Here is a 57671-nt window from a genome sequence, read left to right as displayed (position 1 = left end):
GATGGGTTTGATGGAGGCCCAGGATTTACAGGAGGGGCAATGCCAGTACAGGCTATGGGAGGTGAATCCGCATTTATTGCAGCGATAGCGGGGCTTGGTGCGGATCTGTTCTCCCACCATATCCCGCAGCACCTGCAGGCTCTCTTTGGCCCGTCCGTCTTCCGCCTCGTTCAAATGGAAGTCCATCAGGCGGTGAAACATCCGCATCGTGGGATGCTGGCGCAGCTGCTCATTGATGTAAAGCTGGGCGCTTTCCGTGCCGTCGTTCCGTTCGATAACATCCGCCAGCAGCAGTTCCGCCGCCGCCCCGGTGTTCATCTCAACGCAGCGGGTGAGAAATTCGGCCCAGGCCTCGGGCTTCTCAAGATGCTGGTAGCAACTTTGCAGGATAGGCAGCGTCTCGCTGACCATCTCTTTATCCTGATCCAGCACCCGTTGCAAAGCGGCCACCGCCGCGGGGTAATCCTGGCGCGCCATAAAGATACGGCCCATCATGATGGAGACGCGGGAACAGTTCTTATCCGCCGCCGCGCCTTTTTTCAACAGCGACATCGCTTTGTCCAGATCGTCGCTGCCCATAGCCTGTAGCGCCAGCTCGCAATAAAAATGGGCAATATCAATCCGCCGATGCTCCTTGCCCAATTTCACCAGCTTTTCCGCTGTCTCTATGGCCTTGTGCCAATCGCTGGTGGCCTGGTAAATCTGCAATAATTGCTGCAGTGCCCCGGTACGGAAGTCGTCTTCATCCACCAGCTGGGCGAACATTTCCTCGGCGCGATCGTAAAAACCGGCGGCCATATAGTCCCGCCCCAACTGCTGCGTGGCCAACAGCCGCTGCTCGAAGCTCAGCGCGGTACTTTCCATTAACGCCTGGTGAATACGGATGGCCCGATCCACCTCTCCCCGGGAGCGAAACAAATTCCCCAGCGTAAGATGGGCCTCAACGGCGTTGCTGTCTTCCTTGAGCATGTCGAGGAACAGGTCAACCGCTTTGTCCTGTTGATTGGACAGTAAAAAGTTCACCCCGGCCACATACTCGCGGGACAGGCGATTGGCATCCTGTTGCTTGTCCTGCTGCGCGCTTCTGCGCCCCATGTACCAACCGTAAGCGGCAGCCACGGGCAACAACAGAAACAGCAGTTCTAACATAACGCGTTATTCCTTACCAACAGCGGGCGCGGTAGCGGCGGGCACTGCGCTGTTAACCGGCACCGGCTGCTGTTCAAGTCGTTTTACCCGGCGTTCCGCCCGCATCAGCGCGAAACGAACGCGCAGATAAAACAAACCGCAGATTGCCCAGCCCAGGATAAAACCCAGCGCAAATATCCAGGTCAATAAGGTGGAAACCCGATATTGTCCCTCTGCCAGCAAGTAGTTAAAGGTGACAATCTGATCGTTATGCGCCCCAAAGGTGACGGAAATAATAAAAATCACCAGAACCAGCAAAAATATCAGTACATATTTCACATGATTTCCTGCAACTGCGTTATTGAGATGGATTACACCGGTAAACCGGTACCCAGAGCCTATAAATTAGCATTTCCCGCGTTACGAAGGAAATCCCGCAGACAACATAACTGCATTATCTGTTGGCCACCGGGCTGAATCCGGGCCGGACGGTTAAAATCTCCGCGCTTTCCCGCACTGGATACAGATGACCACCGCTCAGCACCGCCCCTCTTCTCTTGTTATTTATTCAGTTATGCATAAAAATGATGCCACCGTATGGCGAGTCTGGGGACGCCGCATGTCGAAGCAAGACGAACAGCGATTATTGGTCAAAATCGCCACGCTTTATTATACCGAAAATCAAAAACAGGCGGATATCGCCGCCGCGTTGCATCTTTCACAATCTTTTGTTTCCCGGGCCATTACCCGTTGCATTAAAGAAGGGGTGGTTAAAATCAGCGTGGTACAGCCCCCTAATATGTTTATGGCGCTGGAGTCAGCCATTCAGCGGCGGTACGGCATCGACCAAGCCATTGTGGTGGATGTGCCCGACGACGCCGAACCGCAGCAGATTAAGCAGGCCATCGGCTCCGCCGCCGCCCATTACATGCAGACCAGCATCCGCCCGAACGATCTGGTGGGGATCTCCTCCTGGAGCAGCACCCTGCGGGAGATGGTGGACAATCTGCACCCATTGGCGGTCAAGGCCAGCGGCGTTATCCAGCTGCTTGGCGGCGTGGGCCCCAACGGCAATGTCCAGGCCACCCTGCTGACCCAGCTGCTGGCGGATCAGCTTAACTGTCCGGCCTATCTGCTGCCGGCGCAAAGTATTGAACGTTCGGTTGAGGACAGGCTGCGGCTGATCAACAGCAGCGAGGTGGCCGATGTGGTGGCGAAATTCAGCGAAGTGGACGTCGCCCTGGTGGGTATCGGCGCGCTGGAGCCCTCTCAGCTGCTGATGAATTCCGGCAATTATTACCACGAAAAAATGCTCCGGCTGCTGGCGCAGCGCGGCGCCGTGGGGGACATCTGCCTGCATTATTTCAACAGCAAAGGCGAAGCGGTGCTGGCGGACGAAGAAGACCCGGTCATCGGCATGCCGCTGCCCCAGGTACGTCAATGCGAACGGGTAGTGGCCCTGGCGGGCGGGCATGAAAAAGTCGCGGCCATCAAGGGCGCCCTGGAAGGCCGCTATATCGATGTGCTGATCACCGACCGGCTGGTGGGGGAAAAGCTGATCTAGCCCCCACAGCGTTAGGCCACGATCACCGATCGTGCAACAAGCGTGTTAAAGGGAGACCGTGCTGAAGGGGTCGAAGCGGGCGTGGTTTTACCGCCCGCCCGAGCGCCCCACAGCGCGGTAGGCCCGCGATCATCGATCGTGCAGCGAACGTGTTAAAGGGAGAGCGCGCCAATGAGGTCGAAGCGGGCGTGGGTTTTCCGCCCGCCAGAGCACCTCATGGCACGCCCGCGATCATCGATCGTGCAGCAAGCGTGTCAAAGGGAGACCGTGCCCGGTCGGGACAAGATGCTAGATCGTAGACGCGCCGTAAACCCGTCCCTGGGGGCTCGATCCGCGCCGTCCTGGCGCGGACGGTTTACTCTTCTATCATCCTGCCCCGCCTCATAAACTCCGCGTCCGTTTGCCAGAGCTCCTGCACGTTAAGCCTGCCATCATCGATCGCGCAGCGAGCCTGTTAAAGGGAGACCGTGCCCACCGATCGTGCATTACGCCTTGGCATGCCAGTAACACTCAACCCCCAGATATTTGGTAAACGCCTCGTGCAGCACCTCGGCGGTGGCGGAGTGGTTCATGGCCACATGATGCTCGAAGCCCTGCTCGCAAATATACCGCAGCAGCGGCTCCATGGCGGGAATTTGCACCACCGCGCGACAGCCCACGGTATCCAATGGATCGTCCACCACCGTACCCTCCCCCACATAGGCCCGCACCTTGCCGGTAAAATCATCCGACGACAGCCGGAAATAGGTCAGCGGACCGGCCTTCATCCGGCCATGCACCGCCCCGCAGGTGTTTTCGCACCCCACCGTCGTTCCGATGATATCCGCCGTGCCCATCACCGGATTTTCCAGACTTTCCGCCGGGAAATTACCGCAGTGGAACAACACGCATTTATCCTGCTCATCGCCGAAATTATTATTCCAGTCGGCAATGGACGCCGGCGACAGTGAACAGCTGGCCAGCGCGTACATGGACAGCGCCCCCATCACATCCACCTCACAGGCGCTGGGCATCAGCTGCCCGGACATGATGCTCATGATGGAACACACGTTAATACCCAGGTTTTCCTGCAGCGAGGTCCAGCACTGGATGGCGGTAGTATCGATATCATTGGCCAGCACCCATTCGCTGATAACCACAAACAATTTCGCCATGGTATGCAGCTTTTGGGCCGGGATAGCGCCCGTATCGGCGTTATCCTTGAGCAGCGCCAGCTTCTCATCCACCCGCAAATCATTGTCGCTCAACCGGCCGACCCGGGTGAAAATTTCCGACAGGTCCAGGGTTTCCACCGACACGCCCATACGCTCCAGCAGCTTTTCGCTGTAACGCACGGTATTAAAGGCGGCGGGACGGGCGCCGATGGCGCCGATACGCACGCCTTTCATGGCATGCACCAGCCGGCAAAGCTGGGTGAACCGCCGCAAATCCCCGGCGAAGTCCTCTCCGGCCACGGTGCAAACATGACGGCTGGTAAGGGTAAAGGGAATACCGCACTGGCGCAGATTATTACACAGGGAAATTTTGCCGCAAAAGCTGTCGCGCCGGGTTGCCAACCCCATTTTATCCAGGCTGTCCTGCTCCGCCTGCACCAGTACCGGCACGGTTAAGCCGGACAAACGAACCGCATCCGCCACCGCTTTTTCATCGCCGAAATTGGGCAGCAGTATCACCACGCCGTTAATCTCGTCGCGGTGGCGATGAAACAGTTCGGCGCAGGCCTTGGCGTCCTGCCAGGTTTCCACTCCGCCCAGCTTGCTTTGGCTCTCGTCCAGGATAACCGTCTTGATGCCCAGTTTCTCAAACACCCGCGCCGCATCGCGCCGCGCCTCGGTGACCAGATAGCTGGGGAAAAAACCCCGGTTGCCGACGATCACTCCAAAGGTTAATTGTTGCAGAATTTTTCTCGACATTACATCACTCCCGGTAGGGTTGTTCAATGTGATAACGGGCCCGTGCTACGGCCGTTTGCCAATTTTTATAGTTGTCTTGCATCGCCGCGGTCTCGGCCCGGGGTTCGATATACTCCACGTCCCTGGGCAAGGCCGCGATATCCTCATTGGTCCACCAGCCCAGGGTTTTGCCCGCCAGATAGGCGGCGCCAAGGGCCGACACTTCGGCGTTGAGATTACGGATCAGCCGCCGCTGCAACAGATCGGCCTGGAATTGCATCAGCCAGGCATTTTGCGTGGCGCCGCCGTCCACCCACAGTGCGGGCAGCGTTCGTTGCGCGGCCCGCTCCATGGAAAAAAACACGTCGGCAATCTGGTAGGCGATGGACTCAAGTCCGGCGCGGGCCAGCACCGCCGGCGTCGCGGCGTCGGTCAGCCCGCAAATCAACCCCCGTGCCCGGCTGTCCCAGTAAGGAGCCCCCAGTCCGGATAACGCCGGTACAAAATAGACCCCCTGGTTGCCGCTCTGGCTTAGCGCCAAGGCGGACAGCTCCGTCAGGGAGGGGATGCCCAGCAGACGCGCCACCCAGGCCAGTCCAGAACCGGTATGGGTAATATTGCCTTCCAGGGCATAACACAGCCGGCCGTCATGCCAGGCCACGGTGGTGCTGAGTCCCGTCGCCGGCGCGCCGATCTCCTCCAGCGCCATCATCAGGGATGAGCCGGTGCCGTAGGTGGCTTTCACCGCGCCGGCCTGATTGCCGCCCTGGCCGTACAGCGCCGCGTGGGAATCGCCGATAAGCGACGCCACCGGAATCTCTCCCGCCAGTCCCGGCACCCGGCCGGCCAGGGTATAACCCTGCACCGCCGCCGAGGGCCGCACCGACGGCAGACAGGCGGCGGGCACCGAAAACAGCTGAAGCAGCTCATTGTCCCAGCGGCCTTCGCGGATATTGAATAATTGGGTACGGGCGGCATTGGCGTAATCGGTGACAAAGGTCCGGCCGCCGGTAAGCTGCCAGTTCAGCCAGCAATCCAGCGTACCGACGCACAGCTCTCCCCGCTCGGCGCGGGCAAAACCGTCCGGCAGGGCCGCCAGCAACCCGCGGATTTTCGCGGCGGGGAATAACGGATCGATGGGCAAGCCCGTGAGGTGGTAAATCAGATCTCCCCGGCCGTCCTCATGGAGCTGCCGGCAAAACTCCTCGGACCGGCGGCATTGCCAGCTGACAATAGGCGTCAGCGTCCTTCCGCCGTCTCGCTCCCATACCAGCACCGACTCCCGCTGATTGCTGACGGCCACCGCCGCCACCTGAACGTTTTCCAACGCGGACAGGCAGCCGACAATGGCTTGGCATACCCCTTGCCAGACCGCCCGGGGATCCTGCTCCGCCCAGCCGGGCCGCGGATGCTCCAGGGTCAGGGGTACCGCCGCTTTCGCCACAATCCGGCCATCCCTATCGACGGCGATGGCCTTGGCGTTGGTGGTGCCCTCGTCAATGGCCAGAATAATCGGCACGGCCATGATCAGTTCCCCCGGCAAACGCGCAGGGCGGCGTTAACCACGCCCTGGGCATCGAAACCATGATGGGCGCGGGTGGCGGCCCGATCCGCCGCAATGGCGTACTCGCCGTTCCCGATGCCCAGACGCACCAGGGGGATGGCGCAGCCCGCTTCCGCCAACACTTCCGCCACCAGACTGCCCACGCCGCCGTTAATATTATGTTCTTCGATGCTAATCACATGTTTGCTCTCTGTTAACAGGGAGAGTAACTGGCGAGTATCGCACGGACGAATGGAGGATACGTTGATGACCGCGGCAGAAACGCCCTGTTCCTCCAGGAGCCGGGCGGCATCCACCGCTTCATGCACCGTCGAGCCCATGGCCACCAGCGCCACGTCTTCGCCGCGGCGCAGCGCATCGATTTGCCCGGGTTTGAACCGGTAGGTCTCGTCATGCAGGGCGGGCAAGGGCTGGCCGTCCAGGCGGATATACACCGGCCCGACATACGACAAGGCATAATCGACTATCTGGCGGCACTCCTCCGGCGACGAGGGGGCAAAAATCTGGATATTGCCGAAACCCCGCATGATGGCGATATCGTCAATGCTGTGATGAGTACTGGCCAGCGGACCGTAGCTGGCGCCGGCGTTCAGGCCGAACAGTTTCACATTGCAATTGTTGTAACAGACGTCAATCTTTACCTGCTCATTGGCGCGGGAGATTAGAAACGGCGCCGCATTGCAGGTGACGGCGATTTTACCGCCGATGGACAGGCCCACCGCCATGCCCACCATGGCCTGTTCCGCGATCCCCACATTCACCAGACGCTGAGGAAAACGGGCAATAAAGGGGCCGATTTTGGCGGTAGACGTGGAATCAGCACATACCGGCACCACGTCCAGGCCGCTATCCACCGCTTTGATCAACTGCTCAACCATGACGCTGGCTAAATGTTCTGTTTTACTCATCTTTGAGTTCCTCCAAGGCCAAGGTGATTTCATCGCCTTTAAACACACGGTGGTGCCACTCGGGCCGCCCCTGGGTAAAGGAGATGCCGGCACCCTTTTCGGTGTTGGCGATCACCACGTTCGGCTTGCCGTTGGCCGGCAGGTTTTCCAGCGTTTCCACCACCGACCGCATATCGTTGCCGGCGCACTCGGTGACATTCAGACCGAACGCCCGCCATTTATCCCCCAGGGGATCGGTATTCATGATGGAGCGGGTGGAACCCGCCAGCTGCAGCTTGTTTTTATCGTTAATGATCACCAGATTGTCGAGGCCGAAATGGGCGGACACCAGCGCGGCTTCCCAATTGCTGCCCTCCGCCAGCTCGCCGTCGCCGGTGAGCGCAAAAACCCGGCGCGGGCTGTTATCCCGTTTTGCCGCCAGCGCAATCCCCACCGCCACCGGCAGTCCGTGTCCCAGCGCGCCGGTATTGAGTTCGATGCCGGGGGTTTTATGACGTACCGGATGGCCCGGCAGATGGGAATTGGCGTGCTGGTAAGTAGGCAGCCAGTCGGTGGGGAAATAGCCCGCCTCCGCAAGCGTGCAGTAATAGCCGCCGACGCCGTGGCCTTTCGACTGGATATAGATATCCCGCTGCGAATCATCAAGCCGGTCCGGCGCGCAGTTCAGCAAACGGAAATAGAGCGCGGTGAGGATTTCCACCTCGGAGAGATCGGCGCCGGTATGGCCCCCCGCCGGACTGCCGGCATTCAGTTGCACAATGCGGCGGCGTATCTGCCGGGCCTTGGTCACCAGTTCATCAATGGACAATGAATAAGGATTCATCATATTACCTCTTAATTTTCAATTTATTACACGCCATTATCACGAATGAATTTTTATCCATATAAGAATATTTATTCAATCAGGGCGTAAAAAAATACCGCCGGCCACGTCCATTCGGGTCAATCCCCCTCCCCTCGCTGTCCTTTTATTGCACCCTATCTCTCGCCCCCGCATTGTCACGAACGTTACGGCGCGAAAACAGCATTACTCGGTGACGGCCTCTTCTTTCACGATCTTTTGCGAAACAATAGCCGCCTTGTGCTGCATCCGGTTTTGCATTTGATCGATGATGACCGCCACGATAATCACCATGCCTTTGATAACCATTTGCCAGAATTCACTGACCCCCATCATCACCAGTCCGTCCGCCAGGATGCCGATCACAAAGGCGCCGATAAGCGTACCGACAATGGTCCCCCGTCCGCCGGCCAGCGACGTTCCCCCCAATACCACCGCCGCGATGGCGTTCATCTCAAATGACGTGCCGGTGGCCGGATGGCTGGCCACCAACTGCGAGGTCACCACGATGCCCGCCACCGCCGCGCACAGGCCGGAAATGGTATAGACCCAGACTTTGACCTGCTTCACCTTGATACCGGACAGCTCCGCCGCCCGTTCGTTATCGCCGATGGCATAAACATGGCGGCCAAACGGCAGGCGGCGCGCAACGTAGGCAATAATCAGCGCCAGGATAAACATCAGCCAGATACAGTAAGGGACCCCCAGCAGCGAACCGGCGCCGATCAGGTCGAAGCCGGTGTTGCCCAGCCGGGGATTGCCGTCCAGACCGGGGAAGGTTTCGCCGTTGGACAGCAGCATGGCCGCGCCCCGCACGATATACATGGTGCCGAGGGTGCAGATAAAAGGCGCCACGTTGTAACGGGTAATAATCCAGCCGTTAACGGCGCCGATCAGACCGCCGAGCACCAATACCGCCGGCACGATGACCCAGACGCTGGGGAAAATGGCGATGCCGAACATCGGCAACACAATGCCGTGGGTTATCATGTAGCCGGCGAACATGCCGCACAGGCCCAGGGTGGCGCCGATGGACAGATCGATGCCGGCGGTGATGATGACAAAGGTGATGCCCAGCGCCAAAAAAGCATTGATGGAAATATGCTTTAACATGATAAGAATGCTTTCCGTCGCCAGGAAACCGGACACGGTAAACGTGAAAAAGCCCAAAATCAAAAACAGCGCGATGAAAGTGCGAAGCTTGAGCAGGAGCAGTAGTATATTTTCCCGCGACCGGAATGACCGGCTGGCCGTGAGAGGCGCTAACGCGGCGGTATTGATTGCTTTCATATCAGAACCCTTTTGCACTCGCCGTGACCAATGCCGATTCCTGGGCCGACTGACGCTCCACGTTCGCCGTCAATTTCCCGTTCGACATCACCAGAATACGGTCGGAGACCGCCATGATTTCTTTTAAATCCGAGGTGGAAAACAAAATGCCGATGCCCTGTTCGGACAGGGCCACCATCATTTCGAACACGTCCGCCTTGGCGCCCACGTCAATCCCCCGGGTGGGTTCGTCCAGCAGCAGCAGCTTCGGATCGGTGAGCAGCGAACGGCCAATCACCACCTTTTGCTGATTGCCGCCGCTCAGGGCCTGGATTTCCACGTCCGGCGACGAGACCTTGATGGACAGGTTGCCGATGGTGGACGCCACCACCTGCTCCTCATCCCGCCGCATGATGCTGATACCGTTTTGCAACCGCCGCCATAAGCTGGAGATGGTGAGATTGACCGCCACCGAGGAGGCGGGGAAAATGCCCGATTTTTTACGATCCTCCGGCACCAGGGTCATGCCGAGCCTGATACGGTTGGCGGTGGACATGCCGGTGGCGATGGGCAAGTCCCCGAGCCAGATTTTGCCAAGGTAGTTTTTTTCGGTGCCCAACAGGCATTCGAACAGTTCGGTACGGCCCGCCCCCATCAGGCCGTAGATACCGACGATTTCGCCGGCTCGCACGGAAAAGCTCACATCATTCACCACCGGATGGCCGGCATCGTTAACGCAGGTAATATGGTCCGCCTGCAATACCGGCAGGCCGAACCGGCGCCCGGGCTTGAGAAACGTGCTGACCGGGTCGCCTCCCAGCATTTCCCGCACGATCCAGGGCACGTCTATCTCCCCCACCACCGCTTCGGCCTGAAAACGTCCGTCGCGCAAAATCGTGATGTAGTCCCCGATGGCCATCAGTTCCTCCAGGCGGTGGGAGATATAGATAATGGACACGCCCTGGCGGGTCAGCTCACGGATAACCCTGAACAGCACGTCCACTTCATTTTTACTCAACGCCGAGGTGGGCTCGTCTAGGATCAGGATCTCCGCCCGCTCCGCCAACGCTTTGGCGATCTCTATCATTTGCTGCTGGCCGACCTTGAGATTGGACACCAGCTCCCGGGGAGAGATGGCCTGATCCAGCCGGGCCATGAGCTCGGCGGCCACCCGCTCCTGTTCCGGCTGGTTGATGGGCCACAGGCCGGTTTGATGTTCACGGCCGAGGAATATGTTCTCCGCCACATCAAGATTTTCCGACAGGTTCAGCTCCTGATGCACCATGCCGATGCCTTTCGCCGCCGCCTCCCGGGTATTGCTGAATCTCACCGGTTTGCCGTTAAGCAGGATTTCTCCGGCGGTGGGCTGTTGCACTCCCGCCAGCACGTTCATCAGGGTGGATTTACCGGCGCCGTTCTCGCCGATGATCACATTTACCTTGCCTCGATAAACGTTGTAATCCACGTTATCCAGCGCCAGGGTGCCCGGATACATCATGGTGATGCCCTTTGCGCGCAACACCACCTCAGGTTTATCGCTCATTGACTCGCCCCCCGCTTGATCTCCAGCGCCACGCCGTCATCGATACTCCCGTGGCTCAGGGTAAACGCCGCCAGCACGTCCACCGGCTGCCCGACCCAGCTCGCGTCAATGGCCGGCAGGCCGCTTAACGCCTGTTTATTCAATGCCCGTGACACCTGGGCAAACTGCACCTGGTTTTTAAAATCCTCAAAACGGATAAACCCGGCGGCATCCCGCACCGCGTTACCCTTGATGACGGGCCCCAACTGCACCAGCACAGTGTCGCCATTGACGTTCAACGTCAGCTTGCGTTCCATACCGTCGGCATCCACCGCGGCCACCTTGGCTGAAAATTTGCTGTAGACGCTTTTGGTATCGGTACTGTTCAATTTTCCCTGCGCCTGCTTCACAGCCGGCCAATCCAAAGCCTGGCCATGGGCGGCGGGCATGACTTTCGGCCCCCAGAATTCCTGCGCGATTTGCTGCGGCGTCTGGTCGGAATAATCCGGACCCGCCGAGGGATCCGCCGGGATGATCGGTTTGCCGTCGCGGTCCAGCTTGACCACGTCACAGGCGGACAGCAGTAGCAGGGCCAAGGCCCAGGTTGTCAGTTTTCTCCCTATGCCCGGTGTGTCCAATGTGACCTGTTTGCCCCATGTGCGTAATACGCTGAGTTGCATAGCCTCTCCTGTTTTGAAGGGGCCGCATGGCCCCTTCAGGTACGTCATTAAGGTTTAAGGCCGAAATTTTTCAGGTCTTTGGCATTGGTTTCATCCACCAATACGCAATCCATCAGCTGCTTTTCTTCTTTCTGGGCTTTGCCGGTTGTCAGATAAACATCCGCCTGCTCCACCGCCATTTCCGCCTCGCGCCACCCCGGCTGCAATACCGTGGCCTTGATATTGCCTTTGGCCAGGATGGAATCCCGCACATAATCGCTGCCGTCAAAACCCACTACGATAATGTCCTTACGCCCGGCGGCCTTTAACGCGGCTTCCGCCCCCAGGGCCATGGTATCGTTGCCGGAAATCACGCCGGTGATATCCGGATGAGCCTGCAGCATGGATTCCATACGGGAGAAGGCTTCGGTCTGGCTCCAGTTGGCGGTTTGCTGGGCTACCATCTTCAGGCCGGTATAGTCGTCAATCACATCGTGATAGCCCTGTGAGCGCACATGGGCGTTGGTATCGGACTCCTGGCCCAGCAGTTCCACATAATTCCCCTTGCCGTTCATCAGCTTGACGAACTTTTCGGCCCCCAGTTGCGCGCCCTGGTAGTTATTGGACACAATCTGCGCCACCGCCACGCCGGTGGCGTTGATTTCACGGTCGATGAGAAACGCCGGTATGCCGGCGGCCTTGGCCTTTTTCAACGGCCCGATGGTGGCATCGGCGCCGGCGTTATCCAACACTATGGCTTTCGCCTTGCGCGCAATGGCGGTTTCAATCAGCTGGTTTTGCTTGCTGACATCATCGTCATGGGACGCCACCAGGGTGGTATAACCCAAAGCGGTGGCCTTGGCCGTGGCGGCATCGGCTTCCGCTTTAAAAAACGGGTTGTCGTGAGACGGGGTAATGATGGCGATTAAGCCTTTATCAGCGGCAAAAGACGCCATGGACAACGACAGCAAAACGGCGGCGAGACAGGGTTTCAGTAGGTAGGTGTTCATTATTGTTCTCCGTTATGAATATATATTCACTTTTGATTTTATATTCATAGTGAGTGTGGCAATTCCCATCATGATTGTCCATGGAGAATTTTGGGAATAGCGATAGATATCACAAAAGCAACATTATCGTTACATACCGGGGTGACGGAGCGGTGGTGACATTATGAGGAGGGTAATGGCGCGCATCCTTGCGCGGCGGGCACAAATCAAGAAGGGGTTATATCCGTGATTTAATATCCCGGGCTTCATCCGGTTTCGGCACCAGCGGGCCTATCCAACGCTGCACCAGCCAGCAGGCCAATGCGATAACCAGCCAGCTCAAGAAGATACCCATCACCACATCCCGCGGCCAATGCATCCCCAGCACCATTCGGCTGCTGAGAACCGCCACCGACCAGACCATAATCGCTATCACCGATTTATAGTGTCGCCGCGGCCACAGCAATCCCCATGCCAGCAATGCCCAGCTGGCGGCAAAAACCGTGTGGCCGGAGGGGAAAGCGAACCCGGTGTCATGCTGCCAGTGTTTGCGCAGCCAGCGGGGAATTTCCTGCTCGTTCTGCAGCTCTTTTTTCACCAGCATTGACCGGGCCTTGCCGGGCAGGGAATAAAAAGCCTGGCCATTCATATCGTGGGTTTGCTCCAGCCACATCACGTAGGGCCGCGGCTCCCGCACCCGATCCTTGATGGCCGACTTGATGCCTTGTCCCGCCAGCAGCGCGATCCCCAGAATACAGGCCAGCACCAGCGCGGGCCGCCAGCGAAACCGCAAACACCATAAAAACCAGCCAAAGAGGACGGCGCTGGTGATAAAACCCCAGGGAGAAGACACGGTCTGGGTTATCCAGAACAATACCCGCCACCACCATGCTTCATCATTCGGATGCCACTGCCAGCCACTGACCCAGGCCAAAATAGGGATTACCATAAGCACTATCGCGCCAAAACCGGTGCGTTTCGCAATATCAAACATATGTTTTTTCCGCTGAAGGGTCCTTGCCGAGAAGAATGTAACCTTAAAGCCGACGGGGAAGGCTGATGGGAAAGCCCGCAACCGTATGGAATTGTGACAATCAAATGACTATTTTGCCAATAATAAGCATGATCAATCGTCAGTTTTCAATTAACTTGTGGCAAAATACCTTATTAATGGATTTTCGCGTACCACTTTGCGCCAGACTGGTCAAACAGCGTGATAATAAGTAGGATGCGCGTCAGTAATTCGTTTTGGAGAGTAAAATGCAGCTTAAACGTGTGGCAGAAGCCAAACTGCCGACACCCTGGGGCGATTTTCTGATGGTGGGTTTTGAAGAAATCGCCACGGGACACGACCATCTGGCGCTGGTGTACGGCGATATTACCGGCGTGGAGCCGATACTGGCGCGTGTCCACTCCGAGTGCCTGACCGGTGATGCCCTGTTTAGCCTGCGCTGCGATTGCGGATTTCAGCTCGAAGCCGCCTTAACGCATATCGCCGAAGAAGGCCGGGGGATTTTACTGTATCACCGCCAGGAAGGCCGAAATATCGGCCTGCTGAATAAAATCCGCGCCTATGCGCTGCAGGATAAAGGCGCCGATACGGTTGAAGCCAATCACCAGTTGGGTTTTGCCGCCGATGAGCGGGATTTCACTTTATGCGCCGATATGTTCAAGCTGCTGGGCGTGGATTCCATCCGGCTGTTGACCAATAATCCGCAAAAAGTGGAGATTCTTACCGAGGCGGGAATTCATATTACCGAACGGGTGCCGCTGATTGTCGGCCGAAATCCGAAGAATGAGCGCTACCTCAATACCAAAGCCACCAAAATGGGCCACTTACTGGACTTGTAAGCACCTCGTTTTCAATGTCGGCTGATTTCACGGACCTGTAACCACCTCGTTTTCGATGTCGGTGGATTACCGGCCCTGTAAATATCTCGTCATCGATGTCAGCGGAGCCACCACGCGCTGGCCGTGTCTTTGTCTCAAGGCAAGACACGGCCTTCGGCGGCGCAAGGGCGCACCGCGTGCTCAAAGCATCTTGCGAATCACATAGTTTAAAATGCCGTCATGCTGGTAATAGGTCAGTTCATTACCGGTATCGATACGGCAGCGGGCCATCACCTGCTCGCTGCGGCCATCGCCATAGGCAATGGTCACCGCCACCGTTTGGCCGGGCGTCAGTTCCCCCAGGCCGCTGATGCTGATGCGCTCATCCCCTTTCAGCCGCAGCGATTGCCGGGTTACCCCGGCCGGAAACTCCAGCGGAAGGATGCCCATGCCGATGAGGTTCGAGCGGTGAATACGTTCGAACGACTCGGCAATCACCACCCGGATGCCCAACAGGCGCGGTCCCTTGGCCGCCCAGTCACGGCTGGAACCGGAGCCGTACTCTTTACCGGCAATTACCGCCAGCGGCACCTGTTCCCCCTGGTAACGCATGGCGGCATCATAAATCGGCATTTCATCACCGGACGGGTAATGACGGGTAATGCCCCCTTCCACCCCCGGCACCATTTCATTTCGGATACGGATATTGGCAAAGGTACCCCGCGCCATCACTTCATAGTTGCCGCGCCGGGATCCGTAGGAATTGAAATTACCCGCTTCCACCCCGTTTTCCCGCAGATAGTGTCCCGCCGGGCTATCCACCTTGATATTGCCCGCCGGTGAGATATGGTCAGTGGTGACCGAATCGCCGAGCAGCGCCAGAATACGCGCGCCATGGATATTTTCCACCGGCGCGGGCTGATGTTGCATCTCATCAAAGAACGGCGTCAGACGAATATAGGTGGAGTCTTCCTGCCAGTGGTAGGTAGGCGTGCGATTGACTTCAATCGCCTGCCAATCCCGATTGCCGTTGAAAATAGCACTGTACTCCTTGTGGAACATCGCGCTGTTCACCAGGCTCACCGAATCGGCGATTTCCGCCGAACTCGGCCAGATATCCTTAAGATACACCGGCTGGCCCTGAGGGTCGGTTCCCAGCGGGTCGGTGCTAAGATTCACCAGCATATTACCTGCCAGGGCATAGGCCACCACCAGCGGCGGCGACGCCAGCCAGTTGGTTTTCACCAGCGGATGGATACGGCCCTCGAAATTGCGGTTACCGGACAATACCGCCCCCACGGTGAGATCTCCGGCCTTGATGGCCGCCTCGATGGGCTCTTTCAGCGGACCGGAGTTGCCGATACAGGTAGTGCAGCCGTAACCCACCAGGTTAAAGCCCAGTTGATTCAGAAAAGGCGTCAATCCCGCCGCCGCCAGATAATCCGTCACCACTTTGGAACCGGGGGCCAGGGAAGTTTTCACCCAGGGCTGGGTCTTAATGCCTTTTTGCACCGCGTTACGCGCCAGAAGCCCGGCGGCCATCAGAATATTGGCGTTGGAGGTATTGGTACAGGAGGTGATGGCGGCGATAACCACCGCCCCTTGATGAAGCTTGAAGGATTTACCGTCCAGAGCCACGTCCTGGAACTCCGGATGATGGGTGCGCTTGGTGAAATCCAGTTCGTCGCTGGCGCGAAACGCCGCCGCCACTCCCGGCAAAGGCACCCGGTCCTGCGGCCGTTTCGGCCCCGCCAGGCTTGCCACCACCGTGCCCATATCCAATTCCAGCGTACTGGTGAAGCGCGGCTCATCCCCGGTATTGCGCCAGAGGCCCTGCGCCTTGCTATAGGCTTCCACCAGCGCTATCTGCTCTTCGCTGCGGCCGGTCAGGCGCAGATAATCCAGGGTAACCGCATCCACCGGGAAGAAGCCGCAGGTGGCGCCGTATTCCGGCGCCATATTGCCGATAGTGGCCCGATCCGCCAGGGGCAGCATATCCAGCCCGTCGCCGTAGAATTCGACGAATTTGCCCACCACCCCGTGCTTACGCAGCATTTGCGTTACGGTCAGCACCAGGTCGGTGGCGGTGATGCCTTCGTTCAGCTTGCCGATAAGTTTAAAACCCACCACGTCCGGGATAAGCATGGAAACCGGCTGGCCGAGCATGGCCGCTTCCGCTTCGATGCCCCCCACGCCCCAGCCGAGCACGCCGAGGCCGTTAACCATGGTGGTATGGGAATCGGTGCCCACCAGCGTATCGGGATAGGCCACTTCCTCACCGTCCTGCTGTTCATGCCAAACGGTTTGCGCCAGATACTCCAGGTTCACCTGATGGCAGATGCCGTTTTCCGGCGGCACGACCCGAAAGCGACTGAACGCCTGTTGACCCCAGCGCAGAAATTTGTAGCGTTCGAGGTTTCTTTCCATCTCCAGGTGGTTGTTTTCGGCATAGGCGCCGTCATTGCCGTAGCTGTCGACGGTGACGGAATGGTCGATAACCAGGTCCACCGGCGACAGGGGATTCACTTTGTTTACATCGCCGCCGAGGCGTTTCACCGCCTCGCGCATGGCGGCCAGATCCACTACCGCCGGCACGCCGGTGAAATCCTGCATCAGCACACGGGCCGGACGATAGGCGATTTCACCTTCCGCATGGGCATTTTCCAGCCAGCCGGCCACGTCCCGCAAATGCGCTTCGGTTACAATGTCACCGTCTTCATTACGCAGCAGGTTTTCCAGCAGGACTTTCAAGGACTTGGGCATGGCGTCGAGCGTACCCAGCGTTTGGGCGGCGCGAGACAGGCTGAAATATCGATAGGTTTTATCACCTACCACCAGGGATTCCTTACTGGTTTCTCGAATAGTTGACGACATAACTCCTCCAGACTTTTATTTCATTATAGTCATAACCCCACTGGGGTTGAGGCGATCTGTAATCATTTTACAAGATTATCGCAACCTTTTTATAACATGTGATGCTTTATAACATGTCATGAATATTTATTTAATCGGCAGTTTAATATCTTTGAACATGGCTTCAATTTCTTCATTGGAGCGCAGGGCAATGGCGGTATCCACTACATCGCGGGTTAAATGGGGCGCGAAGCGCTGGATGAAGTCATACATGTAGCTGCGCAGGAAGGTGCTGCGCCGAAAGCCGATTTTGGTCGTACTGAGGGCAAACATCGCGTCAGCATTGATTTTAACCAGATCCGGATCGGCCTCTTCGCTTACCGCCATATTGGCAATTACCCCTACCCCAAGCCCCATGCGGACATAGGTTTTAATCACATCGGCGTCGGTGGCGGTAAAGACGATGCGCGGCGTCAAACCGGCGCGGTTAAAGGCGGTATCCAGTTCGGAACGGCCGGTGAAACCGAAGGTATAGGTTACCAGCGGGTAGGCCGCCAGTTCGTCAATGGTGATGCTCGCCTTATTGGCTAACGGATGATTGGGGAGGACCACGATAGCCCGGTTCCAGTGATAACAGGGCAGCATCACCAGATCTTCATAGAGATGCAGCGCTTCGGTGGCGATGGCGAAATCCGCCACGCCTTTGGATACCGCTTCGGCGATTTGTGTCGGCGATCCCTGGTGCATATGCAGGGAGACACGGGGATAGCGTTCGATAAAACCCTTGATGACCTCAGGCAGCGCGTAGCGGGCCTGGGTGTGGGTGGTGGCCACATAAAGCGACCCTTTATCGGGATAGGTATGTTCGCCGGCCACGGCTTTTATGGCGTCGACTTTTGACAGGACTTCGCGGGCAATACGGATGATCTCTTGGCCCGCAGGGGTAACCTGGGTCAAATGTTTGCCGCTGCGGGCAAAAATCTGCACTCCGAGTTCATCTTCCAGCATACGCACCTGTTTGCTGATACCGGGCTGGGAAGTATAGAGTCCCTCGGCGGTGGAAGAAACATTCAGATTATGATTCACCACTTCAACAATGTAACGAAGCTGCTGCAATTTCATAGTTGTCATCCTGGCATAACAGGTGCAAGAATCCGGTGCAAAAGTACTGTTTAGAGTCGCTGTCACCTTGTGGCGGCCGGCTTTGTCAGCATCGGGGTGCAAAAGTAATATTTTGCAATAATACTATTTAATCATAAAAAATCGCTATATATAACTTATTTATAAAGCATAAAAAAAAACCAACCCGGAGGCTGGTTGAGGCAGGAGGCGGGGTCACGGCTCCCTTTAACAGGCTCGCCGCACGTTCGGTGATAGCGGGCCTAGCGTGCCGTGTGGCGCTCGGGCGGGCGGAAATACCACGCCCGCTTCGACCCTATTGGTGCGCTCTCCCTTTAACACACTTGGTTCAGCTTCGGTGTTGGCGGGCCTAGCGTGCCATAGGGCACTCCGGCGGGCGGAAAAACCACGCCCGCTTCGACCCTATTGGCGCGCTCTCCCTTTAACACGTTCGGTTCAACATCAGCGTTGGCGGGCCTGGCGTGCCATAGGGCATTCCGGCGGGCGGAAAAACCACGCCCGCTTCGACCCTATTGGCGCGCTCTCCCTTTAACACGTTCGGTTCAACATCAGCGTTGGCGGGCCTGGCGTGCCATAGGGCATTCCGGCGGGCAGAAAAACCGAGCCCGCTTATTTCTTGCTGACCTGCCATTTGCCGTCGATATAAAATGCGCTCCAGCCGGTGGCCTTGCCGTCTTTTTCCGATGAGACGTACTGCTGTTTGGTCTTGCGGCTGAAGCGGACCATGGTTTTATTCCCTTCCGCATCCTTCACCGGCGCGTCGGCCAGGTAACGGAGTTTTTCCGGCAGGCGATCCTTGAAACGGGCCAGCTCTTCCACCAGCGGCGCCCGGGTTTCCCGGGACTTCGGGAAGGTATTGGCGGCCAGGAATACCCCGGCGGCACCGTCACGCAGGACAAAATAGGCGTCGGATTTTTCGCAGGGCAGCTCCGGCAGCGGCACCGGATCCTCTTTCGGCGGCGCGACATCGCCGTTGCGCAGGATCTTGCGGGTGTTCTTGCATTCATCGTTGGTACAGGCCATGTATTTGCCGAAACGACCCAGCTTCAAATGCATGTCGGAACCGCATTTTTCGCACTCCACCACCGGGCCGTCATAACCCTTGATGCGGAATTCCCCCTGCTCGATTTCATACCCGTCGCAAAGAGGGTTATTGCCGCAGACGTGGATTTTGCGATTGTTATCGATAAGATAACTGTCCATGGCCATGCCGCACTTCGGGCAACGGCGACGGGCGCGCAGCGCATTGGTCTCGGCGTCATCCCCTTCCAGAATATTCAGGGTCTCGGCTTCGGGGATCAGGTTGATGGTGGTTTTGCAGCGCTCTTTCGGCGGCAGGGCATAACCGGAGCAGCCAAGGAACACGCCGGTGCTGGCGGTGCGAATACCCATCTTACGTCCGCAGGTGGGGCAATCGATACTGGTCATCACCATCTGGTTAAGACGCATGCCCCCTTCTTCCGGGTCTTTTTCCGCGATTTCCAGCTGATGACTGAATTCGGTGAAAAACGAATCCAACACCGCTTTCCACTCTTCCTTGTTGTTGGCCACCTGATCGAGCTTATCTTCCATACGGGCGGTGAAGTCATAGTTCATCAGCTCGCGGAAGTTCTCTTCCAGCCGATCGGTAACGATTTCACCCATTTTCTCGGCGTAAAACCGCCGGTTTTCCACCTGTACGTAGCCGCGATCCTGAATGGTGGAGATGATCGATACATAGGTGGAAGGCCGGCCGATACCGCGCTTTTCCAGCTCCTTAACCAGCGACGCTTCGCTGTAACGCGCGGGGGGCTTGGTAAAATGCTGGCTGGGCAGTAATTTGTCCAGGTCAAGCTCTTGCCCCACTTTCACGGCGGGCAGGGTACGGTCTTCATCACCCTTGCGCAACGCCGGCATGACTTTGGTCCAGCCGTCGAAACGCAGGATACGGCCCTTGGCGCGCAGGGAGAAATCACCGGCTTTTACCGTCAGGGTGGTGGAGTCATACAGCGCAGGCATCATTTGGCAAGCAACAAACTGACGCCAGATCAACTGATAGAGTTTCTGCGCGTCGGGCTCCATATCGCTAAGCTGCTCGGCCTGGTGGCTCACATCGGAAGGACGAATGGCTTCATGGGCTTCCTGTGAATTTTCCTTGCTGGCATATTCATTGGCCTGTTTGGGCAGATACTTGGCGCCAAACTGGTCGCCGATATAATCCCGGGCCATCTTAAGCGCGTCCTGGCTCAGGTTGGTGGAATCGGTACGCATATAGGTAATATGCCCCGCCTCATACAGACGCTGGGCCAGCATCATGGTTTTTTTCACACCGTACCCCAGACGGGTACTGGCGGCTTGTTGCAGGGTGGAGGTGGTAAAAGGCGCACCGGCTTTGCTGCTGGTGGGTTTATCCTCGCGATCGGCGATAATATACTTTGCGTTTTCCAGCTGTTTAACCGCGGCCTGGGTTTGCTCCTGGTTCACCGGTTTAAACGGCTTATCCCCTTCATGGGTGACCTGCATAAGCAGTTGCGCTTTGGCGGATACCTTGAGGTCGGCGTGCAGCTCCCAGTACTCTTCCGGGACAAAAGCTTTTATTTCCCGCTCACGCTCCACCACCAGCCGGACGGCAACCGACTGCACCCGCCCGGCGGACAAACCCCGGGCCAGTTTTTTCCACAGCAGCGGCGAGACCATGTACCCCACCACGCGGTCCATGAAACGACGCGCCTGCTGGGCATTGACCCGATCAATATTCAATTCACCGGGCTGTTTAAACGCCTGGGTAATGGCATTACGGGTAATTTCATTGAACACTACCCGGCTGAAACGTTTGTCATCGCCGCCAATCACTTCCCGCAGGTGCCAGGCAATGGCTTCCCCTTCGCGGTCAAGGTCGGTTGCGAGATAAATATGGTCGGCATTTTCCGCCAGCGCTTTCAGTTCGGTAACCACCTTTTCTTTACCGGGCAATATCTCGTAATGGGCCTTCCAGCCATGATAAGGGTCAATTCCCATACGATTGACCAGCGCGCTTTGCGCATCGCTTTTTACTTTTTTCTTTTTAGTTGTATCGGCGCTTTTCTTACTGGCTGAACCACTGGTGGGCAAATCGCGGATGTGACCGACGCTGGACTTAACCACGTAGTCATTACCTAAATATTTATTAATCGTTTTGGCTTTCGCCGGGGATTCAACGATAACGAGAGCTTTACCCATTTTTACCTTTACCTAATTGATGTCTTCTCTAAAAGAAGCTTTTTGTGCGCCAGACCCTGGCTGGGCATACCTCTGATTTTATATTGCGGCAGTACCGACAAAAATCAACCTCTTTCTAGCCGGTCTGTTCTTTCACTTGCGACATGAGATTAACCTACTGATAAATATAATAAATTTATCAATATTAGCCTATGATATTGATAAATCCATTGCCGGTTTGAACCCATCGGCATCCCCAGAGTCATGAAGGCCCACACTCTACATGATAAAAAAGTTGGTGCAACTTATTAGCTGTACAAAAAAAGCGACCGTTGCAAACTAATTAAGAAAAAAATGAGTTAACGGAATAAACCTTAGTCTGTTTGCAGCCAAACACAACCGGGTATTACAATAGTCACCGCGTTAACCAAGGAGCGAAACTTATGTACGCTAACACCACCCCCATTGATCGCCAGAGCCTGCTGATTGAAGCGAACAGAATCATACGTGAACACGACGAATATATGCACGGTATGGAGGCGACCGAAGTAGAGCAAAAAGACGGCGTGCTGGTTTTCCGCGGCGAATTTTTTTTCGATCAGGACGGAATACCGACTCGCAAGACCACAGCGGTGTTTAATATGTTCAAACACCTCGCCGTGGTGCTGTCGGAGAAATATCACTTACAGGATTGATGAATTGCGGGTAACGGGCCGTACGTCCGGCCCGCCTATATTCATAATAAGGGTTTTTCGCCCTTCTGCAACCAATGCAGCAAGCGCTGTTCGATACTTAAGGCCGCACTGTCGGTAAACCGTGAAAGCAATCGTTTCCGTCGGGCGTATTTGATGCTGATTACCTCATGATTCGCCATTTCAGCGATCAACAGCTCATCGCTGGTGCCGATGCCGTCCACCAATCCCTTTTCCCGCGCCTGGCTACCGTACCAATGCTCGCCGGTGGCCACCGCTTCGATATCCAGCGAAGGGCGCATATCATGCACAAACTGCTTGAATAATTGATGGGTTTCATTGAGATCTTGCTGGAATTTCTGCCGACCCTGCTCGGAATTTTCACCAAACAATGTCAAGGTCCGTTTATAGGCACCGGCGGTATGCAGTTCTACATCTATATCATTGCGTTTTAACAGGCGATTAAAATTGGGGATTTGCGCCACTACCCCAATGGAACCGATAATGGAAAACGGCGCGGCGATGATACGGTCGGCAACGCAGGCCATCATATAACCGCCGCTGGCGGCCACTTTATCCACCGCCACGGTGAGGCGAATGCCTTTGTCACGCAGGCGTTGCAGCTGCGAAGCGGCCAACCCGTAGCCATGCACCACCCCGCCCGGGCTTTCCAGCCGCAGCAGAACTTCGTCTTGCGGTTTGGCCACCGCCAGCACCGCGGAAATCTCTTCACGCAGCGATGCCACTTCCCCCGCATCCATGCTGCCTTTGAAATCCAGCACATACAGACAGGATTTCAACGGCGCTTTATCGCCGCGTTTGGCACGATTGCGCGCCAGTTTGGCATCGTGCTTTTCCTCTTTTTTGTAACGCTTGTGCCAAATACGCTGTTCCGCCTCTCCCATGCGGGCCAACTGCATTTCACGCTGCATTTCGCGATAATGCTTACCCAAATCGGTGACCTGAAGCTCTCCCCTGCGCCGGCGCTGCCGCTGCCGCAACCCCACCAGGAGCAGCATCACGGCGCCGATAGCCACCACCACGGTAATGGCTTTTGCCAAAAAAAGTCCATATAAAGAGAGATATTCCATTCTGCCACCTTGCTGAAATGATTTTCGTTGGGCTTATTCTAGCTAACAGCCGGGGTTCCGTCGTCAGAAAAATCGGAATATGCCGCCGTATAATAGTGATAAATCTTGTTTTTCCAGCCCCCCCGCACCCTGAGGGCAAACCCCGGGGCAACATCCGCCGACAATGGCCGGCCATGGATTGAAAACCATCACCGTTTCAGGCATAAAATAGAGATCTTTCCGTCCACCGCATGGAAAAGCATGGAAAACCGACCGCCCTGCCTGGAAGGGAAGCAACCGGGCCTGCTTTGTAATGAAGCAGAATGGAAGCAACCGGCCTGCCTTGGAAAGAAGCACAAGTAAGCGGAGGAGTCCACGTGTATTACCAGCCCGCAAATAATCTGCTGCAGCAGCGTATCATTATGGTAACCGGCGCCGGCGACGGTATCGGGCGAGAAGCGGCGCTGACCTACGCCCGTTACGGTGCGTCGTTGCTGCTGTTGGGCAGGACGGAGGCGAAACTGGCGGCGGTACGGCAACAAATAGCCGACGAAGGCGGTCAGGCTGCCCGGGTGATCCCGCTGGATTTATTACAGGCGGACGAGCAGGATTACCGGCGGCTGGCTGAAGATTTACAAAGAGACATTCCCCGGCTGGACGGGCTGCTGAATAACGCCGGACTGCTGGGAGACATCGCGCCGATGGCGAGACAATCCGCCCAACGCTGGCGCCAGGTTATGGAGGTGAACGTCAATGCCACCTTTTTATTGACCCGGGCCATGCTGCCGCTGTTGCTGAAGGCCTACCGGCCGTCGCTGGTATTCAGCAGCTCGAGCGTCGGCCGGCAGGGCCGCGCCAACTGGGGCGTTTACGCGGTGTCGAAATTCGCCACCGAAGGCATGATGCAGGTACTGGCGGATGAATATCCCGCCGCCACCCTGCGCGTTAACTGCATCAATCCCGGCGGCACCCGGACCGCCATGCGTAAAAGCGCGTTTCCCGACGAGGACGCCGAAAAGCTCAAAACGCCGGCGGATATTATGCCGATTTATCTGTATCTGATGGGTGACGACAGTCACCGTAAAACCGGCATCAGTTTTGATGCCCAGCCGAACCGTAAACCGGGACCGGCGTAAAACAGGACGACACCATGAGCGAAGAACGGCACCAGCAGCGTCAACAGCGATTAAAAGAGAAAGTGGATGCCCGTATCGCCGAGGCCCGCGAGCAACGGGGCATAGTGATCGTATTTACCGGCAACGGCAAGGGCAAGACCACCGCCGGCTTCGGCACCGTGACGCGGGCCGTGGGTCACGGCATGCGCGCCGGGGTTATTCAATTTATCAAGGGCCAGTGGCCGAACGGTGAACGTAACCTGCTGGAGGCCCACGGCGTGGAGTTTCAGGTGATGGCCACCGGCTTTACCTGGAATACGCAAAACCGGATTACCGATCGCGCCGCCGCGCAGGAGGTCTGGCAGCATGGTTTGCGGATGCTGGCGGATGAAACGCTGGACGTGGTGCTGTTGGACGAACTGACCTATATGGTGACGTACGATTATATCGATTTATCCGAGGTGATTGAGGCTCTGAATCGCCGTCCCGCTAACCAGACGGTGATTATTACCGGGCGCGCCTGTCATCGGGAGTTGCTGGATCTGGCGGATACGGTGAGCGAGCTGCGCCCGGTAAAACACGCTTTTGATGCCGGGATCAAGGCGCAGCAGGGGATTGATTGGTAGGGTGGCGGACCCTTTAACAGGCTCGTTGCACGATCGGTGCTCGCGGGCCTAGCGTGCCATGTGGCACTCGGTCGGGCGAAAAACCACGCCCGATTCGACCACATTGGCGCGCTCTCCCTTTAACACGCTTGATTCATGCTCCGGTGCTCGCGGGCCTAGCGTGCCATGTGGCACTCGGTCGGGCGAAAAACCACGCCCGATTCGACCACATTGGCGCGTTCTCCCTTTAACACGCTTGGTTTATGCTCCGGTGCTCGCGGGCCTAGCGTGCCATGTGGCACTCGGTCGGGCGAAAAACCACGCCCGATTCGACCACATTGGCGCGCTCTCCCTTTAACACGCTTGGTTTATGCTCCGGTGCTCGCGGGCCTAGCGTGCCATGTGGCGCTCGGGGGGGCGGAAAAACCACGCCCGATTCGACCACATTGGCGCGCCCTCCCTTTAACGCGTCCGCATACAGCTTCGGTGAACGAAGACCTTATGCGCCGGAGTTGCGTTTGCTGCTTTGACCGCCGCCGCGGCGGGTGGGTGCGACCTGGCTATGGCGTTTAACCGCCCGGCGAATCTGATTGGCCTTCATGCGGCGGCGTTCACGCTCAACCGGCATTTTGCTGACCGTCTCGGCGGGCAATTGCACCATTTCACGCAGGTAGTTGATTTCCAGCAGGCTGAGTTCGGTCCAGCCGCCGCGGGGCAAGCCCTTAGGGAGGGGAAGATCGCCGTAGCGGGTACGAATCAGGCGGCTGACCTGTACGCCCACCGCTTCCCATAACCGCCGCACTTCACGGTTGCGCCCTTCATTCAGGGTGACGTTATACCACTGGTTCAGGCCTTCGCCGCCTTGGAAACTCAGGGACTTGAACGCGGCGGAGCCGTCTTCCAGCTGAATGCCCTTGGTCAATTGGCGGATTTTATCGTCGTCCACCTGGCCGAACACCCGCACGGCATATTCACGCTCCACTTCACAGCGTGGGTGCATCAGGCGGTTAGCCAATTCTCCGTCGGTGGTGAACAATAACAGGCCGGAGGTATTGACATCCAGACGGCCTACCGCCACCCAGCGTGAGCCGGTGATTTTCGGCAGACGATCGAAGACCGTCGGGCGTCCGTCGGGATCCCGGCGGGTACAGAGTTCCCCTTCCGGCTTGTAATAGGCCAATACCCGGCATACCGATTCCTCGGTGGCGGTAATGGTCACCACATGGCCGTCCACACGAATTTTCATCGAACTGACGGCTTCGACCCGATCCCCCAGCGTGGCGATTTTACCGTCGACGCTGACGCGGCCTTGTTCAATCAGGGATTCAATTTCACGGCGGGAACCATGCCCGGCGCGGGCCAGGACTTTTTGCAGCTTTTCGCTCATTGAGCAACCTCGGTTGTCGCCTTCACAGGCGTCGAATGGATGAAAATATCAATATAAATCAATAAGTTAATGAAATTACTGCGTGATATTCTACAGTAAATGAGGCTTTAAGACAATCAATGTTTAGGGTTTATTCCGTGCTGACGTTGATTATAAAACCATCAGGCTATTGAATCGCAAAAATGCCATTTCCCGGTTTACATAAATCAAGGATATTTGCGGCACTGCCATTTCATCATTATATAAGTGAGAGTGAGGCACTTCACGTTATCCGCATCATAACTATTTCCTATCATTCTTTACATTGCCGGTTTTTATGTTAACGGAAAGATCAATGTCCTCTTTCAACTGGCTGTTTCTTTTCTATAAAGACCTGAATGTCCTGCCGTCATAACTATTGAACCATATGATTTTCATGATGATTTACTCCAACCGCCCATATTGACAACAATGTCATGACATTCAATTATCATGACATTACGGTTAACAAGGCGTTAATTATGGATTGGGATCAGCATGGGTTGCTTTCCGGCCCACAGCCCCTTTGGTGGCAGATAGCCGAGCGATTGCGGCGGGAAATCGAGTTCGGCGGATTTAAACCCGGCGATATCCTGCCCTCGGAAGCGGCGCTGAATAAAACCTTCGGCGTCAGCCGCACCACTGCACGTACCGCGCTGGATAAGCTGGAGCAGGAGGGATTGATCACCCGCCGCGCCGGCAAAGGCTCAATGGTGCTGCCGCCCCACGTGGTACAGCCACTGAATCAAATGTCCAGTTTTGCCGAGGATATGCGGCGGCGGGGTTTTACCGCCGGTTACGCCACCCTTGCCGCCCGTATGGCTACCCCGCCGCCGGAAGCGGCAACTGCCCTGGGCATGGAGGATAACGTCAAAACATTCCTGGTGTCCCGTCTGTTAAGCGCCGACGGATTGTCCATGGCGGTGTCCCACTCCTGGTTTGCGCCGTCACTGTTCAGCCACCACCCCCTTCCCACCGTCACCGAGCTCAATTCGGGTTCACTCTATGCCTGGCTGGAGCAGCGCTGCGGCTGTCGCATTATGGGCGCCAGGGAAACCATCAGCGCCGGCGTCGCCGACGGCGAACTGTCCCGTGCGCTGGAAATTGCCCGCGGCACGGCGGTGCTTGTCGCCCGCCGGCTAAGTCATGACCACCAGCGGCAGCCGGTGGAATTTGCCGCGGTGAGCTACCGCGCCGATCGCTACAGTTTCACCATCGATCTGGTGAGATCATGACGGCGGCGGGTAAGGCGTTGTTTGTGGGGGATATCAGCCTGGATACCACCCTGCTGATGGATAAAATGCCCCAGCCGGACGAAAAGCTGCTGGTGAGCATCACCAATGAAATGCCCGGCGGCGTGGTGACCAACGCGGCGCTTGCCTGCCGGCTGGCCGGCGCCGAGGTCGGCCTAGCGGTGGAAACCGGCGATGATTTATTTGCCGAAAGTCTGTTGACCCCGCTGCGGGCAGCGGGAATCGACGTTACCGGCGGACGGAAACCGGGCCGTACCTGCCGCGCCATCGTGTTGCTGGACGCCCACGGAGAAAAGCGGTTGCTGCTGGAACCGGGCGTCTCCATGTACCCCGGCGCCGGGATGTTGAGCGCTCTCGACTGGCGGGAGGTGGGCTGGCTGCACACCGCCGTCTACAGCGGTGCCGCCGAAAGCGTCATCGAGCATTGTCGGACAGCGGGCATAGCCTGGTCTATCGATTTGGAGCCGGCCACTTTTATGGGCGGCCTGGCACCGTTGCACTCGGTGCTGGACGGGGCCGAAACGGTGTTTTGCAACCAGCGCGCCCTGGCGCAAATCGGCGGCGACCCGGTAGGGCAATTACTGGCGCTGGGGGTCAAGTCGGTGATTTGTACCCTCGGACCGCAGGGGGCGCGTTATGTATCCGCCGGCGCCTGCCATCACGCCCGTTTTGCCGGCAAGGCCGTCGTGGTGGATACCACCGGCGCCGGCGACTGCCTGGCGGGCTGGTATATCGCCCGCCGCCTGGGGGGCTTGTCCATCCCGGCGGCGCTGCGTGAAGCGGTCTATGCCGCCACCTACAGCTGCGGCGGGATGGGCGCGCAATCGTCTTATCCCACCCGCGAACAATACATTCAGTTTGAGCACGCCCCGGCGGTCGATGCCACCGGTAACCACGAATTTTGACCAAGAGAGAGATTATGGCCGCACCCATCGTACTTCCCGAGAAACCCGATATGCTGGCGACGCTTTTTCCGGTGAAAAAACCGGTGATCGGCGTTATTCATCTCAATGCGCTGCCCGGCGCGCCCCGCTACAAGGGGGAGACCATGAAATCGATTTTCGCCGCGGCGGTGAGGGATGCCCTGACCCTGTCGAAGGGCGGTATCGACGGCATTATTGTAGAGAATGCCAGCGACCTGCCGTTCTCGCGGCCGGAACATATCGGCCCCGAAACCGTGGCGGCGCTGACCGCCGTTTGTATGGAAGTCCGGGGCGCGGTGGATACCCCCATCGGCATCACCTGCGTGGCCAACGGCGCCATTCCGGCGTTGGCGGTGGCCAAAGCGGTGGGCGCGCGCTGGGTGCGGGTTAATCAATGGGTCAACGCCTATGTCGCCAATGAAGGTTTTCTCAACGGCCCGGCGCCGGAGGCCATGCGCTATCGCGCCATGATCGACGCCCGCGACGTGGCCATTTTCGCCGATGTCCACGTCAAGTTCGGCGCCCATGCCATCACGGCGGACCGCAGTATCCCTGAGCAGGCCACCGACGCGGAATGGTTCGACGCCGATGTGCTTATCGCCACCGGCACCCGTACCGGCTCCCCCACCGAAGCCCGTGAAGTCAACGAGGTGCGCGGCGGGACCAATCTGCCGGTCATCGTGGGCTCAGGACTGTCCCCCAGCCAGGTGCCGAGCCTGTTTGCCGCCGCCGACGGCGCCATTATCGGCCAGTGGCTGAAGCAGGACGGCCGCTGGTGGCTGCCGGTTGACGCCAAACGGGTGGAGGAACTGATGAACGCGGTGATAAAAGTCCGGGAGGCCTTATGACCCTGCTCACCGGCGAGACCGAGGTATTCAGTTCAGAACCGGCCGCCTCTTCCGGCTGTGTGGTGGCGTTTCTGGCCAAACGGCAGACGGATGGCGGACCGGCGATTTATGGCGACGGGGACTACCGGCGGCTGATGACGGTGCTGGAGCAATTGCGCGGCGAGGGATGGCTGATGTCGTTTCGGGCCATGTTCGACCCCCGGGCTGAAATGCGGCCCATGGCCCTTGACAGCGGTTTCGCCCATCCCTGGGATCTGGCCGGCGCGTTCGAGGCGCCGGGACTCAGCGCGGCGCTGGCGGGCACGGTGCGCCTGGAGCAGGCGGGCTGGGGAAGGCTGTTCACCACCGAATGGCTGCTGGGCCCGAGGGAGTTCGCCACCGTGCGAGGGTCTGGACCGGCCCTGGAGCGCCAATGGGGTTTCATGGCCCTGTGGGAATGGAACGACGCCTGGTGCGAGGCGACGGCGGCACAGCGGCGCGACTATGACGCCGAATGCGATGTCGCCTTTAAAGGAGATTTGGCGCTCAACATCAATATCGCCGGTCGTCACCGGCTGGATTGGGCCCACAGCTGGCATCACCTGGGCATCTGGGAAACGGATCGGCCCGAAACCGTCGATAAAGCCATCAGCGGCCATGAAGACGCCGCCGATTTTATGTTTACCACCTCCCGGCACGTGGTGGGCAAAGTCCGTCCGCTGGCCGAACTGCTGCTGCCTGAACGCGCATAAGGAACAAACATGTCAAATAGTCTCTGGATTCATTATGCCCGCCCGCGGCCCCATTGGTACCGCCTGAGCGAAGCGGAGCAGCGGGAAAAACAGGCCGGCTGGGACGCGCTGGCGGTTAAGGCAACCCGGGCCGGCGCGGCGCGCATCGGCGTCTATCATATTCGCGGCCAGCATGATTTCCAGACCGTGGAACTCTGGCATTTTCCCGATGCGGAGTCCGCCTTTGCCCACTGGGCCAATTTGACCGGCGCGGCCTATAACGAGTGGTTCGCGTTTTCCAATAATATTGGCCTGCCGCTGGAGAATCCCGCTTATGAGCACGCCGGTTCTTGAAGCCCGCGACATCAGCCGCCATTTCGGCCATGTCAAGGCGTTGGAAGGGGTTAACTTCCGGGTCTATCCCGGTGAGATCTGCGCCTTGATAGGCGATAACGGCGCCGGCAAATCAACGCTGGTGAAAATTCTTTCCGGCGCCGACCGGCCCGACGGCGGCACGATTCTTATCGATGGTCAGCCGGTGAATCTGACCTCCCCTTCTGTCGCCCAGCAGTTGGGCATCTCCACCGTTTACCAGGATCTGGCGCTGGCGCCGGAGTTAACGCCGGTGGACAACCTGTTTTTAGGCCGCGAAGAGCTGCTGCCGGGCCTGCTGGGTAAACTGGGCTGTCTGGATCGGGCCTCGATGCGGCGCAAGGCGGTGGGTCAGTTCGCCCGCCTGGGAGTGTCGCTGCGTTCGCTGAAGGTGCCCATCTCCACCCTGTCCGGCGGACAGCGGCAGTCGGTAGCCATCGCCCGCGCCGCCATGTGGGCGGACCGGGTGATTTTCCTGGACGAGCCCACCGCCGCCCTGGGGGTGGTACAAACTGAGCGGGTGCTGGAATTGATAAGACAGGTGCGCGCGTCGGGCATCGCGGTAGTGCTGATAAGCCACAATATGCCGCAGGTGCTGGACATTGCCGACCGGGTGGAAGTGCTGCGCCTGGGACGCAGCGTCGGCCAGTTCTCCACCGCCGGAGCGCGGGTGGAGGATTTGGTTACCGCCATGACCAGCGGAACCGCCGCCACCGAGGAGCCGCGATGAAAAACACACTCTCTGCATCCGATTCAGATCCGGCGCATTTGGCCGGTGCCGCGGCCCGGAAACCGGACGACAACCACGGGACGGCACGTTTCGCCAATGCTATTTCCCAAGGTTCGGACGGCGGCCACGGGACGGCGGATAACCGCCCGCACGGGGAGCAGCCGCGTCCGCCAACGGACGGTCAAGCCCCCAACCGCCTGCGGGAAACCCTGGCGAAACTGCTGGGGGGCGGTTGGATCTGTCTGCTGCTGATTGTCCTGATTGCGCTGTTCTGGCTGCTGCGGCCGGCGCAGTTCGGTTCCGCCTACAACCTGTCGCAAATCGCCATCAACGCCGCCATCCTGCTGGTGCTCTCGGTGGGCCAGACCTTTGTCATCATCGCGGCGGGCATTGATTTATCGGTGGGAGCGGTACTGGTTTTTTCCTCGGTTATCTCGGCGCAGACCATGCTGTATCTCACCGGCGACGCAGGCAGCACCTTCGGCACCACCGACGCCGGCTGGGGTATTATCGCCCTCGGCACGCTGGTATCGCTGCTGGCGGGCACCCTGTGGGGCGCGCTGAACGGCTTCCTGATCGCGGTGGCCCGCATTCCGGCCCTGATTGTCACGCTCGGCACTTTCGGTATGGCATTGGGCCTGGCGCAAATCATCAGCGGCGGCGTGGATGTCCGGGCCATTCCCGAACGGCTGGTGGACATCATCGGCAGCGGCGATATCGCCGGCATACCGATGCTGGTGGCCATCGCTGCCCTGGTGACAATAGTGGCGGCGGCGGTATTGCATCTCACCCGTTTCGGACTGCACGTGTTCGCCACCGGCTCGAATATGGAGGCGGTACGCCGCGCCGGGGTCAATGTGCGCAGGCGCCTGATCGGAATTTACATGATTTCCGGCGCGCTGGCGGGCATGGCCGCCGTCATGTCCAACGCCCGCTTCTCCACCACCACCATCGGCGGCCACGCCATGGATAATCTCTCCACCATCTCGGCGGTGGTATTGGGGGGAACCAGTCTGTTCGGCGGTATCGGCAGCGTGGCCGGCACGGTTATCGGCGTGTTTATCCCGATCATTCTCTTGAACGGCTTTGTCATTCTCGGCATACCGCCCTTTTGGCAAACCGTCGCCATGGGCGCGGTATTGATTCTGGCTGTGTGGATCGACCAACTAAAACGTCGGGCGAGAGAACGCGGTTAACCTTTGACCTTAACGGAGTAAAAATGATGCGTAATACAGTACTGTCGACTTTGGTCTGCGCTCTGTCCATGGGACTCGCCCTGCCGGCCGCCGCCAAACCCAATGACAGCGTTGCGCTGGTATTGGGTGTAAAGGGCAGCCCTTTTTACCAGGCGCTGCAATGCGGCGCACAGGAAAAAGCCAAACAGGCCGGCCTTTCTTTAACCGTTTACGCGCCGGATCAATTCGCCGCCGACAGCCAGATTCCGGTGGTTAACGCCGTCACCGCCACACAGCCGGCGGTAGCGGCCATCGTGCCCACCGATATGCAGGCGCTGGTTGCCCCCATGAAGCAACTGGCCACCCGGGGCACCAAGGTGCTGACCGTCGATCAAACCCTGCACGATACCTCGTTCCTGGAGACCCAGATTATCACCGATAACGAGCAGGGCGGGAAAATGGCGGCACAAGCCATGAACCGCCTGTTGAAAGGCAAAGGCAAGGTCCTGGTGATTACCCAGCCCCCCGGTTCGGCGGCGCAGGACGCGCGGGAACAGGGTTTCGCCGAGCAGATTAAAACCTATCCAGGCATAACCTATCTCGGCCCGCAGTACCAGAGCGACGATCCGCAGAAAGCGGCGGAAATCGTCACCTCCGCCCTATCGGCCCACCCGGATTTGTCGGGCGTATTCTCCACCAACGACCAGGGGGCCATCGGCGCCATCACCGGTCTGCGTCAGGCCGGCGCGGTAAAACGCGTCAAGCTGGTGGCGTATGATGCCGCCACGGCGGAGGTCAATGCCCTGAAAAACGGCACCATTGATGTATTGATAGCGCAAAACCCGAAACAGGAAGGGGAAGCGGTGGTGAATATTGCCGTCCAGCTACTGGCGGGCAAAACGGTATCAAAAACCACCTTGACCGACATTGTCGCCATCGCCGCCAACGAGCCGGAAAAAGCGGATCGCTACGAATATAAGGCGGATTGCCTTTAAACCTGAGCGCCCCACGGCGCGGTAAGCCCACATTCATCGGAGCATGAACCAGGCGTGTTAAAGGGAGACCGTGGTGATGGGGTCGCAGCGGGCGTGGTTTTTCCGCCCGCCCGAGCGCCCCACAGCGCGGCCCGCGATCACCGAACGTGCAGCAAACGTATTAAAGGTAAACCGCCCCTATAGAAACGGCGAAATATCGCCGACACCTTCCCGCACCACGCGTGGCGTATCCTCGGTCAAATCAATAACCGTGGTGGGCTGCTGGCCCAAAAATCCGCCGTGAATCACCACATCCACCTGCTTTAGCAAATGATCCTTAATCCGCTCCGGATCGGATTCCGCAAAATCATTACCCGGCAACATCAGGGTTGTGGACATCAAGGGTTCATTCATGTTTTCCAGCAAGGCCAGGGCAATAGGATTTGACGGCACCCGCAAACCGATGGTTTTACGCTTATCGTTCATCAACCGCCGCGGGACCTCCTTGGTGGCCTTCAAAATAAACGTATATTTGCCAGGCGTATTGTTTTTCATTAAACGGAACGCCTGATTATCCACATGGGCATAGGTTGAAAGCTCGGACAGATCGCGGCACACCAAGGTAAAGTTATGATCCCTGTCCAGCTTGCGGATAAGGCAGATGCGCTCCATCGCGTTTTTATCCTCCAGACGGCAACCGAGGGCATAGCCGGAATCGGTGGGATAAACAATAACCGCGCCTTTACGCAGCAGATCCACGGTTTGATTGATTAACCGCGGCTGTGGATTCTCTGGATGAATGATAAAAAACTGACTCATTAACACTCCTTATGTCGTCTATCGGGGGTATTCCCCGGCAAACCCTGTTTATCCTTTTGAAGATCACGCCGGCGCGACGGTATGATGCGTCGGCCAGTCCCGCCATATTGGCTCCACTCCCCCCGGCAGCCAGAGCTTGCGCCCCAATTCAATCCAGGCACAGGGCATATGAAAATCCGAGCCCTGGGACCCCAGCAGCTGTCTTTCGCGGGCGTACCCGGCCAGCAGCGTCCTTTCCTGCGGCGACTGCTGGCACGAGGCAACCTCGATGCCCTCCCCGCCCGCGGCGACAAAATGATCCAGCAATCGCTTAAGCCATTTGGCGGAAAGCTGATACCGGCCCGGGTGGGCCACCACCGCCTGCCCCCCCGCCTGCCGTACGGCGCTCACGGCCTCCTCTATACTACACCACTGCGACGGCGCGTAGCCGGTATTCCCCTTGGACAGGTATTTTTTAAATACCGCCGCCAGGTTATCGGCCTTGCCGATGCTCACCAGATAGCGGGCAAAATGTCCGCGGGTAATCACCCCGTCGCAGGCAAACCCTTGAGCTCCCTCCCAGGCGCCGGTTATCCCGGCGCGCTCTAGGCGTTGGGCGATGTCCACGGCCCGCTCCCGGCGTTTCTCCCGCTGTGCGGCCAACAGCTCGGTGATGGCCGGATGCGCGATGTCGATACCCAGCCCGACAATATGAATTTCATGATTTTGCCACCGAGTGGAGATTTCCACGCCCGCTATCAGCGTCAGCGGCAGGGCCTGGCTGATAATAGCCTGGCGCGCCACCGCCACGCCTTTAAGGGTATCGTGATCGGTAATCGCCAGCACATCCACACCCATGGCAACCGCGCGTGCCACCAGCGCCTCCGGGGAGAGTAATCCGTCCGAGGCGGTAGTGTGGCTGTGCAGATCGTAAAGGGTGAACAACGATGATTTTGCACCCAGCGGTTTATCAGTCAAAAAATTACCTTCAAAATATATATCCCACAGCTTTCAAAATGACGGATATAACGCCCATAGCATATCGCTATCATAACGTTTATCGTGCATGAATCGAACACCTAAGATTATTTACCGATTTTAAGCGACGGCTGTTGACATTTCATTGCTGAACTAGTTTACTAGTACACATTGAAACCTTCCAATGAGAATCTGATGATGTTGACTATTTCGGTTATGCTTCGCTGGTGGCGCACCTCCCTGTAGCGGGCGGTGTCATCATGCGTTGCTGTCATCAGACAGAGCAAGATCCCGGAAGCCCGCCTGCAAGCGGGCTTTTTTATGGGCGAAAAACAGGAAAACCGAACAATGCAAACCATGCGACCACAGTTGGAATTATTACAGGCCACCGCCACCTACCGGGATGATCCCACCGCGATGTTCAACCATCTCTGCGGCGCGCGTCCCGCCACCTTATTGCTTGAGTCCGCCGAAATCGACAGCAAGCGCAATCTCAAAAGCTGGATGGTTCTGGACAGCGCCATGCGTATCTCCGCCCTTGACCGGCAGGTGACCATCCAGGCGCTGACCGCCAACGGCGCGGCGCTGCTGCCGCTGCTGGATGCCGCACTGCCCCCCGAGGTCCAGGTTCGCACGCACCCCAATGGCCGCGAGCTGATATTCCCGGCGGCGGAAAACCATATGGACGAGGATGCGCGCCTGCGGGCCTTGTCGGTGTTCGATTGCCTGCGTCTGCTGTTGACGCTGGTGCAGATCCCGGCGGATCGGCCGGAAGCCCTGTTTCTCGGCGGCCTGTTCGCCTACGATCTGGTGGCGGGTTTTGAAGCCCTGCCGGAGGTGCGCCAGGATCAACGCTGTCCGGATTTCTGTTTTTATCTGGCGGAGACCCTGCTGGTTCTTGATCACCAGCATCAGTCCTGCCATATTCAGGCCAGCCTGTTTTGCCCCTCCGCCGGCGAGAAACAGCGTTTACAGACCCGTCTTGAGCAATTGCAGCATCAGCTACAGCAGGTGCCGGGCGCCATTCCCCTTCAAACCATCGACAGCATGACGCTGGAATGCAACCAGAGCGATGAGGAATTTTGCCGGGTGGTGGAGAAAATGCAGCAGGCTATCCGCGAAGGGGAAATTTTCCAGGTGGTGCCGTCCCGGCGTTTTTCCCTGCCCTGCCCGTCGCCGCTGGCGGCGTACCACACCTTGAAAGAACACAATCCCAGTCCTTATATGTTCTTTATGCAGGACGATGATTTCACCGTGTTCGGCGCGTCGCCGGAAAGCTCCCTGAAATACGACGCGACCAACCGGCAAATCGAAATCTATCCCATCGCCGGTACCCGTCCCCGCGGCCGGAAGCCGGACGGTCGGCTTGATGCCGATCTCGACAGCCGCATCGAACTTGAGATGCGTTCCGATCATAAAGAGCTGGCGGAACACCTGATGCTGGTGGATCTTGCGCGCAACGATTTGGCGCGCATTTGCGAACCGGGCAGTCGTTATGTCGCCGACTTGACCAAAGTGGATCGTTACTCGTTTGTCATGCACCTGGTATCCCGGGTGGTGGGAACCCTGCGGGGGGATTTGGACGCGCTGCACGCCTACCGCGCCTGTATGAACATGGGCACCCTGAGCGGCGCGCCGAAAGTCCGCGCCATGCAGCTTATCGCCGAGGCCGAAGGCACCCGTCGCGGCAGCTACGGCGGCGCCATCGGCTATTTCACCGGCCAGGGGGTGCTGGATACCTGTATCGTTATCCGTTCCGCCTACGTGGAGGACGGCATCGCCACCGTCCAGGCCGGCGCCGGGGTGGTGCTGGATTCCGTCCCCCAGGCCGAAGCCGACGAAAGCCGCAATAAGGCCCGCGCCGTGCTGCGCGCCATTGCTACCGCACATCATGCCCGGGAGGTGTTCTGATGGCCGACATCCTGCTGCTCGATAATATCGATTCCTTTACTTACAATCTGGTGGATCAGCTGCGCGCCGCCGGGCACCGGGTCATGGTTTACCGCAACCAGTTGCCGGCGCAAACCATTATCGAGCAACTCCAGCTGATGGAAAATCCGATCCTGGTGCTCTCGCCCGGACCGGGGGCCCCATCCAATGCCGGCTGCATGCCGCAACTGCTCAAGCAGCTGCGTGGCCAGCTGCCCATCATCGGCATCTGCCTCGGGCATCAGGGCATTGTCGAAGCCTATGGCGGCCACGTGGGACAGGCGGGAGAAATCCTGCACGGCAAGGCATCGCTCATTGAACATGACGGCCTCGCCATGTTCGCCGGCATGCCGAATCCGCTGCCGGTGGCCCGCTACCACTCGCTGGTGGGCAGTGACATCCCGGCCGGACTAACGGTCAACGCCCATTTTAATCAAATGGTGATGGCGGTGCGTCACGACGCCGATCGCGTGTGCGGATTCCAGTTCCATCCCGAATCCATTTTAACCACCCAGGGTGCGCGTTTGCTGAACCAGACGCTGGACTGGGCGTTGGCTTAATTGTAAGGAAACCACCATGCAACAGATTCTAGATAAACTCTTTCGGGCCGAACGCATCAGCCGCGAGGAAAGCCAACGGCTTTTCAGCGCGATCATCCAGGGGCAACTTGAACCCGTACAGCTGGCGGCGGCGCTGATCAGCATGAAAATACGCGGCGAGCATCCCGATGAAATCGCCGGCGCCGCCAGCGCCTTACTGGCGGACGCCATGGCATTTCCTCGACCGGACTATCCGTTTGCCGATATCGTCGGCACCGGCGGCGACGGCTCCAACAGCATCAATATCTCCACCGCCAGCGCCTTTGTCGCCGCCGCCTGCGGCGCAAGAGTGGCCAAGCACGGCAACCGCAGCGTCTCCAGCCGCTCGGGTTCGTCGGATTTGCTGGCGGCCTTCGGTATCCGTCTGGATATGCCGGCGGAACAATCCCGCAAAGCGTTGGATGAACTGGGAGTCTGCTTTTTATACGCGCCGCAATATCACACCGGTTTTCGCTATGCCATGCCGGTCCGTCAGCAGTTAAAAACCCGCACGCTGTTTAACGTGCTCGGACCGCTCATCAATCCCGCCCGCCCGCCCCTGGCGCTTATCGGCGTCTACAGCCCCGAGCTGGTAGGGCCCATTGCCGAAACCCTGCGCGTACTGGGATATCAACGCGCGGCGGTGGTGCACGGCGGCGGTATGGATGAGGTGGCGCTGCACGCGCCGACTCAGGTAGCGGAACTGAACCACGGCGAGATTACCCGCTATGAGCTAACGCCTAAGGATTTCGGCTTGCAAAGCCAGCCGGTGGAGGCGCTGCTGGGCGGTTCGCCGGAAGAAAACCGTGACATTCTGGCACGGTTGTTACAAGGTAAAGGCGAGCCGGCCCATGAAGCCGCCGTCGCCGCCAATGTGGCCCTGCTGCTAAAATTGTTCGGACGGGAAGATCTTCGTGAGAATACCCGGCAGGCATTAACGGCGATCCGCGGCGGCGGCGCCTATGAACTGGTTACAGCCTTGGCGGCAAGAGGATAAAACATGCAGGATACGGTGCTGGCGAAAATCATCGCCGATAAAAAAATCTGGATCGCGGACCGCAAACAACGCCAGCCGTTGTCCGCGTTCCGTGACGAAGTGAAACCGAGCAGCCGCAGTTTTTATCACGCCCTGCAAGGCTCGCGGACGGTCTTTATACTGGAATGCAAAAAAGCCTCCCCCTCCAAGGGGCTTATCCGGGCCGATTTTGATCCGGCGGCCATCGCCGGCGTCTATAAACATTACGCGTCGGCCATCTCGGTCCTTACCGACGAGAAATATTTTCAGGGCAGCTTCGACTTCCTGCGCCAGATAAGCGACGTGGTGACGCAGCCGGTATTGTGCAAGGATTTCATCATTGATCCTTACCAGATTTACCTGGCGCGTTATCATCAGGCGGACGCCATTTTACTGATGTTGTCGGTATTGGATGACGACAGCTACCGTCAGTTGGCCGCGCTGGCCCACAGTCTGGAAATGGGCGTGCTCACCGAAGCCATCAGCGAAGAAGAGTGCCGGCGCGCCGTCGCCCTCGGCGCCAAGGTGGTAGGCATCAATAACCGCGACCTGCGGGATTTGTCCATCGATTTGAACCGGACCCGCACCCTGGCGCCGAAACTTCCCGGCGGCGTCACGGTTATCAGCGAATCCGGCATTACCGCCTACCGCCACGTGCGGGAATTGAGTCATTTCGCCAACGGCTTTCTCATCGGCAGCGCGTTGATGTCCGAACCGGATCTGGACGGCGCCGTGCGTCGGGTATTGCTGGGTGAAAACAAGGTCTGCGGACTGACCCGGCCGCAGGATGCCCGGGCCGCCTGGGATGCCGGCGCGCTCTACGGCGGGCTGATTTTTGTCCCCTCCTCGCCGCGCCGGGTGGATATCGAACGCGCCCGGACGGTTATCGACGCTGCGCCCCTGCGCTATGTGGGGGTATTTCGCGATGCCGATATCAATGAGGTGGTGGAGACCGCCGCCGCGCTGGGGCTCTATGCCGTTCAGTTGCACGGCAACGAGGACCAGAATTATATCACCGCCCTGCGCGGCCGCCTGCCCGCCGCCTGCCGGATTTGGAAAGCGTTGGACATGCGGGAGCACAACCCCGTCAGGGAATTCACCGACGTCGATCGCTACCTGCTGGACAACGGCGGCGGCAGCGGTCAACGGTTCGACTGGTCGCTGCTGGCGGGACAAACGTTGGACAACGTAATGCTGGCGGGAGGGCTGGCGGCGGATAACTGCGTCGCCGCCGCGCAGCTGGGCTGTGTGGGACTGGATTTTAACTCCGGTGTCGAAAGCGCGCCCGGACTCAAGGATCATCATAAACTGGCCACGGTATTTCAGACGCTACGCGCCTATTAATCCCCGGTCCGTATCAATAAAGAGACATAAAGCATGACATTACTTAATCCCTATTTTGGCGAATTCGGCGGCATGTACGTGCCGCAAATTCTGGTACCGGCACTTCTGCAATTGGAAGAAGCCTTTGTCAGCGCCCAAAGCGACCCGGTATTCCAGGCTGAGTTCAACGACCTGCTCACCAACTATGCCGGCCGGCCGACGCCGCTGACTCTGTGCCGCAACCTCACCGCCGGCACCAAAACCAAACTCTATCTCAAACGGGAAGACCTGCTGCACGGCGGCGCCCATAAAACCAACCAGGTTCTGGGACAGGCTTTGCTGGCCAAGCGGATGGGCAAAACCGAAATCATCGCTGAAACCGGCGCCGGTCAGCATGGGGTGGCCTCCGCCCTGGCCTCGGCGCTGCTGGGTCTGAAATGCCGGATTTACATGGGCGCCAAGGATATCGAACGCCAGTCTCCGAACGTTTTCCGCATGCGGCTGATGGGAGCGGAAGTGATTCCGGTGTACAGCGGCTCGTCAACCCTCAAGGATGCCTGTAACGAAGCCCTGCGCGATTGGTCCGGCACTTATGAAAACGCCCATTACATGCTGGGGACCGCCGCCGGCCCGCACCCTTACCCCACCATTGTGCGTGAATTCCAGCGCATGATTGGCGAAGAGACCAAGCAGCAAATGCGTGAGCGGGAACACTGCCTGCCGGATGCGGTATTGGCCTGCGTCGGCGGCGGTTCCAACGCCATCGGCATGTTCGCCGATTTTATCGATGAACCCTCGGTACGACTCATCGGCGTTGAACCGGGCGGCCTGGGCATTGAAACCGGACAGCACGGCGCTTCTCTCAAGCATGGCCGGCTGGGCATCTACTTCGGCATGAAATCGCCGATGATGCAGTCGTCAGACGGGCAAATCGAAGAATCCTATTCTATTTCCGCCGGTCTGGATTTCCCCTCGGTGGGGCCGCAACATGCCTACCTCAACAGCATCGGCCGGGCGGAATATGTCTCCATTACCGACGACGAAGCGCTGGACGCGTTCAAAGAGCTGTCCCGCCATGAAGGGATCATCCCGGCGCTTGAATCGTCCCACGCCCTGGCCCATGCGCTGAAGATGATCAAAGCGGAGCCGGATAAAGAGCAGATCCTGGTAGTAAACCTTTCAGGGCGCGGCGATAAGGACATTTTCACCGTTCATGATATTTTGAAAGCGCGAGGAGAAATCTAATGGAACGCTATGAGCAGTTATTCGCCGCGCTGCAAAGCCGCAACGAGGGCGCTTTTGTACCCTTCGTCACCCTCGGCGATCCCGATCCCCGCCAGTCTCTGAGCATTATCGATACGCTGATTGAAGCCGGCGCCGACGCGCTTGAGCTGGGCATTCCCTTCTCCGACCCTCTGGCGGACGGCCCCACCATCCAGAACGCCAATTTGAGGGCATTTACCGCCGGCGTTACGCCGGACCAGTGCTTCGATATGCTGGCGGAAATCCGACGCAAATATGCCGACATTCCCATCGGCCTGCTGATGTATGCCAATCTGGTGTTCAACAAAGGCATCGACACCTTTTATGCCCGCTGCGAGCAGGCAGGCGTCGATTCGGTGCTGGTGGCGGATGTACCGCTGGAAGAGAGCCTGCCGTTTCGCACCGCCGCCATGCGCCATGGCGTGGCGCCGATTTTCATCTGCCCGCCCAACGCCGACGCGAGCCTGCTGCGTGAAATCGCCTCCCACGGCCGCGCCTATACTTACCTGCTGTCCCGCGCCGGCGTCACCGGCAGCGAAAACCGCGGCCATGTACCCCTTGAACATCTGGTGAATACTCTTAAAGAGTATCATGCCGCCCCGGCGCTGCAGGGTTTCGGCATCGCCGAACCCGCGCAGGTGCGGGAAGCTCTGGCGGCGGGCGCCGCGGGGGCGATATCCGGCTCGGCCATCGTGAAAATCATCGAACGCAATACCGGCAATACCCCGGCCATGCTCGATGAACTGAGCACCTTTGTGCGGGAAATGAAAGCGGCCACCCGCGGCTGAAGTTGAAAAACCTCATTTTATACGCTAAATAATTCGAGTTGCAGGAAGGCGGCGACGCACCTGCAACTTGAAGTATGACGGGTATATCGGTAATACTCTGATGGCCGCGTAGAGATACCGGCCCTAAAATCGGCAATAAAACGGACAAAAATACCGAGGAGCGAAAAATGAGAAATCTGAAAATCCTTGCAGCCGTTGCCCTTAGCGCAATATTGGCGACTTCAGTCATTGGCTGCGCCCCTACCCCGAAATCCGAAAGCACCGGGGGCTACATCGACGACACGGTGATAACCACCAAGGTGAAATCGGAACTGCTGCGCGATGACGAAGTCGCTTCCCGCAACATCCACGTTGATACCTATGAAGGTCGCGTGCAGTTAAGCGGTTTCGCCGGCTCATCGCGGGAAGCCAGCCGCGCCGTAACCATTGCCCGCGGCGTTCCGGGGGTAAGAGAAGTGGAAAATCACATCAGTATAAAATAAGGGATAAGAGGCGCGGCCGCGCCTCTTGAACTTACTCATCCGAAGCGCATTTGCAACTGCCGAACACCATGCAGACATTACCGAACAGTGGGAGAGCGCCCCACCGCGCGGCAGGCGCGCGATCATCAATCGTGCAACGAACCTGTTAAAGGGAGACCGTGCCAATGGGGTCGAAGCAGGCGTGGTTTTTCCGCCTGCCCGAGCGCCCCATGGCTCGGTAGGCCCGCGATCTCCGATCGTGCAACGAGCCTGTTAAAGTGAGACCGTGCCCGGCTAGAACCGATAACCCACCGCGAACATAAATACCCACGGATTGATATCGGTATGGATAGACTGCTGCTGGTCGCCGGCCTTGAACCGAACGTCGGTATCGATATCCATATACCATACCGACATATTCAACAGCCACTTGTCATTCAGGTTGTAATCCAGCCCCGCCTGACCGGCGATACCCCAGGAATCCTTAAGGCTCAGATCGCTCAGCCCCGCGTCGCGGCCGGTTTGATTGAATTTCTCATCGAAAAAGGTGGTGTAATTGACGCCGACGCCGATATACGGCCGTAATTTATCCCGCGCCTCGCCGAAATAGTACTGTGCCATCAAACTGGGGGGCAATTGTTTTACCGTGGCGATATCTCCGGTGCTGTTCAGTCCCACCTTATGGCGAAACGGCGTCGCCGCCAGCAGCTCGACCCCGATATTGTCGGTAGCCATATAGGTAAATGTCAGTCCGAGCTGGGTATTGTTATCAATATTGAATCCTCCCAGTCCCAGCACATTATCAGAACTTTCCGTCGGCCGAACCGTAGCGGAGCCGGCCCGGATAAAAAAGTCCCCCGCCTGATGAGCCGATACCGCCGTAGAAAACAGAATCCCCATTAATGCCGCGCCAATCACTGTTCTTTTCATGCCTCTCTCCTTGTTAATATTTTGCTTTTAAGTCGCAAAATTGATCCACATGACAAAAAACACTATGCCACGGCAGCGGGTCCGTTTGCGTTGAAGCTTATTTAACTAGTTTTATATCAATTCGTTAATGTATCGCGGATTGATCCACATCAATCCAAAGTGATTGTTTATAAAAAAAGCGACATTAGAGAAATTCCATTGATTTCCCGGCGTACGATGGGTAATTTCATTTCAGGTTTGAAACCGAGGGCGTGGGCGTATAAACACCATGAGCGAAAGTGACAATCCTTGCATGAGTTGCGGCGCATGCTGCGCCTGGTTTCGCGTGTCCTTTTACTGGGCGGAGGGGGATGACGGCGGCGGCATCGTTCCCCATGACCTCACCGAACCCCTGACGCCCTTCCTGCGATGCATGGCGGGCACCAATGACAAAAGACCGCGCTGCCGCGCGCTGACCGGCGAGGTGGGCCGTTCGGTACACTGCTCGATTTACGCCGCCAGACCGTCCCCCTGCCGGGAATTTATCAGGAACGGCGAACAAGGCCTGTCCAATGATGCCTGCGATCGCGCCAGGGCTGCCTACGGGTTGCCGCCACTGACGACAGAAGCGCCGGTTCGGCCCGCGGCACACGAAACGCGCTCGGATGCGGCCGCGGGGTGTCAACGGTCGGATTAACAGGTAGAATACCGGCCTTAATCAGAATGTTTCGCCAAGGAGTCGTCATGCCAATTATGGCAAGTACCTTATACCGTGATATGTTGAATTTCACCCGCAATCAATTCGTCAGTATTGTGCTGCTGGCACTGCTGACGGCGCTGATAAGCGTCTCACTCGGTCACGCTTTATCACCGAATACCGAGCAATTGCTGGTTCTCAACGGTGAAGGTACCGGAGCTACGGATACGGCCAATATGAGTTTGCAGGAATTGGTGCAGCAAATGACGCCGGAACAGCAACGGGTACTACTCAGGGCCTCCGCCGCCGGCACCTTTGCCGGCTTGGTGGGCAATGTCATACTGGCCGGTGCGTTATTAACCATGATCCGGCTGGTATCCGATCGGCAGCCCACCAGCGTGCTCCGGGCGGTGGGTCTGTCCGCGCCGATTCTCCCCCGTCTGTTATTATTAATCTTTATCACCACGTTATTGGTGCAATTGGGACTCTTGCTAGTGGTGGTACCGGGCATCCTGGTGGCCATCGCCCTCAGCCTGGCGCCGGTGATTGCCGCCAGTGAGAATCTCGGGGTCTTCAAGTCCATGCGCCTGAGTAGTAAACTAGCCTTTGCCAACCTCCGACTGATTACGCCCGCGGTGCTGGTCTGGCTGCTGGCCAAGGCGGCGGTATTGGTTCTGGCGGCGCAATTTACCCAGGTATCATCCCTGGTTGCGGCAGTGCTGCTTAATGGATTGAGTAATATCATCTCTGCCTTGTTGCTTATTTATCTGTACCGTCTGTACATGCTGTTGCGTCAGGCATAACGCGCAGCCAGACTCATTTTCATCAACACGGATTTATCTATGAAGCAGTTTCTCGATTTTCTGCCGTTAGTGGTTTTTTTTGTCGTTTATAAACTGTATGACATTTATGTCGCGTCCGGGGCGCTTATTGCCGCTTCGGCACTGGTATTGGCTTTTACCTGGATTAGATACCGCAAGGTTGAAAAAATGACCCTGCTGACGTTTATCCTGGTGGCCATTTTCGGCTCGTTGACCCTGTATTATCACAATGCCGAGTTTATCAAATGGAAGGTGACGGTCATTTACAGCCTGTTCGCCATCGCGCTGCTGGTGAGCCAGTTCATCATGGGAAAACCTCTGATACAGCGCATGCTTGGCAAGGAAATGACGCTGCCTCCGCAGGTATGGAATAATTTGAACGTGGCGTGGGCGCTGTTTTTTATCGCCTGCGGCGCGGCGAATATTTATATCGCCTTCTGGCTGCCGCAAAATGTCTGGGTTAACTTCAAGGTGTTCGGCCTGACCGGTCTCACGCTGCTGTTTACCCTGCTGAGCGGCGTTTATGTCTATCGTCATATGACGGAAGACCAAAAAAACCCCCATTAATGTCTTAAAGACGGTCTGCATTCTGCGGGCCGCTTTTTTAATAGCGGAAAGCACGATGAGCGAAAAACCGGTTTTACCCAGCGGCGAGCTGGTGCTGCGGACATTGGCGATGCCCGCCGATACGAATGCCAATGGTGATATTTTCGGCGGCTGGCTAATGTCGCAAATGGATATGGGCGGCGCCATTCTGGCGAAAGAAATCGCCGAAGGCCGCGTGGTGACGGTAAAAGTGGACGGCATGACCTTCTTGAAACCGGTGGCGGTGGGGGATGTCATCTGTTGTTATGCCCGCTGCACCAAGACCGGCACCAGTTCGCTGAACATTAATGTGGAAGTGTGGGTGAAAAAGGTTTCGTCCGAACCCATCGGCCAGCGCTATCGCGCCACCGCGGCGGCATTTACCTACGTGGCGGTGGATGCGGAAGGCAAGGCCCGCCCCCTGCCGGACGGCAAGCGTCACTTCCTACCCGACGAAGCCTGACCCGCATAGACCCCGAAGCCCGACAAGCGGGCTTCCGCCTTAATCCTGATAAGCCATCGACGGTCCGGGCTTTGTCGCCTGGAGCTTAGTGGTCATGGCTCCTGACGCCCGTGAGTTCGAATACAATACTCATATTGACATTTTTGCCGGGCTTACCGCTTTGATAACGCCATCTGCGTGTCACTTCACGAATATCCCGCTCGAACATATTGGGGGGCGTGGCGGAAATAATGCGCAGATTTTCCACCTGTCCATCCGCATTTACATCAAACTGAATCTGCACCCGGCCCTCAATCCCCAGCGCCCTGGCGCGATCGGGATAGTCGGGGTCCGGCCGGCTCAAGGCTACCGGCCCGGTGTCGGCTTTGGCAGCGGAGACCGCCGGCGCGGAGGCCTGTGGGGGCGCTGGCAGTAAAGGGGTATCCCTGGGCGGAGCGTCCGTCCGTGCCTGCTCTATCGGAACGGGTTCCTTGTGAGGCCGGGGCTTCGCTTCTTTTTTGATCACCGGTCTGGGTTTCGGTTTGGGTTTGGGCAACTGAACCGGTGCCGGCGGTTCCACCACGGGTTCGGGCTTCGGTTCAGGTTCAGGGGCCGGCTTCGGTGACTCCACCGGCTGGGGCGGTACGGGCGGCGGCGGGGCCGGCGCGGCAACAGGTTGAGGCGCGGGGGCCACCAGCGTGACGCTCATCGGTTGTTCCACAGCGATGGACGGCGATATCCGATTGATGGAAGCGTAGAGTAAACCCGCCACCAGAGAGGTATGCAGCCCTACGGACACAACATACGGCCACATAAATCGACGAGTGGTTTTCAAAATATTTAACGCCATCTCAACTAAAGTTTCCTATAAGGCGAAGTTTAAATGCAAATGACAATCATATTCAATAACTCATATCAACGTCTTGTGGGATTAACTTAAAAAAAACCCTTTTTAGCCCGTCGTAGCGGCGAATTCTCCCCATCTACATTTTTTCATTGCGCTCATGACCCTGATGTCATAACGTGAATCACTTTGTGAATACCAATTCGTTGGGAGTATTAATCGTGCTCTATGTTATTTATGCTGAAGATGTCGCCGATTCCCTGGAAAAACGTCTGTCCGTCCGACCCACTCACGTGGCGCGCTTGCAATTATTGCGTGACCAGGGCCGATTACTGACCGCGGGCGCGCTGCCGGCAATAGACAGTAACGATCCGGGCGCCGCCGGTTTCAGCGGTTCCATTATAATAGCCGAATTCGACGCGCTGGAGATGGCGCAAGCCTGGGCTGATGCCGATCCTTACGTTGCCGCCGGCGTCTACAAAACCGTGTCGGTAAAACCCTACCGGAAAACCTTCTGAAAGCAGACCGTACAGATCCCTGAATTACCCTGCGGGAGCGTTAAACCCGTCATACTTCAAGTTGCAGGTGCGTTGGCTCTCCTCGCTCACCCAGTCACTTACACGAGTAAGTTCCTGGGATTCGCTGCGTTGCCGCCTTCCTGCAACTCGAGTTATTTAGGGTATGTCATGGCGCCCTCCCGTTGTATTAATGACTATTCACCATTCTAGCCATTAAAATCATTACCTAAACTTAACTATTACGTAAAAAAAACACCTTAGACGAAACATAATTCGCCGATTTTCAGCAGGTAAAAAAAGAGAAAACCAGTTTATATGTCTGCGAAATGACCATCGCCATGCCATTCATAGCAGGATATTGAATAGAAAGGGTATTTCTTTCCGTCATGACGCTGAATAATGAATTAGCCCTCGCATTTGATATTACTTAATTAATATTAATAATTAGATCTGCATTTCAATTATAGAGCCGTTAAATATTTTCTTTTATCCGCTAAAAAATAAAAAATCCGCTCGATGACAAATGACTAAGATAATCATTTAGGAATTTTCCTAGTACAAAAAATAAACAACCACGAATCAGTGCGTTGACCCCGCCTTTAGCATGATCAACTGAAAAAAACCATATGCCTTAGCGGCTTACGATTTGTTGATAATGCAAATATCGAATACCTTGTAATAGCTGTACTCCCCTTGAGTTTCAAACCCTAGGAGGTAAATATGTCCAGGAAAATCTTAGTGGCAGTACTCGTGTTGTATGCCGCCGGCACCGCTACCGCAATGGCGGCAGGGGCGGCGGGAACGGCCGATGTGGCGACGCAAAGCGCTTCCGGACCCGCAACGACCGCCGACGCCGGGATTATCTCCGGCTCGGTAGCGGCGGTAGCATCGGCCAGCGATCCGGAGGGAGGAACCGGTACGTCGACATCCACTTCCACATCCACCACCACCTCAACGCAGTAATTAGCCTAGAAACGTTATGGACGACTTTATTAGATGAAAGGATCTCAATTACCACAAACCGGCTTAACGCCGGTTTTTTTTATCAGTCTCCCGCCCGGACCTGCTATAGTCCGCTGGTCATGGAAAAAAGCAGCGAGCGGCGCTGCTTTTTAAGTTGGAGATGCCCCAAACGGGTCAGATGGCGATAAGTGCGGGATTGTGCTTCCACCCACTGGCTCCGACGTCGCTGCGCTTGCCTTAACATGCGCCAACGGCTGACTTCATTTCTGCTTCTTTTCATGCACGAACCGGCTCTACCGACCTCTGCCTAAGATGATTGAGAGCCGCCATTATAATCTTTTCCGGCGGTTAGCCAAGCCGCTGAAACGCCGGCGGGGAGGAGAAACGGCATAACCCGGTTAAAAGAATTTCCTCTTTACGCCCCTTATGCGTACACTCAGATTTCAAGCATTGCGAACAGGATTTTTCGCCTTTATGACAACTCTTTATAATGTAATCAATTGGCTACTGGTGTTCGGCTACTGGTTACTAGTAGCGGGTGTCACCCTGCGGGTATTGATGAAACGCCGGGCAGTTCCGTCCGCAATGGCCTGGCTGCTGGTGATATATATTCTGCCCCTGGTGGGCATTATTACGTATTTATTATTTGGCGAACTGAATCTCGGCAAACGCCGCGCCGAACGCGCCAAGGCTATGTGGCCCTCTACGGCTAAATGGATACAAGACCTCAAACAGTGTAAACGGATTTTTGCCACTGAGAACAGTGAAGTGGCGCAATCGCTGTTTCGGTTATGCGAACTGCGCCAGGGCATGGGCGGCCTTAAAGGCAATCAACTGCAGCTGCTGACCGGTACCGACGACACGCTGAAAGCCTTGATCAAGGATATCGGGCTGGCCCAAAACAATATCGAGATGGTGTTTTATATATGGCAAGCCGGCGGTCTGGTGGATCAGGTGGCGGAGGCCTTGATGGCGGCGGCCCGGCGCGGCGTCAGTTGCCGGGTAATGCTGGATTCCGCCGGCAGCGTGAAGTTCTTTCGCAGCCCCTATCCGGCCATGATGCGCCAGGCGGGCGTCAATGTGGTGGAAACCCTGCACGTGAGCATTATGCGGGTGTTCCTGCGCCGAATGGATCTACGCCAGCACCGGAAGATGATCCTTATCGACAATTACATTTCCTATACCGGCAGCATGAACATGGTGGATCCGCGGTTTTTCAAGCAGGACGCGGGGGTCGGGCAATGGATCGATCTTATGGCCAGGATGGAAGGACCTGTGACCACCGCTATGGGCATCATCTACTCCTGCGACTGGGAAATTGAAACCGGTAAACGGGTGTTGCCGCCGCCGCCGGACGTGAATATCATGCCGTTCGAACAGGCCACCGGCCATACCATTCAGGTTATCGCTTCCGGCCCGGGCTTTCCCGACGGGGTCATCCATCAGGCGCTGCTGACGTCCATCTATGCCTCGCGCCAACAGCTTATCATGACCACGCCCTACCTGGTGCCCAGCGACGATCTGCTGCATGCCATTTGCACCGCCGCGCAACGTGGCGTCGATGTGCATATCGTGGTGCCCCGTTATAATGACTCGATGCTGGTGGGCTGGGCCAGCCGCGCTTTTTTTGACGAGTTGCTTGAGGCGGGGGTGAATATTCATCAATTTGAAGGCGGGCTGTTGCATACTAAAAGCGTGCTGGTTGACGGGCAGTTAAGCCTGGTGGGCACGGTAAATCTGGATATGCGCAGTTTATGGCTGAATTTTGAAATCACCCTGGTGATTGACGATGACGATTTCGGCAGCGATCTGGCGCGGGTACAGGAGGATTATATCGCCCGCTCCCGCTTGATAGATCCGGTAAAATGGGCACAGCGACCTTACTGGCAGCGGATTATCGAGCGTCTGTTCTACTTTTTCAGTCCGCTGCTGTAACTTGGCCGGCGGCGACGAAACACTAAGGGACACAGCATGGATTTGGATAATCGCCTGACGGATGACGAGGTCATCGAGCAGGCATACGATATTTTTCTCGAGCTGGCGACGGACAATCTTGACCCGGCGGACGTACTGCTGTTCAACCTGCAGTTTGAGCAGCGCGGGGCGGCGGAATTATTCGATCCCTCCGAGCAATGGCACGAGCAGGTGGATTTTGACCTGAATCCGGACTTTTTCGCCGAGGTGATCATAGGACTGGCGGAACAGGACGGTATGCCGGTCAACGATGTTTTCGCCCGCATGCTGCTGTGCCGCGATCGTTCTGAAAAGATTTGCCATATTATCTGGAAAGAGTAGCGGGCTGATAGCCCGCTCAGACTGCCAACAAACGGGCTCGGAGTGAATAAGGAGGGACAGGATGATAGAGGAGTAAACCGTCCGCGCCATGGCCGGCGCGGATCGAGCCCCCAGGGATGGGTTTACGGCGTGTTTACGATCTAGCATCCTGTCCCGACCGGGCACGGTTCAAGGTTTGGTGTTGGCGGGCCTAGCGTGCCAAGAGGCGCTCCGGCGGGCAGAAAAACCATGCCCGCTTCGACCTCACTGGCGCGCTCTCCCTTTAACACGCGCTCGCTTTAACACCCGATCGCTTTAGCACTCTCGAATTTTTGCACGCCCGTTGTGCGTTTCGGTGATAACAAGCCCTACTCCCCCAGCTGGCTGGCATCCACCTTGATGCAGGAACAGGCGTGGCGGAAACTTCCCTGCAGTATCGGCCGGGTGACGGCGCACGCTTCGCCGGCAATAGGGCAGCGGGTGCGGAACACGCAGCCCGAGGGCGGGTTGATGGGGGAAGGCAAATCCCCTTCCAGCAGCTGAATCTTTTTATTGCGTTCCTTATCGGGATCCGGGATCGGCACCGCCGACATCAGCGCCTTGGTATAAGGATGCTGCGGATTATTGTAGACCTGGTCATAGGTTCCCAGCTCCACAGCATGACCCAGATACATCACCAGCACCCGGTCGGAGATATGCTTTACCACCGCCAGATCGTGGGCGATAAAAATCAGCGACAGCCCCATTTCACGCTGCAGCTGCTGCAATAAATTCACCACCTGCGCCTGGATGGAGACATCCAGCGCCGAAACCGGCTCGTCGCAAATCACCAGCTTCGGCTCCAGGATCAGGGCACGGGCGATACCGATCCGCTGGCATTGGCCGCCGGAAAATTCGTGGGGATAACGATTGATGAGATTGGGCAGCAAGCCCACTTTCATCATCATGTTCCGCACCTTATCCTTCACTTCCTGGCGCGGCATCTTGGGATGATACGTATGCAAGGGCTCGGCGATAATCTCGCCGATGGTCATCCGCGGGTTGAGTGAAGCCAGGGGGTCCTGGAAAATCATCTGAATATTACTGCGGGTTTCGCGCCATTGAGCATTGGTCAGGTCCTGCAACTCTTTACCGAGCCAGGCGATACGGCCGCTGGTGGATTTGACCAGTCCGATCAACGCCCGAGCAAAGGTGGATTTGCCGCAGCCGGACTCCCCCACCACCCCCAGGGTTTCCCCTTCATACAGACGCAGCGACACGCCGTCCACCGCCTTGAGGTGTTTAACCGGCTGCCAAAACCACTGTTTATCCCCCTTCACGTCGAAATACACTTTCAGGTTATCGACGTCCAGGATCACTTTTCTATTTTCGTCCAAGGCATTCATACCAGCTCCTCCGCGGGTTTGTAACAGGCACGGATACGGTCATCGCCAAAACGTTCCAGGGGCGGCATGGTTGAGCAGATATCCATGGCAAAGGGGCAACGGGGCTGAAAGGGGCACCCTTTCGGCAAACGCAGCAGGTTGGGAGGATTCCCGGGTATGGTGACCATCATTGCGGAGCCATCCGCATCCAGACGCGGCACCGCCGCCAGCAGGCCGATGGAATAGGGATGGCTCGGCCGGTAAAAAATATCCGCTGCCCTGCCATACTCCATGGTGCGGCCGGCATACATCACCAGCACACGATCGCAAATGCCGGCCACCACCCCCAAATCATGGGTGATCATGATGATAGCGGTGTTGAATTCACGCTTGAGATCGTTAAGCAGCGTCATTATCTGCGCTTGCACCGTCACATCCAGGGCAGTGGTGGGCTCATCGGCGATCAGCAGCTTGGGACGGCACATCAGTGCCATGGCGATCATCACCCGCTGGCGCATCCCACCGGAAAACTCGTGAGGATACATGCGCATCCGTTTACGGGCCTCGGGCATTTTCACCGCGTCCAGCATGCGCACCGATTCTTCAAAGGCCTCGTGTTTACCGATCTTTTTATGCAAGACCAGGACTTCCGTCAGTTGCTCCCCCACCCGCATATAGGGATTGAGCGAAGTCATGGGGTCCTGAAAAATCATGGAGATTTCTTCGGCGCGCAGCTTATTAAGCTGTTTCTCCGGTAGATTGAGAATTTCACGCCCGTTGAAAGCGGCGGAACCGGCGATACGTCCGTTGGCGGCCAGCAATCCCATCAGGGCAAACGCGGTTTGCGATTTGCCCGAACCGGATTCCCCCACGATACCCAGGGTTTCCCCGGCGCGCAGGGAAAAGTTGAGATCGTTCACCGCGGTAACATCCCCATCGGAGGTGGCGAAGGTCACCCTTAAATCCCGCACGTCCAGCAATGCCGGCTCTTTCGCCCCCGCCGCAAGGCCATAGGCCGGCGAGGAATTATCGATAATGCTCATCACGGCACTCCTTAACGATCTTTCGGGTCGAGGGCATCACGCAAACCATCGCCGATAAAATTAAAACAAAACAGGGTAATCACCAGGAACAGCGCGGGAAACAGCAGCAGCCAGGGCGAAACTTCCATGGAATTGGCGCCGTCGCTGAGCAGTGCCCCCCAACTGCTCAAAGGTTCCTGCGTGCCGAGCCCGAGGAAGCTGAGGAAAGACTCGAACAGGATCATGCTGGGCACCAATAACGAGGCGTATACCACCACCACCCCAAGCACATTGGGCACGATATGACGCAAAATAATATTGCGGGCGGACACGCCGCTGACCACCGCCGCCTCGATAAATTCCTTGCGCTTGAGGCTCAGTGTCTGGCCGCGCACGATACGCGCCATATCCAGCCACGACACCATGCCGATGGCGATAAAAATAAGAAAGATATTCTGGCCGAAGAACGTCACCAGCAGGATCACGAAAAACATAAACGGGAAGGAGTTGAGTATTTCCAGCAGACGCATCATTATCGAGTCGATTTTGCCGCCGAGATAGCCCGACATGGCGCCATAGAGCGTCCCCAGCACCACGGCCACCAAGGCGGCCGCGATGCCCACCATCAGTGAAATCCGTCCGCCGATGGCCACCCGCACCAATAAATCCCGGCCCGATGAATCGGTGCCGAAGTAATGCGCCGACTCAAGACTCGGCGCGCTCGACATCATGCCCCAGTCGGTATCGTCATAGGTAAACTGCGACAATGACGGCGCCAGGGCGACAAATAAAATAATGCACAGCAATACGATAAGACTGGTCAATGCCGCTTTATTATGTATAAAGCGCCGGCGGGCATCCTGCCATAGGCTGCGCCCTTCCACTTCCAGTGCTTCGCTGAATTTCTCCAGAGCCTCGCTGTTTTTATTACTTACCATCATAAGGCGTGCTCCAGCGTCAATAACGTATTTTAGGATCGATGACCGCGTACAACACATCGACAATGGCGTTAAACAGGATGGTCAGGGTTCCCACCAGAATGGTGAGACTCAGTACCAGCGAATAGTCGCGATTCAACGCGCCGTTGACGAACAGTTGGCCAATGCCGGGCAGTCCATAGATGGTTTCAATGACCATGGAACCGGTGATAATACCGACAAACGCCGGTCCCATATAAGAAATAACCGGCAACAGGGCCGGTTTCAAAGCATGACTGAGGATGATGCGCCGCATGGGCAGGCCTTTGGCCCGGGCGGTACGAATAAAGTTGGAATGCAACACTTCGATCATCGAACCGCGGGTGATACGGGCGATACTGGCGATATAGGCCAGGGACAGCGCGATCATCGGCAGCAGCATAAATCTGGGTTGACCGCCGTTCCAGCCGCCCCCCGGCAGCCATTTCAGCGTAATGGCGAAAATCAGCACCAGCAACGGCGCCACCACAAAGCTGGGAATAACCACCCCGGTCATGGCGAACCCCATGGTCAGATAATCCCACTTGGTATTTTGCCGCAGCGCCGCCATCACCCCGGCAAACACCCCCAGCACCATGGCCACCACAAAGGCCGCCAGACCCAGCTTGGCCGAAACCGGAAACGAACCGGCAACCAGGTCGTTAACGGAATAGTCCTTATATTTGAAGGAAGGACCAAAATCACCATGGGCCAATTGCAGTAAATAGTCGCCATATTGCTTCATGATGGGATCGTTAAGATGGTATCTGGCTTCTATATTGGCCATGACTTCCGGCGGCAGGCTGCGTTCGCCGGTAAACGGGCTGCCCGGCGCCAACCGCATCATAAAGAATGAAATAGTGATCAAAATAAACAGCGTCGGGATCGCTTCCAGAAACCGGCGAATAATAAACTTTAACATTACTAATACCTATAACATACATTTTCAGGCGGTTCGGACTGAACAGGAAAAACAAGGCAAGGCTTATCCAGCCCTGCCCTGTTAACAGCCAAAACCGTTCTTAATGTTTGATAATATAAAGATCTTTCACATAAACATTATCCAGCGGATCTTTACCGGTATAACCGCCGACATAAGGTTTCACCAGGCGGGCGTTCACATAATAATACACCGGCACAACAGCGGAATCTTTGTCCAACTGCTGTTCGGCCTGCTGATAAATCGCGCTACGTTCGTTTTCAGACTTAGCCGTTACCGCACTGGCAATCAGCTTATCAAATGCCGGACTTGAATAATGCGCGGTATTGCTCGAACCGTTGGTCAACATAATATTCAGGAAACTGGTGGGCTCATTATAGTCAGCGCACCATCCGGCGCGGGAGACATCAAAGGTACCCTGATGGCGGGTTTCCAGGAAGGTTTTCCATTCCTGGTTTTCCAATTTTACATCAACACCGATGTTTTTCTTCCAGATGGAGGCAACGGCAATGGCCAATTTCTTGTGCAAATCGGAAGTATTGTATAACAGATCAAAGGTAAGCGGTTTGTCTTTGGTGTAACCGGCTTCCGCCAGCAGCTTGCGAGCTTCCGCATTGCGTTTTTCCTGCGACCAGCTAAACCATGCGGGCGGCGTCAACTTGGCGCCGTCGGTATACGGAGGGGTAAAGCCAAATGCCGGCAGGTCACCCTGAGCCTTGACCTTATTAACGATAATATCACGATCCAGGCCTAATTTCAGCGCGGTACGAACACGCACATCGGTGAACGGCGCTTTTTGGTTATTAATTTCATAATAATAAGTGCAGAGATAGGGATCCACATGCACTTCATTGGGAATGTCATGTTTCAATTTCTGGAACAATTCGATAGGCAAATTGTTATAGGACATGTCGGATTCACCGGCACGATAGCGGTTAACGTCGGTCACTTCCGAGGATATCGGCAGATAGGTAACCTGGTTGATAACCGTTTTGCTGTTATTCCAATATTGCGGATTGCGCTCCAACACTATGCGCTCATTGACTACCCAGTCTTTTAACTTATACGCACCGTTGCCGACCCAGTTAGCCGGTTGGGTCCATTTATCACCGAATTTTTCCACCACTTTTTGCGGAACCGGCGACATGGACGGATGGGTCAATAATTTGGGGAAATAAGGCACCGGCTCGCTGAGATCGACTTCCAGCGTATTGGCGTCAACGGCTTTTACACCCAGAGTGTCGGGTTTCATTTTACCGCTGATGATATCGTCAATATTCACGATATGGGCATACTGCGGATAACTCTCATACGGAGACGCCGTTTTAGGATCCGCCAAACGTTGCCAGCTATAAACAAAATCCTGCGCCGTCACCGGTGAACCGTCGGACCACTTGGCGTCTTTACGCAAATGGAAGATCCAGACCTTGGAATCCTTGGTTTCCCAACTTTCCGCCACACCCGGCTGCGGATGGCCTTGCAGATCGCTAATGACCAAGCCTTCCAGCAGATCGCGATTGACATTGGCTTCCGGCACCCCTTCAATTTTATGGGGATCCAGGGATTGCAGTTCGGCGCCGTTTCCACGTACCAGTTCCTGCTTGTCGCTCAAGGTGACGCCGGCGGGTACCACCGCCGCGAAAGAAGTACCTACGGACACCACTCCCAAGGCAGCAATAATACATGCCGCCAGCAGAGTTCTTTTCGTGATGTTGGTCATTATTAATGCACTCCAGTTTTTTATTATTGCATGACGCGTTCTAAGCAGTCTGCAGATTCCCGATAAACGGGTATGAGCACTTCCCGGCCATTTGCGGTGAACGAAACCGCAAGGTAAAGAAGTGATATTCCTTATTCATTGAATCTATATAGGAAACAAGCCGGCTTAAGGCCGGTAAAAAATTTGATATGGCGGAACGCAGATTCGGAAAGAAGTTATTTGCTATCATAATCAAATCAAGAAATGTCGACCTTGCTTCAAAAAAACATAATCGAATAATCGATTGTTACAATAAAATACATCAGGGCAATTAATGACCTGGAAAGAGAATAAATCCCTAATGATTCATGTATTAACACTAATAACATCTGTACCGCATCGTGACAAGTGGCTTTGAGAGATAGTCTAAAAAAAAATCGCCCCGCTTTCAGCGCTGAATGATATCCTTCTGAATAAATGGAGTTTTTACTCAGTTTATCAAACTAATAGAACTGTTGTGTATTAAATAATCTATGCCGCATTAGGGTGCGACTTATCACTATTGGGGCAGGGTTTGCCCTGATGTGAGGCGGGTAAAAAGCGGAAAGCGTGCCCTAGCGCTGTCGTTAAGCATCATTTATCTGTACAGTTGTTTTGTTTCGTTCAGCCACGGATTGCGCCGTGGGAACATATGGATTGATGAGTTGCCGCCTTGGCTCCGAGTCTATGCCTACACCGTTTTTTCCACCGCTATACTTTCTGACATTATTCATATTGTGCCAGTGCTTTATTACCCGTAACCTAGTACCAGGTAAAATTATTGCTTTTATTTGCAAATGGAATGTTAATGGTATGCAGATTACATTGGCACGGCATTTCATCCCTTAACGAGATGGTAGGATAGTTGTAACCTTTGCTTCAAATTGTCGCTGCTGAAAGGAGTCAGCATCAATAAAATGTGATTTACATCACAATTAATGACCTCAATACTCTTTATTATTTCCATAGACAATATAGCGATGAGCCCAAGGATCCAGGTAGCTTGAAAAAAAATTGATGGAAACTTCCTATCGCTAACTGATTGAACAAACTCGTTAAGTAAATAGCCCTTTGTGCCACTGCCTATCTGTCTTTGTGCAGATAAACTAACCTTAATCTCCGGGTCTTGAGTAACGACAGGGAATGGCTTTTTACTTAAAGAGTTTAACAATTTAACCGAAATTTTAACATTTATTAGGAGAGCACTATGGCTGTTACTAATGTCGCTGAACTGAATACCTTGATGGAAAAGGTTAA

The 57671-nt window shown here is 56.7% G+C and carries 53 protein-coding genes, 1 pseudogene and 1 other annotated feature (1 of these 55 running past the window's edge); of the genes and pseudogenes, 27 read left to right on the top strand and 27 right to left on the bottom strand.

What is annotated here, in order from left to right; genetic code table 11:
• Both lapB and HB631_RS16815 read right to left on the bottom strand, forming a co-directional pair.
• Positions 1-1149 carry the 5' portion of a lipopolysaccharide assembly protein LapB gene (gene lapB / locus HB631_RS16820; RefSeq protein WP_213992329.1) on the bottom strand. Its footprint begins 21 nt before the window's first position, so the window shows 1149 of its 1170 coding nt (coding positions 1-1149); its start codon is at positions 1147-1149; the stop codon falls past the left edge of the window.
• Between the two features lie 6 nt (positions 1150-1155).
• Positions 1156-1467: a lipopolysaccharide assembly protein LapA domain-containing protein gene (locus HB631_RS16815; protein ID WP_213992328.1), complete on the bottom strand. Its 312-nt coding sequence runs from the start codon at positions 1465-1467 to the stop codon at positions 1156-1158.
• A 280-nt stretch (positions 1468-1747) separates the two neighbouring features.
• Between HB631_RS16815 and HB631_RS16810 the strand changes: the two genes are divergently transcribed.
• On the top strand, positions 1748-2692 hold the full coding sequence (locus tag HB631_RS16810) for a sugar-binding transcriptional regulator (protein WP_213992327.1): 945 nt from the start codon (positions 1748-1750) through the stop codon (positions 2690-2692).
• A gap of 485 nt (positions 2693-3177) precedes the next feature.
• On the opposite strand, the gene HB631_RS16805 is transcribed toward HB631_RS16810, so the two are convergent.
• The 9 genes from HB631_RS16805 to pgpB all read right to left on the bottom strand — a co-directional run bounded on the left by HB631_RS16805 (position 3178) and on the right by pgpB (position 13330).
• Positions 3178-4605 carry an L-fucose/L-arabinose isomerase family protein gene (locus HB631_RS16805; protein WP_213992326.1) on the bottom strand — a complete coding sequence of 476 codons (1428 nt, stop codon included), beginning with the start codon at positions 4603-4605 and terminating at the stop codon, positions 3178-3180.
• A 4-nt stretch (positions 4606-4609) separates the two neighbouring features.
• The gene (locus HB631_RS16800; protein ID WP_213992325.1) at positions 4610-6109 is read right to left on the bottom strand and encodes an FGGY-family carbohydrate kinase; all 1500 of its coding nucleotides are present in this window, start codon (positions 6107-6109) and stop codon (positions 4610-4612) included.
• A gap of 2 nt (positions 6110-6111) precedes the next feature.
• Positions 6112-7056, bottom strand: a complete 945-nt coding sequence (locus HB631_RS16795; protein ID WP_213992324.1) for a transketolase C-terminal domain-containing protein — start codon at positions 7054-7056, stop codon at positions 6112-6114.
• Positions 7049-7879 carry a transketolase gene (locus tag HB631_RS16790; protein WP_213992419.1) on the bottom strand — a complete coding sequence of 277 codons (831 nt, stop codon included), beginning with the start codon at positions 7877-7879 and terminating at the stop codon, positions 7049-7051. The genes HB631_RS16795 and HB631_RS16790 overlap by 8 nt, the downstream gene beginning before the upstream one ends.
• Before the next feature lie 204 nt (positions 7880-8083).
• Positions 8084-9187: an ABC transporter permease gene (locus HB631_RS16785; protein WP_213992323.1), complete on the bottom strand. Its 1104-nt coding sequence runs from the start codon at positions 9185-9187 to the stop codon at positions 8084-8086.
• Between the two features lies 1 nt (position 9188).
• On the bottom strand, positions 9189-10709 hold the full coding sequence (locus HB631_RS16780) for a sugar ABC transporter ATP-binding protein (protein ID WP_213992322.1): 1521 nt from the start codon (positions 10707-10709) through the stop codon (positions 9189-9191).
• Positions 10706-11368: a DUF2291 family protein gene (locus HB631_RS16775; RefSeq protein WP_213992321.1), complete on the bottom strand. Its 663-nt coding sequence runs from the start codon at positions 11366-11368 to the stop codon at positions 10706-10708. The genes HB631_RS16780 and HB631_RS16775 overlap by 4 nt, the downstream gene beginning before the upstream one ends.
• A gap of 47 nt (positions 11369-11415) precedes the next feature.
• Positions 11416-12357, bottom strand: a complete 942-nt coding sequence (locus HB631_RS16770; RefSeq protein ID WP_213992320.1) for a D-ribose ABC transporter substrate-binding protein — start codon at positions 12355-12357, stop codon at positions 11416-11418.
• Between the two features lie 217 nt (positions 12358-12574).
• On the bottom strand, positions 12575-13330 hold the full coding sequence (gene pgpB, locus HB631_RS16765; protein WP_213992319.1) for a phosphatidylglycerophosphatase B: 756 nt from the start codon (positions 13328-13330) through the stop codon (positions 12575-12577).
• Positions 13331-13596: 266 nt separating this feature from the next.
• Here pgpB and ribA point away from each other — a divergent pair, with 266 nt between their 5' ends.
• Complete coding sequence (gene ribA, locus HB631_RS16760) at positions 13597-14187, top strand: GTP cyclohydrolase II (protein ID WP_213992318.1); 591 nt, start codon at positions 13597-13599, stop codon at positions 14185-14187.
• A gap of 180 nt (positions 14188-14367) precedes the next feature.
• Here the strand turns inward: ribA and acnA are convergent, their stop codons facing one another.
• The 3 genes from acnA to topA all read right to left on the bottom strand — a co-directional run bounded on the left by acnA (position 14368) and on the right by topA (position 21357).
• The gene (gene acnA, locus HB631_RS16755) at positions 14368-17040 is read right to left on the bottom strand and encodes an aconitate hydratase AcnA (protein ID WP_213992317.1); all 2673 of its coding nucleotides are present in this window, start codon (positions 17038-17040) and stop codon (positions 14368-14370) included.
• Between the two features lie 126 nt (positions 17041-17166).
• Positions 17167-18141 carry an HTH-type transcriptional regulator CysB gene (gene cysB / locus HB631_RS16750; protein WP_213992316.1) on the bottom strand — a complete coding sequence of 325 codons (975 nt, stop codon included), beginning with the start codon at positions 18139-18141 and terminating at the stop codon, positions 17167-17169.
• Between the two features lie 627 nt (positions 18142-18768).
• Entirely contained in the window at positions 18769-21357 is a 2589-nt protein-coding gene (gene topA / locus HB631_RS16745; RefSeq protein ID WP_213992315.1) for a type I DNA topoisomerase, read from the bottom strand.
• Positions 21358-21779: 422 nt separating this feature from the next.
• Here topA and HB631_RS16740 point away from each other — a divergent pair, with 422 nt between their 5' ends.
• Positions 21780-22031, top strand: coding sequence for a YciN family protein (locus HB631_RS16740; RefSeq protein ID WP_213992314.1), 252 nt, complete (start codon positions 21780-21782; stop codon positions 22029-22031).
• A 41-nt stretch (positions 22032-22072) separates the two neighbouring features.
• On the opposite strand, the gene sohB is transcribed toward HB631_RS16740, so the two are convergent.
• A complete protein-coding gene (gene sohB / locus HB631_RS16735; RefSeq protein WP_213992313.1) occupies positions 22073-23119 on the bottom strand; it encodes a protease SohB in 1047 nt (348 codons plus the stop codon).
• 356 nt (positions 23120-23475) lie between these two features.
• On the opposite strand from sohB, the gene HB631_RS16730 reads away from it, so the two are divergent.
• Both HB631_RS16730 and cobO read left to right on the top strand, forming a co-directional pair.
• A complete protein-coding gene (locus HB631_RS16730) occupies positions 23476-24234 on the top strand; it encodes a YciK family oxidoreductase (protein ID WP_213992312.1) in 759 nt (252 codons plus the stop codon).
• Between the two features lie 14 nt (positions 24235-24248).
• Positions 24249-24839 carry a cob(I)yrinic acid a,c-diamide adenosyltransferase gene (cobO, locus tag HB631_RS16725; RefSeq protein ID WP_213992311.1) on the top strand — a complete coding sequence of 197 codons (591 nt, stop codon included), beginning with the start codon at positions 24249-24251 and terminating at the stop codon, positions 24837-24839.
• A gap of 478 nt (positions 24840-25317) precedes the next feature.
• Here the strand turns inward: cobO and rluB are convergent, their stop codons facing one another.
• A complete protein-coding gene (gene rluB / locus HB631_RS16720; protein WP_213992310.1) occupies positions 25318-26205 on the bottom strand; it encodes a 23S rRNA pseudouridine(2605) synthase RluB in 888 nt (295 codons plus the stop codon).
• 500 nt (positions 26206-26705) lie between these two features.
• Here rluB and HB631_RS16715 point away from each other — a divergent pair, with 500 nt between their 5' ends.
• Genes HB631_RS16715 through HB631_RS16680 form a run of 8 tightly spaced genes read left to right on the top strand, consistent with a single transcriptional unit; the run spans position 26706 to position 33229 of the window.
• Positions 26706-27458: a GntR family transcriptional regulator gene (locus HB631_RS16715; RefSeq protein WP_213992309.1), complete on the top strand. Its 753-nt coding sequence runs from the start codon at positions 26706-26708 to the stop codon at positions 27456-27458.
• Positions 27455-28381: a carbohydrate kinase family protein gene (locus HB631_RS16710; protein WP_213992308.1), complete on the top strand. Its 927-nt coding sequence runs from the start codon at positions 27455-27457 to the stop codon at positions 28379-28381. The genes HB631_RS16715 and HB631_RS16710 overlap by 4 nt, the downstream gene beginning before the upstream one ends.
• Positions 28382-28395: 14 nt before the next feature.
• Complete coding sequence (locus HB631_RS16705) at positions 28396-29247, top strand: BtpA/SgcQ family protein (RefSeq protein WP_213992307.1); 852 nt, start codon at positions 28396-28398, stop codon at positions 29245-29247.
• On the top strand, positions 29244-29978 hold the full coding sequence (locus HB631_RS16700) for a hypothetical protein (RefSeq protein ID WP_213992306.1): 735 nt from the start codon (positions 29244-29246) through the stop codon (positions 29976-29978). Before HB631_RS16705 ends, HB631_RS16700 begins: the two co-directional genes overlap by 4 nt.
• A gap of 9 nt (positions 29979-29987) precedes the next feature.
• Entirely contained in the window at positions 29988-30311 is a 324-nt protein-coding gene (locus tag HB631_RS16695; protein ID WP_213992305.1) for a hypothetical protein, read from the top strand.
• Positions 30292-31059 carry an ATP-binding cassette domain-containing protein gene (locus HB631_RS16690; protein ID WP_213992304.1) on the top strand — a complete coding sequence of 256 codons (768 nt, stop codon included), beginning with the start codon at positions 30292-30294 and terminating at the stop codon, positions 31057-31059. Before HB631_RS16695 ends, HB631_RS16690 begins: the two co-directional genes overlap by 20 nt.
• The gene (locus HB631_RS16685; RefSeq protein ID WP_213992303.1) at positions 31056-32255 is read left to right on the top strand and encodes an ABC transporter permease; all 1200 of its coding nucleotides are present in this window, start codon (positions 31056-31058) and stop codon (positions 32253-32255) included. The genes HB631_RS16690 and HB631_RS16685 overlap by 4 nt, the downstream gene beginning before the upstream one ends.
• Before the next feature lie 23 nt (positions 32256-32278).
• The gene (locus HB631_RS16680; protein ID WP_213992302.1) at positions 32279-33229 is read left to right on the top strand and encodes an ABC transporter substrate-binding protein; all 951 of its coding nucleotides are present in this window, start codon (positions 32279-32281) and stop codon (positions 33227-33229) included.
• Positions 33230-33406: 177 nt separating this feature from the next.
• Here the strand turns inward: HB631_RS16680 and HB631_RS16675 are convergent, their stop codons facing one another.
• Together HB631_RS16675 and HB631_RS16670 are read right to left on the bottom strand one after the other, a co-directional pair.
• Positions 33407-34027: an L-threonylcarbamoyladenylate synthase gene (locus HB631_RS16675; RefSeq protein ID WP_213992301.1), complete on the bottom strand. Its 621-nt coding sequence runs from the start codon at positions 34025-34027 to the stop codon at positions 33407-33409.
• Between the two features lie 63 nt (positions 34028-34090).
• The gene (locus HB631_RS16670; protein WP_275955694.1) at positions 34091-34984 is read right to left on the bottom strand and encodes a PHP domain-containing protein; all 894 of its coding nucleotides are present in this window, start codon (positions 34982-34984) and stop codon (positions 34091-34093) included.
• Positions 34985-35203: 219 nt separating this feature from the next.
• Positions 35204-35307 (top strand) — a sequence feature (Trp leader region).
• A 25-nt stretch (positions 35308-35332) separates the two neighbouring features.
• Here HB631_RS16670 and HB631_RS16665 point away from each other — a divergent pair.
• The 6 genes and pseudogenes from HB631_RS16665 to HB631_RS16635 all read left to right on the top strand — a co-directional run bounded on the left by HB631_RS16665 (position 35333) and on the right by HB631_RS16635 (position 42362).
• Positions 35333-36895, top strand: a complete 1563-nt coding sequence (locus HB631_RS16665) for an anthranilate synthase component 1 (protein WP_213992300.1) — start codon at positions 35333-35335, stop codon at positions 36893-36895.
• Positions 36895-38488 (top strand): annotated as a pseudogene (gene trpD / locus HB631_RS27085) (bifunctional anthranilate synthase glutamate amidotransferase component TrpG/anthranilate phosphoribosyltransferase TrpD). Before HB631_RS16665 ends, trpD begins: the two are co-directional and overlap by 1 nt.
• Positions 38489-38491: 3 nt before the next feature.
• A complete protein-coding gene (gene trpCF, locus HB631_RS16650) occupies positions 38492-39850 on the top strand; it encodes a bifunctional indole-3-glycerol-phosphate synthase TrpC/phosphoribosylanthranilate isomerase TrpF (RefSeq protein WP_213992297.1) in 1359 nt (452 codons plus the stop codon).
• Positions 39851-39883: 33 nt separating this feature from the next.
• Complete coding sequence (gene trpB, locus HB631_RS16645) at positions 39884-41074, top strand: tryptophan synthase subunit beta (protein ID WP_213992296.1); 1191 nt, start codon at positions 39884-39886, stop codon at positions 41072-41074.
• Positions 41074-41880, top strand: a complete 807-nt coding sequence (gene trpA, locus HB631_RS16640; protein WP_213992295.1) for a tryptophan synthase subunit alpha — start codon at positions 41074-41076, stop codon at positions 41878-41880. The genes trpB and trpA overlap by 1 nt, the downstream gene beginning before the upstream one ends.
• 167 nt (positions 41881-42047) lie before the next feature.
• The gene (locus HB631_RS16635; protein WP_213992294.1) at positions 42048-42362 is read left to right on the top strand and encodes a BON domain-containing protein; all 315 of its coding nucleotides are present in this window, start codon (positions 42048-42050) and stop codon (positions 42360-42362) included.
• A gap of 273 nt (positions 42363-42635) precedes the next feature.
• On the opposite strand, the gene ompW is transcribed toward HB631_RS16635, so the two are convergent.
• A complete protein-coding gene (gene ompW / locus HB631_RS16630; RefSeq protein WP_213992293.1) occupies positions 42636-43271 on the bottom strand; it encodes an outer membrane protein OmpW in 636 nt (211 codons plus the stop codon).
• Positions 43272-43539: 268 nt separating this feature from the next.
• Here ompW and HB631_RS16625 point away from each other — a divergent pair, with 268 nt between their 5' ends.
• The 4 genes from HB631_RS16625 to yciA are packed head-to-tail and all read left to right on the top strand — an operon-like array spanning position 43540 to position 45816.
• Positions 43540-43947 (top strand): YkgJ family cysteine cluster protein, encoded by a 408-nt coding sequence (locus HB631_RS16625; protein WP_213992292.1) that lies wholly within the window; start codon positions 43540-43542, stop codon positions 43945-43947.
• Between the two features lie 47 nt (positions 43948-43994).
• On the top strand, positions 43995-44750 hold the full coding sequence (locus tag HB631_RS16620; protein ID WP_213992291.1) for a YciC family protein: 756 nt from the start codon (positions 43995-43997) through the stop codon (positions 44748-44750).
• 39 nt (positions 44751-44789) lie between these two features.
• Positions 44790-45335, top strand: coding sequence for a septation protein A (locus HB631_RS16615; protein ID WP_213992290.1), 546 nt, complete (start codon positions 44790-44792; stop codon positions 45333-45335).
• Positions 45336-45390: 55 nt separating this feature from the next.
• Positions 45391-45816: an acyl-CoA thioester hydrolase YciA gene (yciA, locus tag HB631_RS16610; protein WP_213992289.1), complete on the top strand. Its 426-nt coding sequence runs from the start codon at positions 45391-45393 to the stop codon at positions 45814-45816.
• A gap of 85 nt (positions 45817-45901) precedes the next feature.
• On the opposite strand, the gene HB631_RS16605 is transcribed toward yciA, so the two are convergent.
• Entirely contained in the window at positions 45902-46645 is a 744-nt protein-coding gene (locus tag HB631_RS16605) for a TonB family protein (RefSeq protein WP_213992288.1), read from the bottom strand.
• Positions 46646-46860: 215 nt separating this feature from the next.
• Between HB631_RS16605 and HB631_RS16600 the strand changes: the two genes are divergently transcribed.
• On the top strand, positions 46861-47157 hold the full coding sequence (locus HB631_RS16600) for a YciI family protein (RefSeq protein ID WP_213992417.1): 297 nt from the start codon (positions 46861-46863) through the stop codon (positions 47155-47157).
• 738 nt (positions 47158-47895) lie between these two features.
• Complete coding sequence (locus HB631_RS16595) at positions 47896-48120, top strand: hypothetical protein (protein WP_213992287.1); 225 nt, start codon at positions 47896-47898, stop codon at positions 48118-48120.
• Between the two features lie 103 nt (positions 48121-48223).
• On the opposite strand, the gene HB631_RS16590 is transcribed toward HB631_RS16595, so the two are convergent.
• Positions 48224-48400: a YciY family protein gene (locus tag HB631_RS16590; RefSeq protein WP_132921387.1), complete on the bottom strand. Its 177-nt coding sequence runs from the start codon at positions 48398-48400 to the stop codon at positions 48224-48226.
• Positions 48401-48594: 194 nt separating this feature from the next.
• Here HB631_RS16590 and cls point away from each other — a divergent pair, with 194 nt between their 5' ends.
• Positions 48595-50055, top strand: coding sequence for a cardiolipin synthase (cls, locus tag HB631_RS16585; RefSeq protein WP_213992286.1), 1461 nt, complete (start codon positions 48595-48597; stop codon positions 50053-50055).
• 36 nt (positions 50056-50091) lie between these two features.
• Positions 50092-50415, top strand: a complete 324-nt coding sequence (locus tag HB631_RS16580; protein WP_213992285.1) for an HI1450 family dsDNA-mimic protein — start codon at positions 50092-50094, stop codon at positions 50413-50415.
• 347 nt (positions 50416-50762) lie between these two features.
• On the opposite strand, the gene oppF is transcribed toward HB631_RS16580, so the two are convergent.
• From oppF to HB631_RS16550, 6 genes are all read right to left on the bottom strand, one after another.
• Positions 50763-51779, bottom strand: a complete 1017-nt coding sequence (oppF, locus tag HB631_RS16575; protein ID WP_213992284.1) for a murein tripeptide/oligopeptide ABC transporter ATP binding protein OppF — start codon at positions 51777-51779, stop codon at positions 50763-50765.
• Positions 51776-52801, bottom strand: coding sequence for an ABC transporter ATP-binding protein (locus HB631_RS16570; protein WP_213992283.1), 1026 nt, complete (start codon positions 52799-52801; stop codon positions 51776-51778). The genes oppF and HB631_RS16570 overlap by 4 nt, the downstream gene beginning before the upstream one ends.
• A gap of 11 nt (positions 52802-52812) precedes the next feature.
• Positions 52813-53721, bottom strand: coding sequence for an oligopeptide ABC transporter permease OppC (gene oppC, locus HB631_RS16565; protein WP_213992282.1), 909 nt, complete (start codon positions 53719-53721; stop codon positions 52813-52815).
• Positions 53722-53737: 16 nt separating this feature from the next.
• Positions 53738-54658, bottom strand: a complete 921-nt coding sequence (oppB, locus tag HB631_RS16560) for an oligopeptide ABC transporter permease OppB (protein WP_213992281.1) — start codon at positions 54656-54658, stop codon at positions 53738-53740.
• 100 nt (positions 54659-54758) lie between these two features.
• The gene (gene oppA / locus HB631_RS16555; protein WP_213992280.1) at positions 54759-56396 is read right to left on the bottom strand and encodes an oligopeptide ABC transporter substrate-binding protein OppA; all 1638 of its coding nucleotides are present in this window, start codon (positions 56394-56396) and stop codon (positions 54759-54761) included.
• 856 nt (positions 56397-57252) lie between these two features.
• Positions 57253-57671, bottom strand: a 419-nt coding sequence (locus HB631_RS16550; RefSeq protein ID WP_213992279.1) for a hypothetical protein, incomplete at its 5' end; no start/stop codon positions are given.

It is taken from the genome of Sodalis sp. dw_96, assembly GCF_018449575.1.
Lineage (GTDB): Bacteria > Pseudomonadota > Gammaproteobacteria > Enterobacterales > Enterobacteriaceae > Acerihabitans.
Note: the sequence above shows the minus strand (reverse complement) of the source record. Positions and strands in the feature narration are given on the sequence as shown.

What these genes read in the sequence shown, in the direction of transcription:
- oppA (WP_213992280.1), bottom strand. Translation starts at nt 56,396, where the DNA reads ATGACCAACATCACGAAAAGAACTCTGCTGGCGGCATGTATTATTGCT.
- ribA (WP_213992318.1), top strand. Translation starts at nt 13,597, where the DNA reads ATGCAGCTTAAACGTGTGGCAGAAGCCAAACTGCCGACACCCTGGGGC.
- HB631_RS16780 (WP_213992322.1), bottom strand. Translation starts at nt 10,709, where the DNA reads ATGAGCGATAAACCTGAGGTGGTGTTGCGCGCAAAGGGCATCACCATG.
- HB631_RS16770 (WP_213992320.1), bottom strand. Translation starts at nt 12,357, where the DNA reads ATGAACACCTACCTACTGAAACCCTGTCTCGCCGCCGTTTTGCTGTCG.
- HB631_RS16805 (WP_213992326.1), bottom strand. Translation starts at nt 4,605, where the DNA reads ATGTCGAGAAAAATTCTGCAACAATTAACCTTTGGAGTGATCGTCGGC.
- yciA (WP_213992289.1), top strand. Translation starts at nt 45,391, where the DNA reads ATGAGCGAAAAACCGGTTTTACCCAGCGGCGAGCTGGTGCTGCGGACA.
- HB631_RS16675 (WP_213992301.1), bottom strand. Translation starts at nt 34,027, where the DNA reads ATGAGTCAGTTTTTTATCATTCATCCAGAGAATCCACAGCCGCGGTTA.
- HB631_RS16790 (WP_213992419.1), bottom strand. Translation starts at nt 7,879, where the DNA reads ATGAATCCTTATTCATTGTCCATTGATGAACTGGTGACCAAGGCCCGG.
- HB631_RS16795 (WP_213992324.1), bottom strand. Translation starts at nt 7,056, where the DNA reads ATGAGTAAAACAGAACATTTAGCCAGCGTCATGGTTGAGCAGTTGATC.
- cobO (WP_213992311.1), top strand. Translation starts at nt 24,249, where the DNA reads ATGAGCGAAGAACGGCACCAGCAGCGTCAACAGCGATTAAAAGAGAAA.
- HB631_RS16810 (WP_213992327.1), top strand. Translation starts at nt 1,748, where the DNA reads ATGTCGAAGCAAGACGAACAGCGATTATTGGTCAAAATCGCCACGCTT.
- oppB (WP_213992281.1), bottom strand. Translation starts at nt 54,658, where the DNA reads ATGTTAAAGTTTATTATTCGCCGGTTTCTGGAAGCGATCCCGACGCTG.
- HB631_RS16710 (WP_213992308.1), top strand. Translation starts at nt 27,455, where the DNA reads ATGACGGCGGCGGGTAAGGCGTTGTTTGTGGGGGATATCAGCCTGGAT.
- HB631_RS16705 (WP_213992307.1), top strand. Translation starts at nt 28,396, where the DNA reads ATGGCCGCACCCATCGTACTTCCCGAGAAACCCGATATGCTGGCGACG.
- ompW (WP_213992293.1), bottom strand. Translation starts at nt 43,271, where the DNA reads ATGAAAAGAACAGTGATTGGCGCGGCATTAATGGGGATTCTGTTTTCT.
- HB631_RS16740 (WP_213992314.1), top strand. Translation starts at nt 21,780, where the DNA reads ATGTACGCTAACACCACCCCCATTGATCGCCAGAGCCTGCTGATTGAA.
- HB631_RS16685 (WP_213992303.1), top strand. Translation starts at nt 31,056, where the DNA reads ATGAAAAACACACTCTCTGCATCCGATTCAGATCCGGCGCATTTGGCC.
- cysB (WP_213992316.1), bottom strand. Translation starts at nt 18,141, where the DNA reads ATGAAATTGCAGCAGCTTCGTTACATTGTTGAAGTGGTGAATCATAAT.
- HB631_RS16785 (WP_213992323.1), bottom strand. Translation starts at nt 9,187, where the DNA reads ATGAAAGCAATCAATACCGCCGCGTTAGCGCCTCTCACGGCCAGCCGG.
- HB631_RS16690 (WP_213992304.1), top strand. Translation starts at nt 30,292, where the DNA reads ATGAGCACGCCGGTTCTTGAAGCCCGCGACATCAGCCGCCATTTCGGC.
- sohB (WP_213992313.1), bottom strand. Translation starts at nt 23,119, where the DNA reads ATGGAATATCTCTCTTTATATGGACTTTTTTTGGCAAAAGCCATTACC.
- pgpB (WP_213992319.1), bottom strand. Translation starts at nt 13,330, where the DNA reads ATGTTTGATATTGCGAAACGCACCGGTTTTGGCGCGATAGTGCTTATG.
- rluB (WP_213992310.1), bottom strand. Translation starts at nt 26,205, where the DNA reads ATGAGCGAAAAGCTGCAAAAAGTCCTGGCCCGCGCCGGGCATGGTTCC.
- HB631_RS16590 (WP_132921387.1), bottom strand. Translation starts at nt 48,400, where the DNA reads ATGAAAAGAAGCAGAAATGAAGTCAGCCGTTGGCGCATGTTAAGGCAA.
- HB631_RS16715 (WP_213992309.1), top strand. Translation starts at nt 26,706, where the DNA reads ATGGATTGGGATCAGCATGGGTTGCTTTCCGGCCCACAGCCCCTTTGG.
- HB631_RS16635 (WP_213992294.1), top strand. Translation starts at nt 42,048, where the DNA reads ATGAGAAATCTGAAAATCCTTGCAGCCGTTGCCCTTAGCGCAATATTG.
- HB631_RS16775 (WP_213992321.1), bottom strand. Translation starts at nt 11,368, where the DNA reads ATGCAACTCAGCGTATTACGCACATGGGGCAAACAGGTCACATTGGAC.
- HB631_RS16615 (WP_213992290.1), top strand. Translation starts at nt 44,790, where the DNA reads ATGAAGCAGTTTCTCGATTTTCTGCCGTTAGTGGTTTTTTTTGTCGTT.
- HB631_RS16605 (WP_213992288.1), bottom strand. Translation starts at nt 46,645, where the DNA reads ATGGCGTTAAATATTTTGAAAACCACTCGTCGATTTATGTGGCCGTAT.
- HB631_RS16800 (WP_213992325.1), bottom strand. Translation starts at nt 6,109, where the DNA reads ATGGCCGTGCCGATTATTCTGGCCATTGACGAGGGCACCACCAACGCC.
- trpA (WP_213992295.1), top strand. Translation starts at nt 41,074, where the DNA reads ATGGAACGCTATGAGCAGTTATTCGCCGCGCTGCAAAGCCGCAACGAG.
- HB631_RS16620 (WP_213992291.1), top strand. Translation starts at nt 43,995, where the DNA reads ATGCCAATTATGGCAAGTACCTTATACCGTGATATGTTGAATTTCACC.
- cls (WP_213992286.1), top strand. Translation starts at nt 48,595, where the DNA reads ATGACAACTCTTTATAATGTAATCAATTGGCTACTGGTGTTCGGCTAC.
- HB631_RS16570 (WP_213992283.1), bottom strand. Translation starts at nt 52,801, where the DNA reads ATGAGCATTATCGATAATTCCTCGCCGGCCTATGGCCTTGCGGCGGGG.
- HB631_RS16580 (WP_213992285.1), top strand. Translation starts at nt 50,092, where the DNA reads ATGGATTTGGATAATCGCCTGACGGATGACGAGGTCATCGAGCAGGCA.
- oppC (WP_213992282.1), bottom strand. Translation starts at nt 53,721, where the DNA reads ATGATGGTAAGTAATAAAAACAGCGAGGCTCTGGAGAAATTCAGCGAA.
- HB631_RS16700 (WP_213992306.1), top strand. Translation starts at nt 29,244, where the DNA reads ATGACCCTGCTCACCGGCGAGACCGAGGTATTCAGTTCAGAACCGGCC.
- oppF (WP_213992284.1), bottom strand. Translation starts at nt 51,779, where the DNA reads ATGAATGCCTTGGACGAAAATAGAAAAGTGATCCTGGACGTCGATAAC.
- topA (WP_213992315.1), bottom strand. Translation starts at nt 21,357, where the DNA reads ATGGGTAAAGCTCTCGTTATCGTTGAATCCCCGGCGAAAGCCAAAACG.
- HB631_RS16695 (WP_213992305.1), top strand. Translation starts at nt 29,988, where the DNA reads ATGTCAAATAGTCTCTGGATTCATTATGCCCGCCCGCGGCCCCATTGG.
- acnA (WP_213992317.1), bottom strand. Translation starts at nt 17,040, where the DNA reads ATGTCGTCAACTATTCGAGAAACCAGTAAGGAATCCCTGGTGGTAGGT.
- trpB (WP_213992296.1), top strand. Translation starts at nt 39,884, where the DNA reads ATGACATTACTTAATCCCTATTTTGGCGAATTCGGCGGCATGTACGTG.
- HB631_RS16665 (WP_213992300.1), top strand. Translation starts at nt 35,333, where the DNA reads ATGCAAACCATGCGACCACAGTTGGAATTATTACAGGCCACCGCCACC.
- HB631_RS16625 (WP_213992292.1), top strand. Translation starts at nt 43,540, where the DNA reads ATGAGCGAAAGTGACAATCCTTGCATGAGTTGCGGCGCATGCTGCGCC.
- trpCF (WP_213992297.1), top strand. Translation starts at nt 38,492, where the DNA reads ATGCAGGATACGGTGCTGGCGAAAATCATCGCCGATAAAAAAATCTGG.
- HB631_RS16680 (WP_213992302.1), top strand. Translation starts at nt 32,279, where the DNA reads ATGATGCGTAATACAGTACTGTCGACTTTGGTCTGCGCTCTGTCCATG.